Here is a 55,639-nt window from a genome sequence, read left to right on the forward strand (position 1 = left end):
CGAGCGCATCGCCGGTGAGGCGAAGACCGGCTGCCCCGTCTCTGCGGCCCTCAGCGGCATCCCCATCACCCTCGAAGCGAGCCTGGCGTAGGCCGGGCAGGGCGGGAACGCACTGTGCGGGTAGTGATCGGCGGCGCTTCAGGACTCATCGGTTCGGCGCTCGCGAGCAGTCTGGAAGCGTCCGGGAACACGGTCGTACGGCTCGTCAGGCGCCCGGCGCGGAACGCTGGCGAGGTGGAGTGGGATCCGCTTCACGCGAAGCTCGACCCTGCTTCGCTGAGCGGCGCGGACGCCGTCGTGAACCTCTCCGGAGCCTCACTCGGGAAGCTGCCCTGGACGGCCGAATACCGCTCGACGATCCTGTGGTCTCGGTTGAGCGCGACCCGCACACTGGTGGGCGCGATGCACCACGCCGAGGAGCCGCCGAAGGCGTTCCTGAGCGGCTCGGCCGTCGGGTTCTACGGCGACCGGCCGGGTGAGACCCTCACCGAGGGCTCGTCGAAGGGGACCGGGTTCCTCGCCGATGTCGTCTCGGCTTGGGAGGATGCGGCGAATGCAGCCCCGGACGCCACGCGAACCGTCACGCTGCGGAACGGCATCGTCGTCGCGACCGACGGCGTGCTGAAACCACTCGTCCCACTCACGAAGTTCGGGGTCGCGGGCCCCCTCGGCACCGGCAGGCAGCACTGGCCCTGGATCTCCCCCACCGACGAGACCGCGGCCATCGAACACCTGCTGACGTCATCGCTCTCCGGCCCGGTGAACCTGTGCGGTCCCGTACCGGCCACGGCGGACGACATCATGTTCGAACTCGCTCGCCGGATGAACCGGCCGTACCTGCTCCGCGTCCCGAAGTTCGCGCTGCGAACGGTGCTCGGCGACGCGGCCGACGGCCTGTTGCTCAGCGATCAGCTCGTGGTGCCGGAACGGCTGCTCGCGGACGGTTTCGTCTTCAGTAGGGAGACGGCGGAAGCGGCGGTGGCGGAAGCACTCGACGCGGCGTGACCGCCCATGGCGACCGGGCGGGTGCCGATGGGTCCGCGCGGTGGGCTCCCGCTCACGCCTTGCGGGAGAGCTTGATCGCTTCGCGGATCGCTCCCCTGGCGCGTCGGCGGTCCCCCGCTCCGTCGTAGACGAGACCGAGTCGGTACCAGGCGCGCCAATCCTCCGGCGACGCTTCCGCGGCTTCGCGGTAGGCGGGGAAGAGTTCGTCGGCGGCGTCGCGGAGCGGCCGACCGCTCGCGCGGGTCTCGATCTGCTCGTCCGGCAGACCACCCTCGGCGTCGAGCTGCGCGCCGAGACGTTCCGCCCTGATGCCGAACTGCAGTTCGCGCCAGAGCGCCCACGCGCCGATGATCGGCAGGACGATGAGCGCGATCCCCATCACGACGGCGACGGGCACCCCCGTTCCCATCAGGACGATCGCGCGCTGTCCGACGAGGACGAGGTAGAGGACGAGGAGCACCGCGATGACGATGACCCCGATGCGCGTCTTCACAGGGAGCTGGCCGCCGCTGCCTGACCGGACACGGCTTCCGGGACTCCGGGCGCGCGCGAGGCTGCTGGTTCGGCGGGGCTCGTGATACCGAGATCCATGAGGCGGTCGAGTCCGACGACGACGCCCGTCGCCGTGCGGGCCGCCGCGAGCGCGAGACGGATGCCGTGCTCGTAGGACGCGGGAGAGATCGTGTCGTGCGTGATCGTGACGACCTCGTCCACGCCGCCGAACACGACCTGCTGCTGCGCGACGACGCCCTGCAACCGCAGGCTGTGGATCGGGATGCTCGCGACCTGCTGCCCTCTGGCGCGCTGATCGGTGTGGGGCGCTGAGACCGGACCGCGATCGCCGCGGGCCCTCGTGATGAGCTCGGCGGTGCGGACGGCCGTGCCTGACGGCGAGTCGACCTTCGTATCGCGGTGCGACTCGATGATCTCGATCGAGTCGAAGAAGCGTGCGGCGACGGTCGCGAGGCTCGTCGCGAGCACGGAACCGAGGGAGAAGTTCGGGATGATGACGACGCCCTGCCCGGGGAGCTCGACGAGGCGGCGTTCGAGCGCGGCGATGCGGTCGCCCGACCAGCCGCTCGTGCCGACGAGCACGTTGATGCCCTTTCCGACGGCGTGATCGACGATGCGTTGGCTCACGCCAGGCACGGTCACGTCGACGACGAGGTCGGCGCCGTCGAGTTCGCTCAGATCGCTGGAGGAACCGAGCGAGGCGACCAGCTCGAAGTCGTCGAGCGAGTCGATGATCCCGGTGAAGAGTCGTCCCATCTTGCCGCTCGCTCCGGCGAGGGCCACGCGTGTCGTCATGCTCTCAGCCTACTTGCCGCGAACCGGCTGGAAGACGTGCTGCACGTGCGGCCTAGGCTGGAGCCATGTTGCGATTCTCCACCGTGGCCGTCGACACCGAACCGGCCACGACCCTTCTGAACGAGTACTTCACCTCGCGTGAGCTCGGCTTCGCCCGCGAGCAGGGTTCGTACCAGATCTTCACGCCGGACCCCGTGGCCTTCACGAGCCCGCGCGGTGTGTTCCTCGTGCTGGAGGAGGACGGCGAGCCCGTCGGATGCGGCGGCATCCGACGCATCGACGATGCTCCTGACGGGGTCGTGCAGTTCGAGATCAAGCACCTCTATCTACGGCCCTCGACAAGGGGGCGTGGCTTCGGTCGACAGCTCCTCGAAGAGCTCGAACGGCGCGCGGTCGAACTCGGCGCGACGCGTCTCGTCCTCGATACGAACTCGTCGCTCGCGGCGGCCGGTGGCCTGTACCGCGCGAGCGGCTACCGGGACGTGGCTCCCTACAACACGAACCCCAACGCGACCAACTGGTACGCGAAGGACGTGAGCCCCGAGTGACCCACACCCTCCGCTTGCAGAGCGGATTGTGCGGCCTGACCGAGACCGGTCAGACGATGTGCGGCTCCGGCAGACCGGTGCGCAGCTCCATCGGCAGGTGCGCGAGGTCGTTGTGCGTGATGAGGCTCCACGGCCGTCCGGCTCGCTGGTGCAGGACCGTGAGTCCGCAGTTCGCCTGATTGATACTGAGCCAGCGCCAGTCCGGAGCCTGCAGGGCCTCGCGCACGAGCCAGCCGATCACGAAGTTGTGCGTGATGAGCAGCTCGTGGTGATCGCCGCGCTTCGGCGAGAGGAATTCGGCCGCGGCATCGGCCATCTGCGCTTCGCCGGCCTCGATCTCCGCCTCGGTGATCGAGCCGAAGAACGGGTCGAACGCCGACGGCGTCTCCTCCGCACGACCGCTCGGCACGCAGTCGAACAGGAGGGAGGACGGCTCCGGCTGCACGGACGGCAGCCGTTCCGCGATGATCTGCGCGGTCTCCGCCGCACGCTGCAACGGCGAGTGCCACGCAGCGGTCATGGGAACCCCGCCGAGTCGTTCCGCGAGCAGCTGGGCCTGGCGGCGACCCCTGGCGGACAGCGGGCCGTCGGGCAGGCCGTGCTCGGCGTGCTGCTGTTCGCCGTGGCGAACCAGGTAGACGTAATGGGACATCAACTCACCCCTGCAAGGACGGACGCGAACGCGGACTCGTCGACGGCGCCGACCGCTGCGACCGTGAGGGGCTGGGCTGCGAGCGACGCAGCGAGGGCTTGGACGTCGTCACGGCCCACGAGGAGGAGGCGACGGATGCTCTCGTCGAAGTCGCTGAACTCGCCGAGGGTGATCTCCGAACGGCCGAGTCGGCTCATCCGGGTGTCGGAGTCCTCGAGCGCCAGAGCTGAAGCACCGCTCAGTTGGCCGATGGCCCGTTCGAGCTCTGCTTCGCTGACGCCGTCGGCCGCGAGGCGCTGGAGCTCGGCGACCATGAGCTCCGACACGGCGGTGGCCTTCGACGGGGAACAGGCCGCGGAGAGCCCGAAGACGCCCGCGTCCGAGTAACCGCCCGAGAACGAGTAGACCGAGTAGGCGAGGCCGCGCTTCTCCCGGATCTCCTGGAACAGACGGCTGGACATCCCGCCGCCGAGGATCGAGTTGAGGACGCTCATCGTGTATCGGCGGTCGTCGCCGGCGATGATGCCCTGAGCACCGATGAGGACGTGGACCTGTTCGATGGGCCGGCGCACGACCGTGAGGGACGGGCCGGCGACGACGGGCTCTTCGAGCAGCGTGCGGCGGGCGACGGGAGCCGCGACGGCGTCCATCGGCCAACCCGCGTCGCGCAGCGAGGTCGTGACCTGCGCGACGAGCGCATCGTGGTCCACCGCTCCTGCGGCCGTGACGACGAGATCGCTCGCGCGGTAGTTCGCACGGTAGTGCTCCATGACGGATTCGCGGGAGACGTCGATGATCGACTGCGGATGACCGCCGATGGGACGACCCAGCGGGTGATCGCCCAGGACGCCCTCGAAGAAGCGCTCGCTCGCGACATCGCCCGGATCGTCGTCCATCATGGACAGTTCTTCCAGGATGACGCCGCGTTCGTTCTCGAACTCGACGGGGTCGATGAGCGATGACGTGAGCATGTCCGTGATGACGTCGACCGCCATGGGGACGTCGCGATCGCGCACTTTGGCGTAGTAACAGGTGTGCTCTTTCGCCGTGAGGGCGTTGTGCTCCCCGCCGACCGAGTCGAAGGCGATCGCGATGTCGAGCGCCGTGCGCTTGGTGGTGCCCTTGAACAGGAGGTGCTCGAGGAAGTGGGTGGACCCGTAGGTGGCCGGAGCGGTGGCCGTTGCCGGGAGTTCGTCGCGGGAGCCGACGGCGACCCAGAAGCCGATCGTCGCGCTTCGACTGCCCGGCATGTGTTCGCTCAGGATCCGCACGCCGTTCCGGAGGACGGTTCGGCGGACGAGGGCGTCACCGGATGCGGTGAACGCCATCTCAGGGTGACTGAGCGGAAAGTCGACGGCGGCGTTCATCCGGTCCAGCCTACGTCAGTCGGCCCGTGAACGGGGGCGACGTCTGTGGGGGTTCAGGGCTGAGCACCACGGGAATGGCCCCGGGATCAGCCCGTTGTGCGCTGAGCGGAATCGCTATTTGAGCCGATCGGACACCCGATCGAGCTCGAGGATCTGTCCGCGGCTGAGTCGCAGGCCGGCCGCAGCGACGAGTGCATCGACATGTTCCGGTCGTGAGGCGCTCGCGATCGGAGCCACGATGCCGGGCTTCGTCATCGCCCACGCCAGCGCGACCGATGCGAGGCTGCAGTGGTTCTCCCCCGCGATCTCGTCGAGCACGTGGAGGACGCGCAGACCGCGACGGTGGAAGTGCGAGGCGACGCGGGCACCGCGGGTCGTGCGTTCCAGATCCGCCCTCGTCCGGTACTTCCCCGTGAGGAAGCCGCCCGCGAGCGTGAAGTACGGAAGCACGCCGACGTTCTGCGCCGTCGTCACCATCGACAGGCCGCCTTCGTATGCTTCGCGGTGCATGAGGCTGTAGTGGGTTTCGAGCGCCACGAACTTCGTGTACCCGCTCGCCGAGAGGATGCGCGCCTCGATGAGGCGTTCCGCCGAGTAGTTGGAAGCGCCGAGGTACCGGACCTTCCCGGTCTCGATGAGCCAGTCGACCGTGCCGAGGCTGTCGGCGAGCGGCACGGACGGGTCGTCCTCGTGGAATGAGAGCAGGTCGATGTGGTCCGTCTGCAGTCGTTCGAGGGCTGCTTCGACGGCACGGACGATGCTGACGGGACCGAGCCCCTGGTAGTCCGGGTGGCGGCCGACCTTCGTCGCCACGATCATCTCGTCGCGGTTGCGCCTCGCCCGCATCCAGTTGCCGATGAGGATCTCGCTCCGGCCGCCCGCGTAGCTGTCGGCCGTGTCGACCATGTTGCCGCCGTAGTCGTGGAAGCGGTCGAGGATGTCGGTGGTCGAATCCGGATCGACGGTCCAGCCGAAGACCGCTCCGCCCAGCACGACGGGGAACACGGACAGCTCGGAATCGCCGATCTGTCGGCGCACCGCTGCGCCGAGTCCGGGCCCCTGCGTGGGGATCGGAGCAGAGGGGTGCGGCATCGACGGCTCCGCGGGACGCGCGATCGTGGATTGGACGCGTGGCGAGGGAAGCAGCGTCCGCCTGGCCGGTTTCGTCGGCTGCACGGCCGGTTTCGTCGACTGCACGGCCGGTTCCGACGTGGTCTCGGAAGCGGATTGCTCGTCTCCGGGGAAGGCGTCGACCGGGGCCGCGAGCGTCTGCGCCTTGTTTCCGCCCGAGGAGCGCCAGAGGTGCGGCATCTGTGGCCCCTCTCTCGGCGTCATCCGCTCGATGTTGCAGTCGTGCGCCGGGAACGGGCCCCCACGCTCATCTCCAGGCTAGAGGAGCCCGGTGCATTCGGTGCGGACTGACGCGAACGTCGTGCATCTCATTCGTAACGATTTGACAAACGGATTGGCGGATCTATCGGGCGTAGCGCGCCACGAAGTTCGCGAGCACGCGTGCAGGCTGGTCGACGTGCGCCGCACGGGCGTTCTCGATGAGCCGCGGCATCTCCTCCGGCGTGAAGTAGCCGTGCCCCTGGTACACCCTGATGCGCTCGAGGATGCCGTCGACCGTGAGCTCCGGGTGGAACTGCGTCGCGTACACGTTCCGGCCCACGCGGAACATCTGCACCGGGCAGCTCTCGGACGAGGCCAACAGGATGGCATGCGCGGGAAGCTCTCGGATCGCCTCCTTGTGGCCGACGAAGGCGTCGAAGCGCTCGGGCAGTCCGTGCAGGAGCGGATCGTCACGGCCCTCGTCCGTGACGCTGACGGCGACGGGACCGATCGGCTCGGTGTACGTGCGATCGACGACCGCCCCCTCGTGCGTGCCGAGGGTGCCGACGCCGTAGCAGGCGCCGAAGAACGGCAGGTCTCGCCGGACGACGACGTCGAGGAGCGCAGACAGTTCGGCTTCCACCCGCAACTGGATGGCGGACTTGTCGCCGATCGGGTCGCTCGAATTGAACGGACTGCCGCCGACGATGATGCCAGAGATCGCGTCGAGGTCGATCGACGGCATGGGTCCCGCTTCGAGGCGGATCCGCACGAGGTCGCGCTCGTCGAGCCGTGCGGCCGTGAGCATCGCTGCGTACTCGCCGTCGGCGGCGTCGTCTTCCGCGCGGGTCGCGAGCAGCAGGAACGGCTTCATCCGCCCATGCTAGTGCGGGTTTCGCCCGCGGCCGCGGGGTTGCGCGATGGCTTCCGCGACGAGTTCAGCGCCCGGCGCGGTCCACGACCCGGCGGGCGTGCAGGAGCACGGGCTCGTCGACCATGCGCCCACGGTGGCGGAAGACGCCGGGACGGTGCGCGGCGATTTCGAGCAGCTCGACCGCATCCGCGAGTTCCGTCTCGGTCGGTCGATAGGCCTCCCGGATGATCGGCACCTGGGCGGGATGCAGGCATGCGGTCGCCGAGAACCCGCTCGCAGCGGCGTCGCCGGCTTCGATCGCCAGCCCATCCGCATCGTCGAGGTCGACGTGCACGGCGTCGATCGCGGCGATCCCGTGGGCACCGGCGGCCAGCAGCACCGACGCCCTGGCGTGGACGGCGATCCCGCGGTACGCGCCCTCCTGCGTCCGACTGGACGTTCCGCCGAGCGAGGCCACGAGGTCCTCCGCTCCCCACATCAGCCCCACGGTCGCGGGGTGGGCGGCGAGCGCCCCGGCCCCGTAGACGCCGACGGCGGTCTCGCACAGCGCGAGCACCCGAACGCCTGGCAGGGCCTCGGCGAGGGCTTCGAGCTGCGAGGGGTGCTCCGCCTTCGCGAGCATCACGGTCCGGTACTCGGTCGCGGCGAGTGCCCGGAGATCGAGGGCGAACGCGTCCGTGCCTGCGGCGTTGACCCGGACGATCGTGCGCTCCGGGTCGAGGGGCTCCTCGACGATCGCGCGACGCGCTGCATCCTTGTCGTCCGAACCCACGGCGTCCTCCAGGTCGAGGATGACGGCGTCGGCACGATCGGCCGCTTTCCGGAATCTGTCCGGACGATCCGCCGGGCAGAAGAGGAGGGAGGGTCCGAGCGTGAAGGCCGCCGCGTTCATCGTCCGCCGCCGTCCGCCGGCTCGAACCGCACGAGCGTCGAACGCACCGCCCGGACCACGACGACCGCGTCCTGGTTCCGACCGAGGTGTTCGAGCGACACGATCCCTTGCCCCGGACGACTCCGCGACGGGCGCTTGTCGAGGATCACGGTCTCCGCGTACAGGGTGTCCCCGTGGTGCAGCGGGTGCGGGAAGGCGACCTCGGTGAATCCCAGGTTCGCGACGATCGTCCCCTCGGTGAGCTGGGCCACCGAGAGGCCGACGACGGTCGAGAGGGTGAACATCGAGTTCACGAGGCGCTCGCCGAACGGCTGGGTCGCCGACCACGCCGCGTCCAGGTGGAGCGACTGGCCGTTCATCGTGAGCGTGGAGAAGAGGACGTTGTCCGCTTCCGTGACGGTTCGCCCGGGTCGATGCCGGTAGGTCGCGCCCACCACGAACTCCTCGAACCACAGTCCCCGCTGCTCGAACACCGGGCCTACGGGCAGCGCGTCGTCCTGACGGTTCGCGAGGTCCAGGTTCGCGTGGTCCGGGTCCGTGCGGCCCGCGTTCACACCGCCCGCGTTCGCGCGGCCCGTCGTCGTTCCGCGTGTGTCGTCGTGGTCGTCGCTCATCGTCGCCCTTCCATCAAGCCATCACCCTACTGTTCGCCCGTTACTGCTCGAAGCCGAGCTCCCTCGCGATGATCATGAGCTGCACCTCGGTCGTGCCCTCACCGATCTCGAGGATCTTCGAGTCGCGGAAGTGCCGCGCGACGGGGTTCTCGTTGAGGAAGCCGTAACCGCCGAAGATCTGGGTCGCGTCGCGCGCGTTCGCCATCGCCGCCTCCCCCGCGACCATCTTCGCGATCGACGCCTCCATCTTGTACGGCGCACCGCGGAGCATCCGCGATGCAGCGTCGTAGTACGACATGCGGGCGGAGTGGACGCGGGCCTGCATCTTCGCGATGGTGAACGCGATCCACTGGTTGCTGCCGATCGAACGTCCGAAGACGACGCGTTCCTTCGCATACCTGATCGATTCCTCCAGGCAGCCCTGGGCCGCGCCGACGGCGAGCGCTGCGACGGCGATGCGCCCTCCGTCGAGGACCTTCAGGAAGTTCGCGTAGCCGCGGCCCCGCTCCCCCAGCAGATTCGCCTCCGGCACCCGCACGTCCTCGAAGACGAGCGGGTGGGTGTCTGACGTGTGCCAGCCCACCTTGTCGTAGGGAGGCAGCGCAGTGAAGCCCGCGGCCGGCACGGGGACGAGGATCGTGGAGAGCTCCTTCTTCGTCGACCCGTCGGCCCGCTGGGACTGTCCCGTCACCGCCGTCACGGTCACGAGTCGTGTGATCTCGCTGCCCGAGTTGGTGATGAACTGCTTCGTCCCGTTGATGACCCACTCGCCGTCGACGAGATCGGCGGTCGTCTCGGTCGCACCGGCGTCGCTGCCGGCACGGGCCTCGGTCAGCCCGAACGCCGCGAGTCCCCGCCCGCTCGCGAGCTGTGGGATCCATTCCTCTCGTTGAGCATCGGTACCGTTCAGGTAGATGGGCATGGCACCGAGCCCCACACCCGCCTCGAGGGTGACGCCGATGCTCTGGTCCACCCGGCCGAGCTGTTCCACGGCGAGGCAGAGGGCGAAGTAGTCGAGCCCCTGCCCGCCCAGCTCCTTCGGGAACGGGAGCCCGAAGAGCCCGAGCTCGCCCATCTGCGCGATGATGCCGTACGGCAGCTTCCGTTCCGTGTCGTACTGGTACGCGGCGGGCGCCACGACCTCGTCGGCGAAGGCCTTGACCTCGTCGACGACGCGCTGGTGCTCCGGGCTCAATTCGGTGTTCATGCTGATGCTCCCATCGGTGGTGCCGGTGTGGTGGTGGACGGGGCCGCGTCGTGTGCGGACCCCGATGCTTCGGCTGTGCCGTCGCTCGTCGTGACGTTCGCGCTGGCGTTCGCCGCGACGTTCGTGGCGCTGGGCGTGGCGCTGGACGTGTTCCCGTCAGTGGTCGATGCGGGGGCGATCGTGGCGACCGACTGCCCCTGCCGCACGAGTCCTCCCGCCGCGACGTGCACCGTGGCGATCCCGTCGACGGCCGCCTTCAGGTGGTGCTCCATCTTCATCGCCTCGACCGTGACGAGGACCGTTCCGACCGTCACGGACGCGCCGTCCACCACGTGCACGGCGGTGACCGTCCCCGGCATGGGGCTCCGCACCTCTGGACCGTTCATCGAGGTCGCAGGATCGGCTGCGGCGAGGGCGTCCGCGACCTCGGTGGCGCGGGTTCGGCGTTCCAGGACGTGGATGCGTCCGTCGACGGCGACCCAGACGTCGTTTCCGCGAACCGCGATCCAACAGGGCCGGCTCTCGCCATCGACCTCCAGCGTCCAGGGCGGTCCCGTGGTGTCTCGCCGGTCGAGTCGGGCGGGCCCGAATCGCGGGGAGTCGTCGGAGTCGATCGCGACCGATGTGCCGGTTCCCCCTCCGTCGACGAGGACGGTCACGGTTTCGGCGCCCGCCCGGTAACGTCGCTCGACCGGACGCGGCGCTCCGAGACGCCAGCCGCTCGGTGCCGACCACACCGGTCCTGGACCGACGTCTCCTGCTCCTGCCTGATCGAAGAGTGCGGCCGCGACGACGGCGAGCCGATCGACCGATGTCGTTGGCTCCGTCTCCAGGAGCCTGGCGATGAGGCCCGTGTCCAGACGGCCGGTCACGACGTCCTCGTCGGCGAGCAGCTCGCGCAGGAACCGCAGGTTCGTCCGGACGCCGAGCAGGACCGTATCGGCGAGCGCACGGTCGAGGCGCTCGAGGGCCTCTGCGCGGTCTCTACCCCACGTGACGATCTTCGCGAGCATGGGGTCGTAGTCAGAGCCGACGACGGAGCCTCGTGCGATGCCGCCGTCGACACGAACACCCGGGCCTGCCGGGAAGGCCAGCTCCAGGACGGTTCCCGTCTGCGGCAGGAAGTCCGCTGCGGGGTCCTCGGCGTACAGACGCGCCTCGAACGCGTGCCCGTGCAGCACCACGTCCTCCTGTGCGAAGCCGAGCGGCTCCCCTGCGGCGACGCGCACCTGCCACTCCACGAGGTCGAGCCCCGTCACGAGCTCCGTCACCGGGTGTTCCACCTGCAGGCGCGTGTTCATCTCGAGGAAGGCGAACTCCTCCGGGCGGTCCGCGGACACCAGGAACTCCACGGTCCCGACCCCGCGGTACCCGACGCTCGCGGCCACCGCGCAGGCCGCTTCGCCGAGCCGGCGGCGAAGCGCCTCATCGACGAGTGGCGACGGCGACTCCTCGATGACCTTCTGATGCCGCCGCTGCAGCGAGCACTCCCGCTCGCCGAGATGCACGACCGCACCATGGACATCGGCGAGCACCTGCACCTCGATGTGGCGCGGGTGCTCGACGAGCCGTTCGAGGAGGAGGGTCGGATCGCCGAACGCGGAAGCCGCGACCCGATGCGCGGAGGCGAGCGCGGCGGGCAGGTCCCCGGCCGCTCGCACGACCTGCATGCCCTTGCCGCCTCCGCCGCCCGCCGGCTTCACGATGAGCGGGAAGCCGATGCGCTCGGCGGCTGCGGCGAGTGCGACGTCGTCGAGCGAGGGATCCGCGACTCCCTCGATGACGGGCACACCGCGGGCGACCACGTGCTCCTTGGCGCGGATCTTGTCGCCCATGAGCGTGATCGCCTCGACGGACGGCCCGATGAAGACGATGCCCGCCGCTGCACACGCGCTCGCGAGCGCCGGGTTCTCGGACAGGAACCCGTAGCCGGGGTGGACGGCGTCCGCCCCCGCCCTGACTGCGGCCCCGACGACCGCGTCGACGTCGAGGTAGCTGGCCGAGGCGGCGGCCGGACCGATGCGGATCGCCCGATCGGCCTCGCGAACATGAGGTGCGTCCCTGTCGGCGTCGCTGTAGACCGCGACGCCCTCGATGCCGAGGCGACGAAGGGTCCGCAGGATGCGACAGGCGATCTCGCCGCGGTTGGCGACGAGGACGGAGCGGAAGAGGGGTGCGCCGGACGCCGCGGGCGGCGCGCCTGCCGGTGTGGTCTGCTCGATCATCGTGTCCTCACATCCGGAAGAGGCCGAAGGCCGGGTCGGGCAACGGGGTGCGGGAGCAGACCTCGAGGGCCAGGCCGAGGAGGTCGCGCGTGCGGGCCGGATCGATGACGCCGTCGTCCCAGAGCCGCGCGGTCGAGTAGTAGGGACTCCCCTGCTCCTCGTAGCGGGCGGCGATCGGCTCGCGGAACGCCGCTTCGTCCTCCGCGGACCACGACTCGCCCCTCCCCTCCAACTGATCGCGTTTCACCGTCGCGAGCACACTCGCCGCCTGCGGTCCCCCCATCACGGAGATGCGGCTCCCCGGCCACATCCAGAGGAATCGCGGATCGTACGCCCTGCCGCACATCGAGTAGTTGCCTGCGCCGAAGGAGCCGCCGATCACCACCGTGAGCTTCGACACCCGCGTCGTCGCGACGGCGGTGACCATCTTCGCTCCGTGCTTCGCGATCCCGCCGGCCTCCGCATCCGTTCCCACCATGAAACCCGAGATGTTCTGCAGGAACAGGAGCGGGACACCGCGCTGATCCGCGAGCTCGATGAAGTGCGCGCCCTTCATCGCGGACTCGCTGAACAGCACACCGTTGTTCGCGACGATCGCGACGGGGTGGCCGTGCAGGTGGGCGAACCCTGTGACGAGGGTCGTCCCGTACTCGCGTTTGAACTCGTGGAACTCGCTGCCGTCGACGAGGCGGGCGATGACCTCGCGCACGTCGTACGGCGACTGCACATCGGTCGGGACGACGCCGTAGAGCTCCTCGACCGGTGCAACCGGTTCACGGGTCTCGCGGACCTCCCAGGCGCGCGGCGCGGGGCCGGGCAGGGTGTCGACGATGTCGCGCACGATCTGGAGCGCGTGTTCGTCGTTCTCGGCGAGGTGGTCGGCGACGCCCGAGACGCGCGTGTGCAGCTCCCCGCCGCCGAGGTCCTCCGGGCTCACGATCTCGCCGATCGCCGCTTTCACGAGCGGTGGTCCGCCCAGGAAGATCGTGCCCTGGCCGCGCACGATCACGGTCTCATCGCTCATCGCCGGAACATAGGCACCACCCGCCGTGCACGAGCCGAGCACGGCGGCGATCTGCGGGATGCCGGCCGCGGACATGTTCGCCTGGTTGAAGAAGATGCGTCCGAAGTGGTCCCGATCAGGGAAGACCTCGTCCTGCATCGGCAGATTCGCCCCACCGGAGTCGACGAGGTAGACGCAGGGCAGTCGCCCGGCCGCCGCGACCTCCTGCGCCCGCAGATGCTTCTTCACGGTCATCGGATAGTAGGTGCCGCCCTTGGCCGTCGCATCGTTCGAGACGACGAGCACGAGCTTGCCGCGGACCCGACCGATGCCCGCGATCACGCCCGCTGCCGGGCTCGCGTCGTCGTAGAGGCCGAGGGCCGCGAGCGGTGCGATCTCGAGGAACGGGCTGCCTTCGTCGAGGAGATGGTCGACGCGATCCCGCGGCAGGAGCTTTCCACGCGCCACGTGACGTTGCCTGGACGCTTCCGGTCCGCCCAGGGCCGCGGTGGCCAAGCGCTCCGCGAGTTCCTCGGAGAGAAGTCGCTGCGCCCGGTCGTTCTCCTGGAAGACCGCGGACGCCGGATCCGCTGCACTCGTGAGGACCGCCATCGTCTGCTCCCGTCGTCGTCGACCGGTTCTCCGTCAGCCACGTTTCGCCCGCTCGGTGCCCGATGGTCATCGGACTCGTGGGCGCTTCAGTGAATGGACGCTAACCGAAACTCAGGTTAGTCTGCATGAACCGAACTGTCCAGAGCTGGGAGTCCGCATGGCAACGCCGCACACCGACGCACCGATCGACGCATCGATCGACGCAGTGGATCACGAACTGCACGAGCACGTCGGTCGCCGCGAGGCCAAAGCGATCCGTCGAACCGCGCTGCTCACCGCCGCAGCCGCCAACTTCGCCGAGCGGGGCTTCAACGGCGTCTCGATGGAAGAGCTCGGTTCGGCGGTCGGCATGTCCGGCCCCGCCGTCTACCGGCACTTCGACGGCAAGCACGCCGTCCTCGCCGCCCTCCTCGTCGACGTCAGCCGCGACCTCCTCGACGGCGGAACCGCGGAGGTCCGCCGCGCACCCGACGCGGAACTCGCGATCCGAGCGCTCGTCGAGTTCCACGTCGCCTTCGCCCTCGACAACCGCGACGTCATCCGCGTCCAGGACCGCGATCTCGACTGCCTCGCCGGCGACGATCGTCGCACCGTGCGGGCACTTCAGCGGCAGTACGTGGAACTGTGGGTCGACGTCCTCGCGAAGCTCTTCCCGACGACGCCGGCGCCGGAGCTCCGCATCCGCGCGCACGCGACCTTCGGCCTCATCAACTCGACGCCGCACAGCGCCGGGCTCGGAGCGGTGCGCGACGGCGAGACGGCACCGGACACAACCGCCGTGCGGACGATCCTCGAGCGGATGGCGCTCGCCGCACTCACGGCCGACGATCGCTGAGGGATCGCCGCTCGCTGATCGGCAGCCACTTCGACAGGCTCAGTGACCGGGCCGGCCACTGGGAGGCACGGCCCGGCGCCTGATCGGCAGGCCCTGCGACGGGCTCAGTGACCGGGCAGCCGGTCCCTGAGCCCGTCGAAGGGCGCCGGATTCAGCCGTGCAGGACCGACAGGACGTTCCCCGCCGGGTCCTTGAACCAGGCGATGTCGGGCCCGTTGCCGCGCATGATCCCCTTCTCATCGGTCGGGAAGTCATCGCCGTAGATCGTCGTGACCACGCCGCGCGAGTTGAGCTCGTCCACGGCGGCGTCGATGTCGTCGACCTGCAGGTTGAGGATCGTGAACGAGGCCGGCTCATGCTGCGGCTTCGAGTAGATGAGCACGACCCCTCCCGACGGCAGCTTGAGGTTGAGGAAACCCATCTCGTTCCTCACGACCGTCAGGCCGAGCGCTTCGCCGTAGAACCGCTCCGCGGCATCGATGTCATCCACTGCGAAACCACTGAACACGTCTGCGTACTGAACCATCTGCCACTCCTCGTCGTTGAACTCATTGCTCACGCGCACCGTTGGAGGATTCCGCGTGGCACCAGCCGCACTCGCTGATGTGTACACTGTTCACAATGCCAGAGCGACCCGCATCCGTCCAGGGGGAATCGATGACCGGCCCGGTTCCCGCCCGCACCACGTATCGCCACGGCGATCTGCGACAGGCGCTGCTCGACGCGGGACTCGACATGGCCAGGCGCGGTGGCCCCGATGCGGTCGTGCTCCGTGAGGCGACCAGGCAGGCCGGCGTCTCCCCCAATGCCGCATACCGGCACTTCGCGGATCGTGATGCGCTCGTGCGGGCGGTTTCGGACACCGCTCAGGGGTACGCCGCGGACCACATGGCGGCGGAGCTGGCCCGCATCGCCTCCATCGGCGATCCGGCGGCGGACGCTCGCCTGAGGCTCCGCGCCGTCGGCACCGGCTACCTGCGGTTCGCGCGTGAGGAGCCGGGCCTCTTCCGCGCGGCCTTCTCGGTGCCGCACGATCTCAGCGAGGCGACGTCGCTCGCGAAGCAGGGGGTTTCCGGCCTCACGCCGTTCGGCACCCTCGGTGTGGTGCTCGACGAGCTGACGGCTGCCGGTGTCCTGCCGCCGGAGCGTCGACTGGGAGCCGAGCTGCTCGCGTGGTCGTCCGTGCACGGTTTGGGGATGCTCGTCATCGACGGCCCCCTGCGTGGTCTCGACGAGCGGATGATCGACCTCTCGATCGAACGGTTGCTCGACCTCGTCGACCGCGGCATCTGACGCGACCGGTCACTGAGCCTGTCGGGTCCGGTCACTGAGCTTGTCGAAGTGCCACACCACCAACCCCACCCTTCGACAGGCTCAGGGACCGGGCGCACCACACCACCAGCCCCCTTCGACAGGCTCAGGGACCGGGAGTCCGGTCACTGAGCCTGTCGAAGTGCTCACCGCGGGTCCACTCCAGCCCCCTTCGATCGACTCAAGCCCGGTAAATCATCGAGGCGCCCCTCGATCAGCGCCGTCTTCTTCGCGCGGCTCCACCCCTGGATGCGCTTCTCCAATGCGAACGCCTCATCGATCCGGTCGAGCTGAGCAGCCCAGACCAGGACGACCGGAAGCCGATCGGCCGTGTAGTTGGCGCCCTCGCCGGACTGATGCTGGGTCATCCGACGTTCGAGGTCGACGGTGCTTCCCGTGTAGTAGCTCGCGTCGGCGCAGCGGAGGATGTAGACGAATGGCATGCAAACGATGCTCGCGGAGTTCGGGCGCGCGCGTTGGAGTTGTCCACAGGGAGCTCCACCCTTCGACAGGCTCAGGGACCGGAGGGGCCGGTCACTGCGCCTGTCGAAGTGCTCACCGAAGGCCCGGTCGGCCCTACCAGTCGTGGACGGTGCCGTCCGCGAGACGGTTGTACGGCAGGTACGCCTGCTCATACGGGTACTTGCCCGCCTCATCGACATCGAGGTCCACCCCGATGCCGGGGGCGTCGCCCGGGTGCAGGAACCCGTCCTGCCACGTGAACGACTGCTGGAACACCTGGTTCGTGCGCTCGCCGTGCTGCATGTACTCCTGGATGCCGAAGTTGTGGATCGCGAGCCCCAGATGCATCGCCGCCGCCATGCCGACCGGCGAGATGTCGGTCGGCCCGTGCATGCCCGACTTGATCTGGTACTGCGACGCGTACTCAAGCACCTTCTTCAGGTGGGTGATGCCGCCCGTGTGCGTGACCGCGCTCCGCACGTAATCGATGAGCTGCTCTCGGATGATCTGCTGATAGTCCCACACGGTGTTGAAGATCTCACCGATCGCGAGCGGCGTCGTCGTGTGCTGACGGACGAGACGCAGCGCCTCCGGGTTCTCGGCCGGCGTGCAGTCCTCGAGCCAGAACAGGTCGTACGGTTCGAGGGACTTGCCGAGCTTCGCGGCCTGGATGGGCGTCATCCGGTGGTGGGCGTCGTGCAGGAGCGGAAGCTCCGGACCGAACTCGTTGCGCACCGCTTCGAACACCGTCGGCACATGGCGGAGGTACGCCCGGGTGTCCCAGTCCTCCTGCGCCGGACGAGCGCCGCGCTGGGCGGGCTCGTGGTCGTATCGAACGCCCTCATTACCCTCGAGCGTCGCATTCGACGCGATGCCGTAGATCGATTCGAGGCCGGGCACCCCGGTCTGCACACGGATCGCCTTGTACCCCTGCTCCTGGTGCTCGCGGATCGAGTCGAACAGTTCCTCGTTCGTCTTGCCGGAGGCGTGCCCGTAGGCGAGCAGGCCGGTGCGCGATGCACCGCCGAGCAGCTGATAGAGCGGCATGCCCGCCGCTTTCGCCTTGATGTCCCACAGAGCGACGTCGACGGCCGCGATCGCCGCCATCGTCACGGGACCGCGGCGCCAGTACGCGCTCCGGTAGAGGAACTGCCACATGTCCTCGATGCGGTGCGGGTCGGCGCCGATGAGGAGCGGTGCGACGTGCTCGGCGAGGTAGGCGACGACGGCCAGTTCACGGCCGTTCAGGGTCGCGTCGCCGAGGCCCGTGATCCCTTCATCGGTCGTGATCTTCAGGGTCACGAAATTGCGGTTGGGGCTCGTGACGATGACGTCGGCTGCAACGATCTTCATGGGGTTCTCCGGGTGCTCGCGGATCATTTCTGGGTGGGTCTGAGGGTGCGGACGGCCGCGCTGTGCGGATCACATGGTGCGCTGCACCGTCCGTCCGAGGCGGTTCGTGATGGGCTCGATCACACCGGGCAGATCCGCGAGCTCCGGTGCGAGGAAGCGCACGGCGGCTTCGGCTCGCGCACGATCATCGGCCGGATCGAGACCGCCGAGCGCTTCGATGAGGGGCGCGGCGCCTGGATCCGACACATCCGGGCCGTCGAGGTGGGCGATCCAGTCGGCGATGACGTCGCAGTGGGCGTCGCCGGCCGAGCGTCCCGCGTCGAGTCGCGCACGGATCACGTCCGCGATGCGCACACGCAGCTTCTGCGAGCCGCCACCCGCGATCTGCGCGAGGCGGTGCTCGATCCGCGCGTTCGTGAAGCGTGACCGGAGGGCCTGGACGGCGGCTTCGAGAGCGGCCGGGTCGAGGTCGAGGACCTCGCCGGCGTCGGACCAGAGCGATTCGAGCGCGTCGCGGCAGTCGTCGTCCTCCATCGCCTCGGCGATCGTCCGATGTCCGGCGAGCAGGCCGCGATAGGCGAGGAGCGAGTGCCCGGCGTTCAGGAGCCAGAGCTTCCGTCGTTCGGCCGGGGCGATGTCCTCGACGAAGGTGGCGCCGGCCCGTTCCCAGGCCGGGCGACCGGCGGGGAACTCCCCCGCGAGCACCCACTCGCTGAACGGCTCGCAGACGACCGGGACGGCATCGGCGATTCCCGTCAACCGTTCCGCGGTCGCAGCGTCGGCCGGTGTGGTCGCGGGCGTGATGCGGTCGACCATGGTCGAGACGAAGGACACGTTCGCGGTGATCCAGTCGGCGAGGCCTGTGTCGAGACGACCGTCATCGAGGCGCGTCGCGAGATCGAGGACGACCGAGCGGACGAGTCCGCCGTTGTCGTCGAGGTTGTCGCAGCTGACGACGGCGATGGGTCCGGATTCGGCCCCACGGCGAGCGCGGAGGCCGTCGACGATGCGGCCCGGTGCGGTCACAGCTGCTGACACGGCTGCTGACACGGCCGCGCCAGTCGGCCCATCGCCTCCGGCATCGCCGTCACGCCGAAGGAACGCGAGGTCCCCCTGAACGGCCGGATCCGCCCAGTCCAGTCCGCCGTCGACCCCCAACCGGTAGCCCGCTTCGGTGATCGTGAGCGTCAGCACCGCGACGTCCGCATCGGCCAGCAGCCGACGCCAGGCCTCACCGTCGGCACCGTCATGGGCCTCGACGATGCTGTCGATGCGCATCGCGCTGTCGGTCTCGCCGCCGCGCTCGATGAGCGTGTAGACGTCGTCTTGCGCGTTGAGCGCGTCGGCGGCATCCGGCGACCGACCGGTGAAGGCGGCGATGCCCCATCGCTCCTCCGACCGGTCGGTCAGCTCGTTGGTGAGGTGCGTGTACCAGGCCTGGTGGGCGCGATGGAACGCCCCGAGGCCCAGGTGGACGATCCGGACGGCGGGTCGGCCACCGTCCGACGTCTCCACGACCGGCACCTGCTCAGCCACGGGCGCCCGCGGCTTCCGTCGCAGTCTCGGTCGCCGAGGTCGATGCTGCTGACGCCGCCGCATCCTGCTCCGCCGCGAGCGCGGCGCGCAGGAACGCGAGGTTGTCCGCCGTGCGCTCGGCGAGCGGGAGGTCCGTCGAGAAGTCCTCGACCGTGATCCAGCCGTCGTAGCCGTGGGCGATGAGGGCACGCAGGTACGCCGAGACGTCGGCCTGTCCCGCGCGGAGCGAGGCCCAGTCCTCTTGCCACACGGCGGATCCGTCGAACCCGTCGGCCGCCGTCTCACGCCACGCGACGTTCTTCACGTGCACGTGAGCGAGGTACTCGCCGAGCATCTGGAAGCCGGCGAGATGGTCCTCGTGGCCTTCGATGATGAGGTTGCCGAGGTCGTGGATGACGCCGACCGCTGCCGGGTCCAGGCCGTCGACGAGACGGATCGCCGCCGATGCGGAGGACGTGATCGTCTTGTGGTGGAGCTCGACGAGAGCACGAACGCCATGCGCGGATGCCCGCTCGGCGACCCACTCGAGATCGGCCCGAGCACCGGAGAAGAGCTCCCGGTAGTCGGTCCCGCCGATGCCGCCGAGCGGCGGCATCGTCACCCGCACCTGTCGTGCACCGAGCTCGGCCGTCGCAGCGAGCATGCGCTCGACGCCATCGTGGTCGTCGCACCGCTGGTAGCCGCCGATGCCCGAGTACTCGAGCCCGGATCCGCGGGTGAGCCGCGCGATCTCGGGAAGCGAGGCCTCGAGACCCGTCATCGGCCAGGACGAGCGGTTGCCGGCCCAGAATCCGGGGTGTTCGGCATCCGCCTGATCGGTCACCCGCCATTCGATGCCGTCCCAGCCTTGAGCGGCGAGGGTCGTCGCGGCCTCTTCGGGAGTCCAGTCCGGCGTCGACGCGGTGAAGACGGAGAACTTCATGCTGCGCCGCCCGTCGTGACGAGGAGTTCGTCGAAGGAGCCGGAGAGGACGTCCTCCACGAGCACCTGGCGGCCGAGGGTCGCGGAGAGGTAGATCGCCCGGACGACGGCGAGCGACAGGAACGCGTCGTCGACGGTCACGCCGGGTGCGCGCCCCTCGGCGATCGCCTCGACGACGTCGGCGTACTGGCGAGCGTGCCCGATGACGAACCGCTTCGGGTCGCGCGCATTGCCGACGACCTCGGTGGCCGGCACGAGGTCGGCGGCGCGGTTGACGACGCCCGCCCCGTCGGCGGCGCTGTCGGCGCCTGCGATGGCGAAGACGCCCAGCTGGTCGTCGTCGATCGTCGCGGACCCGCGGTCGCCGTGCACCTGGAGCCGGACCGACAGGCCCGGGTAGGCGGCGGTCGTGGCGTGGACCACGGCGAGTGCTCCGGAGGCGAACCGGACGGTCGCCACGGCGACGTCCTCGATCTCGACCCGTTCGTGGGCGAGGAGCGCCGTCTGTGCGAAGACCTCGACGGGCTCGCCGAGGAACCAGACGAGCAGGTCGACTGTGTGGACGCCCTGGTTCATGACGGCTCCGCCGCCGTCGAGCTCCCAGGTGCCGCGCCACGTCCCGGAGTCGTAGTACTCCTGGCTCCGCCACCACGCGACCGATGCGACGGCGCTCGTGATGCGACCGAAGTCGCCGCGGTGGGCGGCCTCGGCGACCACGACGGACGCCGGGTCGAAGCGGTGCTGGCTGATGACCGAGACGACGATGCCGCGCTCTGCGGCTTCGGCTGCCAGATCGCGGATGCGGCGGGCACGCGCCATCGTGACGTCGAGCGGCTTCTCGATGACGACGTGCTTGCCGGCCGCGATGGCCTCCTCCGCGAGCTGCACGTGCAGACCGCTCGGGGTGCAGATGACGACGATGTCGACGAGACGGTCCGCGAGCGCATCCGCGAGCGAAGCGAACTCGCCGGGTCGTGGGGCTCCGATCGGACCGGCGATCTCATCGGCGAGGGCGACCGCTGCGGCCGGGATCGCGTCGACGACGGCCGTGATCGTGAGATCCGGCAGCGAGGCGATCGCGCGAGCGTGGTTGTAGCCGATGATGCCGCAGCCAACGATCGCGACGCCGAGCGGCTGAGCGGACTGTGCGTGTTCGGTCTGTACTGGATCGGTCATGCTGTGCGGACTCCGATGCGGTCGGTGATGGCGGCGAACGCTCGTGCGGCCCGGCCGAAGGCGGCCGGACCGGAGAAGCCTCCGAGGGAATTGACGTCGGTGAGGTGCGGTTCGAGGGATGCGAAGCCCGTGTACCCGTCTGCGGCGAGCGCTTCGACGGTCGCGGCGACTTCACCATCGCCCTCGCCGGCTGGGACGACTTCGCCCGTCGCGGCGATCGCGTCCTTCACCTGCAGGTACTCGAGGTGGGGGCGGAGCATCGCATACCCGTCGGTGAACGGTCTCGCGACGCCGACCTGCACGAAGTTCGCACTGTCCCAGGCCACGCGCAGGGCGTTGGAGCCGACCGATTCGATGACGTCGAGCACGCGCTCCGGGGTGTCGCCGTAGATGTCCTTCTCGTTCTCGTGGAGGAGCACGACCTGCTCGGCCTCCGCGAGGTCGGCGAGCGCCCGCATCCGGACGAGGGTCCCGTCGCGGACGTCCGCAGGCGCCAGACCGTCCTGTCGGTAGTAGGAGAAGATGCGGATGTACTCCGTGCCGAGCCGGTGCGCGGCGCGGATCGCTCGGCCGAGCCGCTCGACCTCGTGCTCGACGGGCAGGCCCACGTCGACCTTGCCGATGGGGGACGCGATCGCCGACACCCCCATCTCCCGCTCGGTGAAGACGTCGGCGAGGCGTTCGAGGCCGTCCTCGTCGAGATCGACGATGTTCGTGCCCCAGGCGCTCCGCACTTCGATGTGTGCTGCCCCGAGACCCTGCAGGACGGCGACCTGGATGGCCGGGTCCGCATCGATCTCGTCGCCGAAGCCCGAGAGCTTCCAGGCCGGGTCGAGCGTGGTGGCTGTGGTGGACGGGTGGTTCATTTGACTCCTCCTGCGGTCAGGCCACCGACGAGGTAGCGCTGGAAAACGAGGTACAGGACGACGACCGGCACGGCGCAGATGAGCGAGGCCGCCATCATCTGCCCGTACAGCGGTATCGCGCCGCCCTCCTGGGTGGCTCCGAAGACCTGCAGGGCGACGGCCGCCGTGCGGGACTCCGCGTTGGTCATGACGGATGCGAAGAGCACGTCGTTCCAGCCGAGCAGGAACGCGAAGATCCCTGAAACGACGATGCCCGGCCAGCTGAGCGGCACGACGATCTGCGTCAGGATGCGGAACGACGATGCTCCGTCGATCCGTGCCGCTTCTTCCAGTTCGCGCGGCAGACCGCGCAGGTAGGTCACCATGACCCAGGTCGAGAACGGCAGGGCGAACGTGAGGTAGGTGATCCCGAGCGCCCATCTGGTTCCGATGATCTGGATGCCGAGGGCCGTCGCGACACTCGCGAAGAGGACGAAGACGGGCAGCAGCATGAGGGTGCCGGGGATGCTCTGGAGCGCGAGGAGCCCGCGGAGCACGGTGAGGCGGCCCTTGAACGCGTACCGGACGAGCACGTAGGCCGTCGTGACGGCGATCGCGGCACTCACGACCGCGACGGCGCCGCACACGAGCACGCTGTTGAGCAGGCCGTTGCGGAGATCGACGGTCGTCCAGATCTTCAGGTAGTTGTCGAGGTGCAGTTCGGTCGGGAAGAATGCGCCGTTCGCGACCGAGACGTCCGAGTTCACCGAGGCGAACAGGATGTACAGGACGGGCGCGAGGACCACGACGAGCAGCACGGTGACGACCGTGACGAGCAACGGCCTCGGCAGGAGGCGCGTGACATCGCTGTCGCGTCTGGTGGGCGATGGACGACCGCTGCGGTTGACTGCGCGGGGCACGACGATGGATCTGGTGGCGGTCATGAGCGCTTCACCTCGTCTCCGGTGTCGAGCTTCACGGCTCGCAGGTAGATGAACAGGGGGATGGCGACGAGCACGAGCGAGGCGAGGGCCATCGCGGCGCTCAGCCCGAAGCGGAAGCTCTGGAAGCTCGTGATGTAGGTGAGGACCGGCAGGACCTCCACGTCCTTCGGCGCCGGGATCCCGAAGAGCACGAACGGCAGCGTGAAGCTGTTGATGTTGTGCAGCAGCGAGATGATGAACGCGAGCGCGACGGGGCCCTTGAGGTAGGGGAAGACGACGTAGCGGAGCTTCGCCCACCAGCGTGCGCCGTCGAGCGCGGCCGCTTCGTGGACCTCCTGCTCGACCGATTGCAGGCCCGCGAGGACGAGCAGGTAGAAGAACGGCCACGAGCACCAGGCCTGGACGATGATGAGGGTCCAGTAGCTCTGCGGCCCGTTGAGCCACAGGCCGCTGTTGATGCCGATGGACTGCAGCCCGGAGTCGACGACGCCGCCCGGCTGCATCATCGTGCGCCACACCGTCCCGACCACGAACGCGGGGAGCACGTACGGGATGAGGAACAGCGAGCGGACGAGGCCGCGCCCGCGGAACCGGTTCTGCGTGGCGAGGGCGGCGGCGATGCCGATCGGCATCGTCACGACCGACACGATCACGGCGTAGGAGACGCTGATCCACACCGAGTGCAGGAGCGGCGATGCGGTGAACGCCTCGACGAAGTTCCCGAGCCCGATGAACGGCGCCTGCAGCCAGCTGCGCAGCGTGTACTGGTCGAGGTCGAGGAGGGAGATGTAGACGGCGATGAGGAGCGGGATCGCGATGACGAGCCCCATGAGCACGCCGCCGGGGATGAGCATCCACAGCGGGCGGTTGCGCTCCTGCACGGTCTTGACCCGCTTGGGCTGCTGCGGGGACGGGACCCGTGAGGAACCGCGGCGAGCGCGGTCCCCCGCCTGGTCCGCCGGGTGCGACTCGGTGGCCGCACCCGGGGTGATCGTCTGACTGGTCATGTCGGGTCCGCTACTTGACCTTGTCGAGCGCGGACTGGGCCGCCGTCTGCGCGGTCTTCAGCTGGCTCCCGAGCGAGGCGTCGCTCACATCCCCGGCCGAGAGTTCCGGGATGAGCTGGACGACGACGTTCACGAGGGCGAGCTGGGTGTCGCCCCACGCACCGCTGAACGGGGTGCCGACGGACCCGGCGGAGGACTCGACGATGGGTGCGAGGTCGGCGTTGTCGGTTTCGAGCGCTTTCGCGGCCGCCGCGTTCGTCGGCAGCTCGCCGAAGGTGGTGAAGTAGGACGTCTGCGATTCCTCGCTCGTCAGCATCTTGATGAGGGCGAACGCGAGGTCCTGGTTCTGCGAGTACTTGGCCACGACGAGGTTGTCGCCCGAGATGATGCTCGTGGCCGGCTTGCCGTCCTTCGGGGTCGAGGTCTCGCCCGGCGGAACGGTCGGGAGGAGCGCGTAGGCGTACTTGCCGGCGACCCCTGAGGCGTCGAGCGTGACCTTCGACGTCGCGGACGTCATCGGCAGGTATGCAGCCTTCCCGCTCGCGAATGCGGCGACGGCCTGGGCGTTCTTCCAACCGACGGCTGCCGGATCGACGGCCTTCTCCTTCGTCATCCACCCGAAGTAGGCCTCATAGGCCTTCTTGGTCGCGGCATCGTCGATCTGCGCCTTCTTGCCGTCGAGGATGGGGTTGCCCGCCTGGATGGACATGCCCCAGATGAACTTCCACGGGTCGAAGCTGGCGGCGTAGGCGATCGCGAGGCCGTAGGTGTCACCGGAGGTGAGCTTGGCGGCCTGTTCGCCGAGCTCGTCCCACGTGGTCGCAGGCTTGTCGATGCCGGCCGCGGCGAGCAGGTCCTTGTTGTAGGCCATCACGAAGGGACGGCTCGCGAAGGGGATGCCGACCTCGTGCTGCTTGTCCGGCCCGGAGATGCCGAGCGTGGCCGGAACGAAGCGGTCACGGCCGCCGACCTTGTCCCAGGCGGCGTCGTCGAGGGTGACGAACGCGCCCGTCGCGCTGGCCGTGGGGGTGAACGTCGTACCGAGGCCGTAGATGTCCGGGCCCTGGCCGGAGACGACGGACGTCTGGATCTTGGTGAGCTCGTCGTTCGCGGAGGCGAAGGTCTCGAACGACACCTTGGCTCCCGTCTCCTTCTCGAAGCGGTCCGAGACGTCTTGGAACCACGCCTTCTGCTGCTCCGGGTAGAGGCCGTTCGCGGCGACCATCATGGTGAGGGTCTTGCCCTTGCCGTCGAGGGCGCCTGAGGATCCTCCGTCGGACGGTGCTGCGGCCGAGCATCCCTGCAAGGCCAGGCCGGCGACGGCGATGACCGCAATCGTACCGAGCGCGTGTGCTGCTCTCATCGTGACTCTCCTTTGAGTGGAATGGGGGTCTCGAAGGCGACCGGCTGATGGGTCATCGGGGAGACTGCCTCGAACTCTAAACAGCTCGGCAACCGGAAGGCAACCGTTTGCCACTTCTTGCCATCGTGTGGTTTGCTGCTCGCATGGAACCTCTCGGTGATGCGAGGCACCCACGACCGGCGACGCTCGCCGACGTCGCGGCGGCCAGCGGTGTGGCGATCTCCACCGTGTCGCGCGCTCTCTCCAACCCTGATCGGGTGAACGCGACGACACGGGAACGGATCGAACGGATCGCACGCGAACTCGACTACACGCCCAACTCGCACGCCCGTGCGCTCACCTCTGGACGGACGGGCGCCATCGCCGTGCTCGTGTCCGATGTGACGAACCCCTTCTACTTCGGCATCATCCGGGGCACGCAGCAACAGCTGAAAGCCGCCGGATACACGCAGATCCTGATCGACACCGAAGAGTCGGACGAGCTCGAGGACGGCATGCTCCACAAGCTGCGGCGTTCCTACGACGGGGCGATCCTCGCCGCATCACGACTCACGGACCGCCGTCTGACCGCACTCGCCAAGGAGATCCCGCTCGTCGCCATCAACCGGCAGACGGCATCGGTCCCGAGCGTCTACATCGACACCCCGCGCGGTGTGCACGAAGCCCTCGGCCACCTCGTGTCCCTCGGGCACCGCACGATCGCCTACGTCTCCGGACCGCCCACCTCCTGGCCGAACGAAGGACGGTGGCGGGCACTCGTCCTCGCCGCGGCGGAACACGGCGTCGAGGCCATCCGCGTCGGCCCCTTCTCCCCGAAGAAGCACGCCGGCGCCGCAGCGGCGGACGCCGTCCTCAATACGAACGCGACGGCGTGCATCGCCTTCAACGACCTCCTCGCGATCGGGATGCTCATGCGCTTCACCGAGCGGGGCATCCGCGTCCCCGACGAGATCAGCATCGTCGGCTGCGACGACATCTTCGGCGCCGACTTCTGCAACCCTCCCCTCACCACCCTCACCGCGCCCATCGAGGAGGCCGGCCGTGCCGCCGTGTCGATGCTGCTCTCCCGCATCGACGCCGACATCCCCACGCTCCGCCGCCAGACCGCGACGCTGCCCACCCACCTGACCGTCCGCTCCTCGACCGGACCGGCACCGCTGCAGCCGACCACGCTCACTCCGAAAGGCCAACGATGACCGCCCTCATCCCACACCCCGACCGCCTCCTGCCGGCTGAGCCGACGCAACTCGCGATCGCCCGTCGGCTCTACGCCGAGGTCGCCGACGCACCGATCTACTCGCCGCACGGCCACGTCGAAGCCGATGTGCTGCTGCGCAACGAGCGCTTCCCCGACCCCGCCGCGCTCCTGATCACGCCCGACCACTACGTCACCCGCATGCTGCACGCCGTCGGCGTCCCGCTCGACGCGCTCGGCCTCGGGCCAGAGCCGGAGCGTTCCGGCCGGGAGATCTGGCGCCGGCTCGCGGAGCACTGGGACGACTTCCTCGGAACACCTGTCCGCGGCTGGTTCGAATCCGAGTTCAGCGAGGTGTTCGGGCTCACCGAGCACCCGTCCGCCGCGAACGCGGACGAGCTCTACGACCAGCTCGACGAGACGCTCGCGAGTGACGCGTTCCGCCCGCGTGCCCTCTTCGATCGCTTCCGCATTAGCGTGCTCGCCACGACCGACGACCCCGCCGACGATCTCAGTGCGCACCTGGCCCTGCGCGATGACCCGTCCTTCACGGGACGAGTGCTGCCCACCTTCCGCGCCGACCGCTACATGCACCCGGACGAGCAGGGTTGGGCCGGACGCCTCGACCGCCTCGCAGAACGGAGCGGCGTCGACACCTCGAGCTACGCCGGACTGCTCGACGCACTCCGCGCCCGCCGTGCGGCGTTCGCCGCTGCAGGCGGAACGGCGACAGACACAGGGGTGATCGATGCGGGATCCGAGCCGCTCGCCGTCGAGGATGCGGAGCGCCTGCACCGTGCCGGGCTCGATGGGTCCATCACGGCAGAGGGCGCCGCCGCCTACCGCCGCAACATGCTGTACCGGCTCGCCGAGATGGCGTCGGAGGACGGCCTCGTGATGCAGCTGCACCCCGGCGTCATCCGCAACCACCACCGGCCGACCTTCGACCGCTTCGGACCGGACACGGGCCACGACCTCCCGGCCGTCAGCTCGTACACGGTTCCGCTCACCCCGATCCTCCGCGACTTCGGTACGAACGACACCTTCCGTCTCGTCCTCTTCACGGTCGATGAAACCGTCTTCTCACGGGAGATCGCTCCGTTGGCCGGGTTCTACCCTTCCGTGTACGCGGGTGCTCCGTGGTGGTTCCTCGACTCCCCCGCCGGCATCGCGAGGTTCCGTGCGGCGATCACCGACAGTGCCGGCTTCACGAAGACGTCAGGCTTCATCGACGACACGCGTGCGTTCTGCTCCATCCCCGCCCGCCACGACATGTCGAGGCGCAGTGATGCGGCGTACCTGTCCGGGCTCGTCGCCACCCGACAGATGTCCGAGGACGATGCCGCTGCCGTCGCTCGTCGTCTCGTCGCCGACATCCCGATCCACACCTTCCGCCTCTGAAGCCGTTTGCACAATTCAGGAACGTCTGCACAATTCAGGACCGGAAAGCGCTTGTTGGCGGGAATCGGACCTGAAGTGCGCGAATGTTCCTGAATTGTGCACACACCACGGGCTGCTCAGACCATGGTGAGGACCATGGCGGGATCGGCGAGCATGGTGCCGACGTCGACGAGGAACCGCGAACCCTGCTCGCCGTCGACCACACGATGGTCGAACGACAGCGCGAGCGTCACGACGTGTCGCAACGCGATCCCGCCCTCGAACTCCCACGGCTGACGGCGAACCGCACCGAGCGCGATGATCGCCGCCTCCCCTGGATTCAGGATCGGCGTCCCCGCATCCACACCGAAGACGCCGATGTTGGTGATCGTGATCGTCCCGCCGGTAAGCGCCGCGGGGGTCGTGCGCCCCTCGCGTGCATCGAGGACGAGCGATCTCGTGGCGTCGGCGAGTTCGAAGAGGCTGAGCCGGTCGGCCCCGGCGATGTTCGGCACCAGGAGTCCGCGAGGGGTCGCAGCGGCGAGCCCCAGGTTCACGTGGCCGAACTCGATGATCTCCTGCGCGTCATCGTCCCATCTGGCGTTGACCGACGGCGTGCGTTTGACGGCGATGCACACGGCCTTCGAGAGCACTGTGAGGATGTTCACCCGATGATCGCCGGACCGCGGAGAGCCGGCGAGCGCATCGATGAGCGTCATGGTGGGTGTGACGTCGACCGTCAGGAACTCGGTCACATGCGGCGCCGTGAACGCGCTCGAAACCATGGCCGCTGCGGTCCGACGGCGCACGCCGGTGATGGGGCGACGGACGGTGCCGTCGTCCGCCGCTGGAGGGACGCCATCGGTCGGAGAGGCGACATCGGAGGCGACGCCGAAGACCGGCGGAGTCGTTCCTCGCCCTGTCGGCGTCGCCATCGCGGTGCTCCCGGCGGAGGTGTCGGCTGCAGCATCACCGGCGGCAGCCTCGACGTCCTCACGCGAGATCCGCCCCCCGGCCCCCGTTCCCACGAGACCGACGAGATCGACACCCAGGTCGCGGGCCAGACGACGAACCGGCGGGGTCGAACGAGGACGACTGACCGGTGAGGCCTCAACGGCGGCTGCCGGCGCCGTCTCGGCAATCGGCGTCGACGCAAGGGCCCCGATCGACGTCTGCGCGAGCGAGCCGACGGCATCCGCGACGGCGCGCTCACGACGCCTCGGCCTCGCCCCGCTCTCCACGCGTGGGCCGTACCCGACGAGCACCGACTCCCGTTCTGCCGAGGGGACCCGATTCGCAGGCTCCTGAGCGGCCTCGACTCGTGGGGCGTCACCCGTGTCGAAGTCGATGAGCGGCTCACCGACGAGCACGGTCGCTCCGGGCTCCGCATACAGACGGCTCACGAACCCCGCGGTTGGGGACGGCAGTTCGACGAGCGCTTTCGCGGTCTCGACCTCGGCGATCACCTGGTTGAGTTCCACCCGGTCGCCGACGGCGACACGCCAGGAGACGAGTTCGGATTCGGTCAGACCCTCGCCGAGGTCCGGCAGGACGAAGCGCCTCACGATGCGTCCTCCCCTCGCACGGAGCCGGCAGGGACGGCATCGGAAGCACGGGAAGCACCCGCCACCCCCGCATCGTCCCCTCGTCCCGTCATCGAGTTCGGTCGTCCGAGCACTCGGTCGACGGCGTCGAGCAGGCGGTCGAGGTCCGGGAGGAAGTGCTCCTCGAACGTCGATGCCGGGTAGGGCGTGTCGAAGCCCGTCACTCGGACCGGTGCTTCTTCGAGGAAGTCGAAGCAGCGTTCCGTGAGCGTTGCCGCGACCTCCGCTCCCATGCCTCCGGAGCGCTGCGCTTCGTGCGTGATGACGAGTCGTCCCGTCTTCCGGACCGATGCGGCGACCGTCGGGTAGTCGACGGGTGCGAGTGACCGCAGGTCGACGACCTCGATCGCGATCCCGTCGTCCTCGGCCGCCGCTGCGGCGTCGAGCGCCGTCTGCACGAGCGGCCCGTACGCGACGAGTGTCACGTCCCCGCCTGAGCGGACGACTCGTGCCCGCTCGAACGACATCGCATCGTCCGGCATCGTCTCAAGGACGTCGCCCTTCGTCCAGTACCGCCGTTTCGGTTCGAAGAAGAGCACGGGGTCGTCGCACGCGATCGCCTGTCGGATCATCGTGTGGGCGTCCTGCGGATTCGAGCAGGTGATGACACGGAGCCCGGAGGTGTGCGCAAAATACGCTTCAGGTGATTCGGAGTGGTGTTCGACCGCTCCGATCCCTCCGCCGTACGGCACCCGGATCGTGACGGGCATCGTGACGGCGCCCTTCGTCCGGTAGTGGAGCTTCGCGAGCTGTGCCACGATCTGGTCGAAGCCCGGGTAGATGAACCCGTCGAACTGGATCTCGCACACGGGGCGGAATCCTCGGAACGCCAGGCCGATCGCCGCACCGATGATCGCGGCTTCTGCGAGCGGCATGTCGAGCACCCGATCCGTCCCGAACTCCTCCTGCAGGCCGTCCGTCACACGGAAGACGCCCCCGAGCTTGCCGATGTCCTCACCGAGAAGCACCACCCGATCGTCATCGGACATCGCTTTTCGCAGTCCTGTGTTGATCGCTTTCGAGAGCGTCAGCTGCGTCATCGTGCGCCTCCCTCGAACATCGCGAGGTAGGCCGCGTAGTCGTCGCGTTGTCGCTCGAGTTCCGCGTTCGGGGTGGCGAACACGTCGTCGAAGACCTCGAGCGGCGCCGGCGCTTCGAGGGCGATGCATCCGGCCCGCACTGCCGCCGCGGCGGCGTCTGCGGCGGCCGCGACCCGTGTCTTCACAGCGTCGTCGAAGCGGCCCTCCCGCTCCAGGAACCGCTCGACGCGCAGGATCGGGTCCTTCGCCCGCCACTCGGCGAGTTCGGTCTCGTCACGGTAGCGCGTCGGATCGTCCGAGGTCGTGTGCGGGCCCATCCGGTACGTGACCGCTTCGATGAACGTCGGCCCTCCGCCGTCGCGTGCACGGTCGACGGCGATGCGGGTCGCCGCCATGACCGCGAGCACATCGTTGCCGTCCACGCGGATGCTCGGCACTCCGAATCCGGGACTGCGATCGGCGATGGGACGACGTGCCTGCAAGCCGACGGGTTCGGAGATCGCGTACTGGTTGTTCTGGCAGAAGAAGACGACCGGAGCTTGGAAGCTCGCCGCGAGGACGAGCGCTTCGTTGACGTCGCCCTGGCTCGTCGCTCCGTCGCCGAAGTAGGCGACGGCGACGGAATCGGCTCCGGCGAGGCGACTGCCCATCGCCCAGCCCGTCGCGTGGAGTGTCTGGGCGCCGATGATGACCGCCGGCGTCGCCATGCCGACGTCGTACGGGTTCCAGCCGGAGAGGGCGGTTCCGCGCCACATGCTCATGAGCTGGGCGAGTTCGACGCCACGACAGTACGCGACGGCCTGTTCCCGGTAGCTCGTGAACACGAAGTCGTCCGGTCGGAGCACTCGGGCTGAACCGATCTGCGCTGCTTCCTGCCCGAGGAGCGGTGGCCAGAGTCCGATCTCTCCCTGGCGTTGCAGCGCTGTCGCTTCGGCGTCGATGCGCCTGGTGACGACGAGGTCCTCGTACAGCTCGATGAGGCGATCGGTCGTGATGTCGGTGACGAAGATGTCGTAGAGCTGGTCGCCGACGCGTTCTCCGTCCGGACTCAGCAACTGGACGAGATCGCCCTGCTGCGGGTCGTGCTGCCGGTCGTGCGGCGAGTTCTGCTGCGAGTCGTGCTGCTGGGAGGCGTCACCTCCTGCGCGGTGAAGTCGCTCCTGCTGGGAATGGGTGTGAGTCTCCATCGACACGATGCACGCCGCCTTGAATTCGGTGACCTCACGGCGGTGCCTTGTGGGCGGTGCCGTGCCCCCGCGTCGTCGCGGAGTGATCCGAGGCTACGCTGCGCCGCCCGATCCCTCAACCTTCGACACGCTTCTGTAAATCGAGAAGACTGGAATCAGAATATACTTTAGATATCAAACAAAATACTTGAACAACTCACACTCTTCATGGTGAACTAGCGCATCGCCCCACGGTACCTGATCCGGGGCGAATCAAACCGTCAGAATCGAGGAAGAAATGTTCAGCCCAACATCGGCCTGCGCCTTGGCCGCGCTCGTTGCTCTCACCGTCTCGGCCGCACCACCAACTCAACCGGACGCGGTCCTTGAGGCTCTCGCAGCTGCAGCACCGGCAGTCATTGCGAGCGCCTCAACACCGACGGAGGAGGCAGGCCATCACGACACCGACGTGTCTTTCGGAGACGAGCTTTCGGACGGTGCAACCCTCACTCCTCATGAAGGCCTCGGCGTGAACATCAGAATTCGCAGCCACGAGTCGGTAGAAGGGGGTAAAGAGGTCACACCTGGTGTGACTGCATACAACTCCAGCTCACCCACCGACTACTTCAGTGCTGAAAACACCGTTTCAGGTGGGTTCTCGACAGGTGTCGTGATCGGAGACCGGAGTTCACCGGTGGAGTTCGAGTATCACGTCTCACTCACGGACGGCACCGCCCCTCGGCTCGAGACGACGGACGACGGGGCCATCATGGTCTTCGACAGATGGCACAACGGCATAGCTGTGGTCGAAGTACCATGGGCCTTTGATTCGAACGGTCGGACGGTCGGGACCCACTACGCGGTGGTTGAAGATCGAATTGTTCAAACGGTCGAACACCGGCAGGACGAAGTCTCATATCCCGTGGTCGCCGATCCTGCCGTCCGTGGAACGTACATTCGGAGCATTGAGATGGTGGGCGCACCCAACGGAATCACGACTTCCGTCTTCCGCACGAGCAATCCCGACGCGATCAAATTCCCTGACGCCGTCTGTGACGAGTACAAGCTGTGGGTCAACTCCAGCTATCAAGGAAGAAAGTACCGGGATCAGCTGGTCTGTCACGTCGTCAATGCGTGGACGAAGCAGCCCTGGAATCTCGACTCCTGGCGCCCAGATGTCGGCTATGCCGCGACCGTAGCCGCAGGATGCAACCCGTGACAGGCGAAGCGAGGTCCTCACATACGGCGCGGAAGCGCCGCATGGTACGAACGATTGCGCCGATATCAGTCTTCGCCGCTTGTGGAGCAGTCGCTGCGTGGTCTGCCGACCAGACGTTCACGGCTGCCATTGCTGCCGACACACAACACACCGTTGGGTCAATCGGATTCACCGGTGTTGTCTTCGTCCTCGCGATCCTCGGCGCGGCAGCAAGCCTTGTTTGGGCGCTCGTCTCCGCGCTGCGCGACAGGTCATCCCGCTCACCGGTTGGCCACCAACGTCAGGACAGCCCCGATAGCCTCCCCCATCACAGCCCCTGATCTGTGCACAATTCCGGAACTCTTCGCCCGGAATGCGCTTGCATTGCCGGGACAACGCTTACTCGGCCTCATCAGCCACACGAATTCCGGAATTGTGCACACAGGAGCGGGGTCAGGCGCGAGCGCTCCGTCGACGTGACAGGAACACGACCGTTCCGAGCACGAGCATCGCGGCCGCACCGAGCGGCAGGAGACCGGTGTCGAACCCGGTCGCCGCGAGCGGGCCCGTGCCGGCCTTCGGACCGGCCGACGTCGTGGGGCTCGCGGGAGCGGACGGCGAGGGCGACGGCTGCGGAACGGCGGTCTGCGTGAGCTCGACCGTACCGAACACGTTGCCGTCCGGATCCACGTCGAAGACCGCAGCATCGGAGTCCGTAGCGTCGGACACCGCAGCTTCGGCTCCGGCCTGCCCGTCGGCGCGAGCACGGTCGACGAGCGGCGGAACGGAGCTCCGATCCGTCACGGTGATCGTGGATACGCCGACCGTTGTGGAGGCGGTGATCTGGACGCTGTACGTGCCGTCGCCGTTGTCGACGACCTCACCGATCCGATGACCGGCGTCGGTGGACGTGACCGCGAGTTCGTCGCCGAAGCGCGCGTTGCCACTCGCGTCGCTCGCTACCGCCGTGACGGTCGTCGTGGCGACACCGTTCGCGAGGATGCTCGCGGCACTGAGTTCCAGACGCACGTCGTGGACGGCGCCCGCGATCTGCTCCACGGTGACCGTGTCGGACAGGACGGGGTCGGTACGGGCGAGCTCCGCTGTGATGGTGGTCGAGCCCGCCACGGTCGAGGCTGTGAGCGTTGCCGTGTAGTGCCCGTCGCCCTGGTCCTGGACCTGTCCGAACGACTGTGCGGCGTCGCTTGATCGGAAGGAGACGGCCTCTCCAGGCACGGGGTTCCCGTTCACGTCGGTGAGGAAGGCGTCGACCACGGTCGACGTCGATCCGTCCGCGGTCAGCTGCAGGTCCAAGGCGGTGACGGCGATGGCCGATGCGGGGAGGCGCTCGTACGAGATGGTCACCGAGGGAGCGGTGCCTCTGGCCGCAGCACCGAGCGAGACCCCGGTCGCGGTCGGCGTCACCCAACTGGATCCGCCGCCGCCACCGGAGTACGCGTTGCCGCCGCCGCCTCCGAAGTAGCCGCCGCCTCCGCCACCGCCGCCGTTGTTCCCACTCGGCCGTTCGCCTCCGGTTCCGCCGTTCGCACCGAGGCCGGCAGTGCCCGGTGTGCCGTCGCAGGTGCCTGGGACGATGCCGCCGGGGCCCTCGGCGGTCTGCGTTGCGCCGGTGGGTCCGGGGGCGCACAGCGACTCGATGCTCGTTCCAGGCGCGCCGGTGGCGCCCTCGGCGTCTCCACCGTCACCCCAGAACGACGTACCTCCGCCGCCGCCCGCGACGAGCAGTCGTGAGCTCGAACCGCCGGTCGCGGCGCGGACGTCGGACGAACCGCCGCCGCCCCCGGCGTTCCCGTAGGTCAGGGATCCGTTGCCCCCGCCATTGACGCCGCCCGCAGCGCCCTTCGCGCTCCCCGCGACGAACACGCGGAGGGTCTGCCCCGGCGTGACCGGCAGGTCCGCTGCGACGCTGCCACCGACTCCGGCGAGGCGGCTCCCGGTCCCGGAGTATCCAGAACCGCCGATCGCCGCGACGTGGATCTGCGTGACTCCGGAGGGAACAGTGAACGTGTACGGCCCGCCCGGAGTCGAGAACGTAGTGCTCGCGGGCACGGCGGAGGCCGGAGCCGCAGGCCCGGCGACGAGGCCGAGTGCTGCGACCGAGGCGCCGACCACGGCCGCGACGGCGAAGGTCGCGACGGAGCGCCGCAAACGGCTCGGACGGCGGCGACGCCGATCCGAACCTACGGGGAGCGGACTGGCGCGCTGAACGACTGGATGGGACATCGATCTCCTACGGGTACTGCGAGCGACATCACCGTCGACTCGCACGGGTCATCGTCATACCGGACGGGTACCGGCATGGCGCGCTGTGTCCCCCGAAAGCGGGTGGACAGGAATACAGTACACATCCGGAATCGCCCTCGAAGGCCGGAACGATCGATCACACCGATGTTGCGTAATTCTCACGGAGTGCATGACCGTGGGGCGGTCCACTCGTACCAGCCCCCGTACCGAGCGAGCGTGCGCCGCGATACGACGTCATCAATCCCCGGAGAACCGTCGAACGGTGAGTCATCGCTGCTCACCGACGCGGCTCCGGACCTGGCAGCGGCCGGTGAAACGCCATGCGCACGCATCGGCACCACCCTCCAACGCGGAAACCCCGCCTCCACGCGAACGTGGTGACGGGGTTTCCGGTGGAACGGGACCGACTAGCCTTCGGCAGGAGCCTCGGGGCCGTCGCTCGCTGCGTCGCGACCGTGCGTGTCGGCTTCATCAGCCAGCACCGGTGCGAGGGACAGCTTGCCGCGGTCGTCGATCTTCGTGATTTCGACGAGGACCTTCTGGCCGACGCCGAGGACGTCTTCGACGTTCTCGACACGCTTGCCACCGGCGAGCTTGCGCACCTCGGAGATGTGCAGCAGGCCGTCCTTGCCCGGGAGGAGCGAGACGAACGCACCGAACGCGGCGATCTTCACGACGGTTCCGAGGAACTGCTCACCGATCTCCGGGTTGGTGGGGTTCGCGATCGCGTTCACCTGGGCACGAGCAGCCTCGGCCGACGGGCCGTCGACGGCGCCGATGTAGACGGTGCCGTCCTCCTCGATGGAGATGTCGGCGCCGGTCTCGTCCTGGATGGCGTTGATCGTCTTGCCCTTGGGTCCGATGAGCTCACCGATCTTGTCCACCGGGATCTGGACCGAGATCACGCGGGGCGCGGTCGGGGCCATCTCGTCGGGGGCGTCGATCGCTGCGTTCAGCACGGAGAGGATCGTCGTACGAGCGTCCTTCGCCTGCTGGAGTGCACCGGTCAGGACGGAGGTCGGGATGCCGTCGAGCTTCGTGTCCAGCTGGATGGCCGTGACGAACTCGGATGTACCGGCGACCTTGAAGTCCATGTCGCCGAGCGCGTCTTCAGCACCGAGGATGTCGGTGAGGGCCGCGTAGCGGGTCTCACCGTCGACGGTGTCGGAGATGAGGCCCATGGCGATGCCGGCGACGGGTGCGCGCAGCGGCACACCGGCGTTCAGCAGGGACAGGGTCGAGGCGCAGACGGAACCCATCGAGGTGGAACCGTTGGACCCGAGGGCCTCGGAGACCTGACGGATCGCGTAGGGGAACTCCTCGCGGCTCGGCAGCACCGGCACGAGGGCGCGCTCGGCGAGGAAGCCGTGCCCGATCTCGCGACGCTTCGGCGAACCGACACGGCCGGTCTCACCGGTCGAGTAGGGCGGGAAGTTGTAGTGGTGCAGGTAGCGCTTCTTCGTGACGGGCGACAGCGAGTCGATCTGCTGCTCCATCTTGAGCATGTTCAGCGTGGTGACACCCAGGATCTGGGTCTCGCCGCGCTGGAAGATCGCGGAACCGTGGACGCGCGGGATGACCTGCACCTCGGCGTCGAGCGGACGGATGTCCGCCAGTCCACGACCGTCGATGCGGATGCCCTCGCGGAGCACACGACCGCGCATGACCTTCTTGGAGACGGACTTGTACGCTGCCGAGAACTGCGTGAGCACCTCGGCGTCGAGCGAACCGGCTTCGATCTGCTCGGCGACGGTCGCCTTGACGCGCTCCTTGAGGGCGTCGTCGGCGTTCTGGCGCTCGATCTTGTCGGCGATCTGGTAGACGTTCACCAGTTCGTCCTGAGCGAGTGCCGCGACGGCGTCGTAGCTCGCCTGCGTGTACGGGAGGAACACGGGGTAGGCCGCGATCTCCTTGGCGGCCTGCGAAGCGAGTTCGCTCTGCGCCTTGACGAGCTGCTTGAGGAACGGCTTGGAGGCTTCGAGGCCCTGGGCCACGACTGCCTCGTCTGGCTTGGTCGCGCCGCCCTTGATGAGGTTCCAGCTGTTCTCGGTCGCTTCAGCCTCGACCATCATGATCGCGACGTCTTCGTTGCCGTTGGCGTCGGTCACGATGCGGCCGGCGACGATGATGTCGAAGACGGCTTCCTCGAGCTGGTCGACCTTCGGGAACGCGACCCACTGGTCGGCTGCGCCGTTCTGACCGGGGATGAGCGCGAGACGGACTGCGCCGATCGGGCCGGAGAACGGAAGGCCGGAGATCTGGGTGGACATCGACGCCGCGTTGATCGCGAGGGCGTCGTAGAACTCGCCGGGTGCGATCGACAGGACGGTGATGACGATCTGGACTTCGTTGCGGAGACCCTCGACGAACGAGGGACGCAGGGGCCGGTCGATCAGACGGCAGACGAGGATGGCCTCGGTCGACGGGCGGCCTTCACGACGGAAGAACGAACCGGGGATCTTGCCTGCTGCGTAGGAACGCTCTTCGACGTCCACCGTGAGGGGGAAGAAGTCGAAGTTGTCCTTGGGGTGCTTGCCCGCCGAAGTGGCGGAGAGGAGCATGGTCTCCTCGTCGAGGTAGGCCGCGATGGCGCCCTGAGCCTGCTGTGCGAGGCGTCCGGCTTCGAACCGGACGGTGCGGGTGCCGAACTTGCCGTTGTCGAGAACGGCTTCGGCGAACTTGATTTCTGGACCTTCCAAAGGTCTCTCCTTCATACGTGTGCGCTCCCCGCCCGGTGGCGGGACGCGCGTCCGAGTGGACGCGCCGATCAACGCGATTGTGCACGGAGAGAGCCGCAGTACGTACTCAAGTCCCCAGGCGGATGATGCAGCGTCGTACGCTGCATCGTCTGGGGCTTGGCTGGTCACCAGTAGAAAATCACTCACCGTTGTGAGGGACCCACCACCGAGGACCAGCTTCCTGCCGGCCTGCTCCGTTGTGTTGCGTGGCGAACCATGCGGTTCACCTCGTCAAGCCTAGCAGAGCACCCCCTGATCGAGCCGGAAGCAGACACCTTCGCAGGGTTCGACGCAACGCCGTCGAGACGGGAGGTCTGGCAGCAGACACCTTCGCAGGGTTCGACGCAACCCCGTCGAGACGGGAGGTCTGGCAGCAGACACCTTCGCGGGGTTCGACGCAACCCCGTCGAGATGGGGCGGCTGGAGCACGGATCGGGAGTAACGTGGTGCCGCGGCATCGCCTATCCGCCGAGTGCCGGGGAACTGGAGTCGCGCGTGGTCACGTTGTCGGTCGTCATCCCGGCCAGGAACGACGCCGCCATGCTCGCGCACTGCCTCGAACACCTCGCTGCTCAGCTGCGCCCTGCCGACGAGATCATCGTCGTCGACAACGGCTCGACCGATGACACGGCTCGCGTCGCCCGGGCCGGCGGAGCGATCGTCCTGGAGCAGCCGGTCGTCGGCATCTGGTCGGCGAGTTCCACCGGCTACGACGCCGCGAGCGGCGAGGTCATCGTTCGCATCGACGCGGATTCACGTCCTCCGGTCGACTGGCTGGCGCACATCGAGGCGGCGTTCGTGACGATGCCGGAGGTCGATGCGATCACGGGGCCGGGCGAGTTCTACGACGGCGGGGCCGTGTCGACCCTCCTCGGACGGACGCTCTACCTCGGCGGGTACTTCTGGTCCATGTCGCTGTGGCTCGGGCAGCCTCCGCTCTTCGGCTCGAACTTCGCAATGCGCCATGAGGTGTGGGCCGACGTCGGCGGGCGGGTGCACCGAGACGATCCGCGCGTCCATGACGACCTCGACCTCAGCATCCACTTGAGCCCGGGGACGCGCGTCCACTACGAGGACACGCTGACCGTCGGCATCTCCGGTCGGCCGTTCGATTCATGGAACGGGCTCATCCGCCGTCTCGACTGGGCGTTCCACACGATCGGCGCTCACCTGCCGGAGGAGGCGCCGTGGCGACGGCGTGCGCTCAGGCGAAGCGTCGAGGAGCCCGACGGGGTCGACCCCACCAACTCCCCGGCGTGACCCTCGGTCGCCGAGCACGCACCCGCTCACTGAGCCCACACCCGGTCACTGAGCACACACCCGGTCACTGAGCACACACCCGGTCGCTGAGCCTGTCGAAGTGCATCCCGATCGAGCGCACCCCTTCGACACGCTCAGGGACCGGACTTCGGTCACTGAGCCTGTCGAAGTGCCCAACCGATCACGCCGCGCCGTCGTGCGGATCATCGCCAGCCTCCCTCGTCGCGAACAACGACAGCAGGTCCTCGGTGAGCTGGTGCGGCGCCGTCTCACACGGGCTGTGCCCCGTCCGGTACACGGCGAACGCCGCCCCGATCGACGATGCGAACGCCGCGTGCAGCGGAGTCGGCCAGAGGTCGTGGTCGCCCGTCACGACGAGCTTCGGGATCGACAGCGCTGAGAGCCCCGGCACGAGGTCCGGCGTCCTCCGCATGAGCCCGATCGCATCGTCGACGCTCGATCGCCTCGTGAGGTCGAACCGTTCACGCACGAACGCGAGGCGATTCGGGCCGACCCGGTTCTGGTTCGTCCGGATGCCCCAGATCATGAGGCCGGCGCCCTGGCGTTCCGTCACCCAGCCGCTGAACCAGCCGATCGTGCGCACCCCGCGGAACGCCTGTCCGGAGAGCGGCGGCGTCGTGTGGAAGGTCAACGATCGGACGAGCGAGGGATGCGCGGAAGCCACGAGACCGGCGAGGATCCCGCCGAACGAGTAGCCGAGCACGTGGGCCGGCGCTCCCGCCCGAAGGAACGCCTCGAGATCGGCCACGAACAGGTCCTGCGTGAAGCGTTGCCCGATCAGCGGGCCGGCCAGGTGCGATTCGTACTGCCCGGCGAGATCGTAGCTCTCGACGAAGTAGCCGGCCTCGACGAGCAGCGGCGCCAGGAGGGTGAAGTCTTCCTTCGATCCGGTGATCCCGGGGACGAGCACGACACGCGGATGCGCGGGATCGCCGAGGGACATCGCGGCGAGCGTCCCGCTCGGAGCAGCGAAGTCGAACCGGACGGCGCCAGGCGGGAGGACGCTCCAGTCGATCTCGGGAAGGCGTGCGTCACGTGCTGCTGCGGCCGGAGCCGCTTCTCGTTCATGCGTCGACACGAGCACAGAATACTCACGCGGGGAGGCGTCGAGCACCTCTTGCGCTGGCGCGTCTCCGACATTCCTCGGGCCCTCGCCGCCCTCGGTCAGACGCCGTCACCACCGGTCACTCGGCCGCCTGTCCATCACCTGTCGACTCTCGGCTACGCTGGACGCTCACCGACGGAGGTATCCCGATGAGCGACCCGGCCGCCCGATCCGGCAGCTCCGCAGACACGACGAACAGCACGGACACGACGGACACACCGAATAGCACGGACACGCCCGCCGACGTCCCTCCGGCCACTCCCCGCACGCCGCGCCGTCGCGTCCCGCTCTGGGACAACGCCCGCTTCGCCTGCATCACGCTCGTGGTGATGGGGCACGCGATCCAGCGTCTCACCGCTGACTCGGATGCGGCACTCGTCGTCTACTTGTTCATCTACGCGTTCCACATGCCCGCATTCGCGATCATCAGCGGCTTCTTCTCGAAAGCCTCGCCTCCGGGGCGTCGGCAGATGCGTCGAGTGGTCACCGACATCCTCCTGCCGTACCTGATCATGGAGTCGATCTGGTCGCTCGTGCAGTTCCTGGTCGAGGGCTCGGCGAACCTCAACCCGACGCAGCCCTCCTGGACGCTCTGGTTCCTGCTCGCGCTCGGCATCTTCCGGCTGGTCCTCCCCTACCTGGCGCTCCTGCGCTGGCCGTTGCTCTGGAGCGTCGCGATCTCCGTCGGCGTCGGGTTCCTCGGCAACGTCGACAGCACGTTCTCCCTCGCGAGGGCGCTCGGCATCCTGCCGTTCTTCGTCCTCGGCTGGCAGCTGAACCGGTGGCGGATCATCGACCGCTGGCGCCTCGCACGGAGCCGGGCCTGGTGGGTGCGTGTGGTCGCGGCCGCGGTCCTCGTCGCCTGGGCGGTCGTCCTCGTCGTCTGGATCGACGTCTGGCGGAGGATGGACCTGCAGTTGTGGTTCTTCTACGATCGCGGATACGCGGGCCTCGGCAACGAGACGTGGACGGCCGGGCTCGTCCGCCTCGCCGCGATCCTCCTCGCCGTCCTGCTCACGGCGGCGTTCTTCGCGCTCCTCCCCCGACGCGAGGGCTGGATCACACGCTACGGACAGTCGACGATGTACGTCTACCTCCTGCACAGCTTCGTGCTCTACCCGCTGCGCGAGTCGGGTCTCCTGAGCGGCACGGAGCACCCGGAGCTGGTCCTCGTCGGGATGCTCGCAGCATCGGTGCTCATCGTCGTCGTGCTGTCGAGCACACCCGTGCGAACCGTGTTCCGACCGCTCGTCGAACCGCGTGCCGCCTGGATCTTCAGCGCTCGTGCATACGATCCCGTCCAACCGCACGACGATCCGACGGGCGCCCGCCGCTCCGAGCGGTAGCGCTCAGTGGCACTTCCGTGACACTGAGGGGAACGGCGATGCGCCCGCCGGGTCTCGGAGACGACGGTGCTACTCGGTGACGAGGACGACTTTGCCCCGGAGGTGCCCCGCGATGAGGTGCTGGTACGCCTCGACGACGCGTTCGAGCGGGTAGACGCTGTCGATCGGGAAGTCGAGTTCCCCGGCGGCGATGCGCTTGCCGAGTTCTGCGAGGTCGTCGATCGTCGCATCCGCTCCGCCGATGCCGCTGAAACCGTGTTCGGTCGCGAACGGCCGGTCAGCGATCGTGTTGACGCGTTCCTTCGACACGCCGAGCGCGACAGCGAGTTCGAGCGTGGCCCGTCCCTGATTGTCGAGCACGGCGTCGACGCCCTCGGGGACGAGCTCGCGCACCCGCTCGAGGAGCCCTTCGCCGTAGGCGACCGGTTCGATGCGCAGTCCGCGCAGGTACTCGTGATTCGATTCGCTCGCGGTGCCGATGACGCGGGCTCCGGCGTCCACGGCGAGTTGCGCGGCGAGGACCCCGACGCCACCGGCCGCGGCACTCACGAGCACGGTCTCCCCCGGCTTCGGGTCGACGGCGCGCACGCTCGCGACCGCCGTCCTGCCAACGATGTCGAGGGCTCCGGCCTGCTCGACCGACAGCCCGTCCGGCACGGCGATGACCTTGTCCGCCGTCGTGATCAGGTAGTCGGCCTGGGCGTAGAACCGCTTCCCTCCGTAGACGAGATCACCCGTCGACCAGGTGACGCCCGCGCCCACGGCGTCGACGACGCCGGCGAAGTCGTTGCCGTTCCCCGACGGCAGATGGAGGCCGTATGCTTCGCCGATCTGCGGGTAGGCCGTGATCTTGTGGTCCACCGGATTGAGTCCGGTGGCGAGGACCCGCACTCGGATCTCGCCGACTCCGGGCTCCGGCTTGGAGACATCGATCACGTGGTAGCCCTCTGGGCCGCCGTACTCGGTGAACTGCACGAATCGTGCCATCGTGGATCCTCCTGCTGTCGTGGGCTGCTGCATTCGGCGTCGCCTGTTCCCGGCGGCACGCTCCTTCCACTCTGTCACCGCCTCCTGTGCGCGTCTCCCCCTGTGACGGAATACTCCGACTCCGGGCTCTCGGTCCCTGAGCCGAACCCCGGTCCCTGAGCCCATCCCCGGTCCCTGAGCCTGTCGAAGGGCAGTCCGCCCGAACACCGCGCCCGCGCACCGCGGCCAACCCGTGTCCACCTCCGGTCCCCGAACCGTTCACGTCGATCGCGTACAACAGGTGTCGTGGACCAGCTCGGTGCGATCGTGGACGGCATCAGCGCGTGGATGACGGGCCTCGCATCGTCCCCGCTCCTCTTCCCGGCTCTGTTCCTCGTGACGGTGGGCGATGCGTTCCTCGTGATCCTGCCGAGCGAGACGGTCGTCGTCGCGCTCGGCGCGATCTCCGCCGCGACCGGTTCGCCTCCGATCGTCCCGCTCCTTGCAGTCGCCGCCGTCGCCGCGATGACGGGCGATGTCCTGTGCTTCCTCATCGGACGGGCCGTCGGGGTCTCGCGATTTCGGTGGATGCGGGGTCCTCGCGTCTCCGGGGCGATCGCTCGTGCCGGTCGCGCCCTCCATCGTCGAGCCGCGGTGGCGATCCTCACGGCCCGCTACATCCCGTTCGCTCGGATCGCGGTGAACCTCGCCGCTGGCGCGAGCGGCTTGCCGATGCGACGGTATCTGCCGTTGACGGCGATCGCCGGTGTCGCGTGGGCGCTCTACAACGTGGGCGTCGGTGCGTTCTTCGGTGGGATCCTGCCGGGCAAACCGCTCGTCGCCGTGCTCGTGTCAGTCGTCGTGGCTGTCACGGTCGGTCTGCTCATCGACCGACTCGGCACCGTCGCGGATCGTCGTAGTGCCCGTCGGTCGTCGGCGATCTCTTCGGCTCCCGGGATCGCACCCGCGCAGCCCCCGGCCGACCCACCCGCGCCCGGCGCCATGTAGGCCGAGCCGGGTACGCGAACAGGCCGCCACCCCGAGGGGTGACGGCCTGTCAAGAAGTTCGCGTTCTCAGCGTCCTTCGACGGGCTCAGGAACCGGATGAACCGGCTCCGCCGTCAGAAAGAATGAGCTGCCGAAGCTTAGCGGCGCAGTCCGAGACGTTCGATCAGCGAGCGGTAACGCGCGATGTCGATGTCCTGGAGGTAGCCGAGCAGACGGCGACGCTGACCGACCAGGAGCAGCAGGCCACGACGCGAGTGGTGGTCGTGCTTGTGCTCCTTGAGGTGTTCGGTGAGGTCCTTGATCCGCTGGGTCATGACCGCAACCTGGACCTCGGGGGACCCGGTGTCACCTGGGTGGGTCGCGTACTCTTCGATGATCGCCTTCTTGGTTTCTCCTTCAAGAGCCATAGCTGGGGATCCCCTTCCTCTCGTTGCGCGGTGCCCCTCGCCTGATGCGTGGGCTCTCTTCATCCGCGGCCGTTTGACGGCAACCTTGAAATTCTAGCAGGTTCCTGCGGAACACGGGCACACGCGTCACAGCGTTGGCGGCGCGCGATGTGTGGAGCGACGGCGAGGAGCAGCGTCCTCGACTCGTTCCGCTTCGCGTCGACGGTTGCGTCGCAGCCGCAGGATGAGGAACAACGCCACCGCATCGAGGAGGAGGAACGCAGCCAGGAGCCACACCCAGATCGGGACAGGGCCGAGCCCGGCCTTCGCCGCCGGTTCGGCGAGCGCGTCGGCCGCGCCCTGCGTCTTCGTCGAGTCGTAGACGACGCGAACGGGGTCGCCGATGGAGGCGCTGCCGTCATCGTTCTTCACCACGAGGGCGAGGGTGATGTCGTACTCGCCGGGGTCGGCGCCCTTCAGCCACTGCGTCATATTGACGCGCGTGCCCCACGACCCGTCATCGGCCTGCTTGACCGGTTGCCCGTCGAACCGCAGCTCCGGCGTGCCCGACCCCTCCGCGGGCTGCTGTGCACACGTGGCCGCGGGCTTCTCCGTGAAGCAGGGCTTCGCGGCTTCGTAGAGCTTGACCGATCGCCAGTAGGACAGGACGACGGTCGTGCCCTTGTCCGCCGTACCGCGGACGTCGAACCCGGAGGCCTGCGTGCCGTTGACGGTGAAGTCGGTGCGGTAGACCGTCGCGCCGTCGACAGGCGTGGTGATCGCCGCATTGCCGGCCGCATGCGCCGGAGACGCACCGGGGATCAGGCCGGTCGCGAAGGCCGCACCGACGAGGATCGTTCCCACGAGGGCCGCGCCGCTCGTCGCCCCGAGCGCACGGGAGCGTTGCGCGAGCCACGTTCGAGCCATCCGGCCACCACCTCTTCCCCGTGCACCTCGACGGCGCACGGACCCTCAGTATTTCAGGCCGAAGCGGTCCGCCGCTGGGAAGTGGGCGAAGTCGTGCGGAACACGGTGCGAACACCCGGGATTCACCCGGGGTTCGCACCGCTCGTGCTCAGGTGGACGAGTGATCGCGGCCGGACGAGTCGAACCCGTCAGTCCGACTCGAACCCGCCGAGGAGCTGGGCGAAGGGCGTCGTGACCGTGAACGGGTCCTCGAGTCGTCCCGACCGCTCCGATGCGGCGACGAGCGCCGCGAGTTCTCCGGCGGCCCGCTCGATGCGGTCCGGGAGTGCGCTCACCTGATCGTCGCCGGCCCCCCAGTCCTCGGAGGCTGCGAAGACGGCGGTCGGCACGACCACCGAGTGCAGGTAGCCGAACATCGGCCGCACCGCGTACTCGAGTGCGAGCGAGTGCCTCGCCGTTCCACCCGTCGCTGCGATCGCCACGGGGAGATCGCTCAACGCACCCGGTTCGACGACGTCGAAGAACGACTTGAACAGGCCGGAGTAGCTGGAGGTGAAGATCGGCGTGACGGCGATGAGGCCGTCGGCGGACGTCATCGCCTCGATGGCCGAGCTGAGCGCCGGGGCGGGGAACCCGGTGAGGAGGTTGTTCGTGATGTCGTGCGCGAGGTCGCGCAGTTCGATCGTCGTCACCTCCACCTCGAAGCCGCGCCGCTCGAGCTGCGAGACGGTCGCATCACGCAGTCGGTCGGCGAGGAGACGCGTCGACGACGGTTGACTGAGTCCACCGGAGACGACCGCGAGGCGGCGCTTGGCGGTCATCGTGAGCGTCCCGCCGCTGCGGCGCCGAACGCGGAGCCTGCTCCAGTGGTGCCGGTGGAGGAAGCGCCCGTGGAAGAACCGCCGACGGACCCACCCGTGACGGTGTCGGCGACGACGACGCGCGTCGTCACCTCACCCGACTTCGCAGCGAGCTCCGCTTCCGCCTTGGCGACGAGGGATGCGTGCGTCGGCGTCTCCGGAACGTGCGCCGGACGGTTCTTCGCGAACTCCTTGCGGAGGACCGGGACGACCTCGCCACCGAGGATTTCGAGCTGGTCGAGCACGGTGCCGAGCGGGAGCCCCGCGTGGTCCATGAGGAACAGCTGACGCTGGTAGTCGCCGAACGAGTCGCGCATGGAGGCGTACCGGTCGATGACCTGCTGCGGGCTGCCCACCGTGAGCGGGGTCTGCTCGGTGAAGTCCTCGAGCGTCGGGCCGTGACCGTAGACGGGAGCGTTGTCGAAGTACGGACGGAACTGCTTCACGGCGTCCTGTGAGTTCTTCGCCATGAATGCCTGGCCGCCGAGCCCGACGATCGCCTGGTCGGCAGAGCCGTGGCCGTAGTGCTCGAAGCGCTGACGGTACAGCTGGATGAGGCGCATGTAGTGCTCCTTCGGCCAGAAGATGTTGTTCGCGAAGAACCCGTCGCCGTAGTAGGCGGCCTGTTCCGCGATCTCGGGGCTGCGGATCGAGCCGTGCCAGACGAACGGGGGCACGCCGTCGAGCGGGCGCGGCGTGGACTGGAAGCCTTGGAGAGGCGTGCGGAACTTGCCCTGCCAGTCGACGAAGTCCTCTCGCCACAGCTTGTGGAGGAGCGCATAGTTCTCGATCGCGAGGTTGATGCCCTCACGGATGTCCTGGCCGAACCAGGGGTAGACGGGGCCGGTGTTGCCTCGACCCATGATGAGGTCGACGCGACCGCCCGCGAGGTGCTGCAGCATCGCGTAGTCTTCGGCGATCTTCACGGGGTCGTTGGTCGTGATGAGGGTCGTGCTCGTCGAGAGGATGAGCTTCTCGGTCTTCGCGGCGATGTAACCGAGCATCGTGGTGGGGCTGGAAGGGACGAACGGCGGGTTGTGATGCTCGCCGGTCGCGAAGACGTCGAGGCCGACTTCTTCGGCTTTGAGCGCGATGGCGACCATCGCCTCGATGCGTTCGTGTTCGGTCGGCGTGACACCGGTGGTGGGGTCGGTGGTGACGTCTCCCACCGTGAAGATTCCGAATTGCATCGTGACTCCTGAGTCGTGGGTTGTCTGAGGTCGTGCCCGACAGCCCTTCGTTTCCATTCAGTTGAATGGATATCTGGGTCAACGGCGGTACTGCCGATCGTATTCCCGCCCGAGGCCGGGCGTTGACCGTGCTCCCAAGACAGACGCTCTGCCGGTTGCTCGCTTGCCCTATCCGATGTCGGCGCATCGTGGCAGGATCGCCGCATGGACGAGGATCGGGAACGCGGAGCACACGATGTGACGAGCGAGCAGGCGGAGGCGCGCCACGTGGTCTGCGGCATCGTTCCGCCCTACCTGCTCGAACGCATCGCTGGACTCGAAGCCCCGCACCTCGGCCGCGCGGCCACGGCCGCTCGCTACTCGCTCCTCGTCACGAGGCCGTACCGGTTCCCGGAGCCCGGCCGGGCCGCAGCGCCGGTTCAGGGCTCGCAGGATGAACCGAATGCACTGGACGTACGGGACATGCGGAATGTACGGGATGCTGCGACGAACCTCGATTATCCGGCGCCGGCCGCAACGCGTGCGCCTGCGGGACCGCCAGCGCCCATCCCCGGCCCGCACCGAGAGATCTCCGACGCCGACCGCACGGAGACGCTTCCCGGACGACTCATCCGGACGGAAGGCGCCCCGGAGGATCAGGACTCGTCCGTGAACGAGGCCTACGACGGCCTCGGCGCGACGCACAGGCTCTTCGCTGAGGCGTACCGTCGCAACTCGATCGACGACCGCGGTCTCCCCCTCTTCGCGACCGTCCACTACGGCGACGACTACGACAACGCGTTCTGGAACGGCGAGCGCATGGTCTTCGGCGATGGTGACGGGGAGGTCTTCCGCGGGTTCACGCGCTCGCTGAGCGTCATCGGCCATGAGCTCTCCCACGGCGTCACCCAGTTCACCGCCGGTCTCGTCTACCAGGGCCAGTCCGGTGCGCTCAACGAACACGTCTCGGACGTCTTCGGTGCACTCGTGGAGCAGTACGCCAGTCGTCAGAGAGCCGCTGATGCGAGCTGGCTCATCGGCGTCGGCCTCTTCACCGATCAGGTCGAGGGCGAGGCGCTCCGATCGATGATCCATCCGGGGACAGCGTACGACGACGACGTGCTCGGCAAGGACCCGCAACCGGCCCACTTCGACGACTACGTCGAGACGAGCGATGACGAAGGCGGTGTCCACCTGAACTCGGGCATCCCGAACCGTGCGTTCGCCGTCGCCGCGACGACGCTCGGCGGCAACGCCTGGGAACGGACAGGACAGGTCTGGTACGATACGCTGACCGCCACGGGAACCGGGGCGCTCTCCCCCACGGTCGACTTCGCGGGCTTCGCTGCGGCGACCCTGCGCGCTGCGTCGTTGCGATACGGCGTCGGCTCGGACGTGCACCGTGCGGTAGCGACCGGTTGGGACGCCGTGGGCGTGACTCCGACCGTGTGATCCCGTCCGCCTGCCGCTGCCCCTGCCCCTGCCGCTGCCCCTGCCCCTGCCCCTGCCCCTGCCCCTGCCCCTGCCCCTGCCCTTGCCCTTGCCCCTGCCCCTGCCCCTGCCCCTGCCCCTGCCCCTGCCCCTGCCACTGCCACTGCCACTGCCACTGCCACTGCCACTGCCACTGCCACTGCCACACCGCAGGTCTTCCCGCGTCATAACTCCTTCAATCCGAACGGTCGCCGTCTGCGAACCTTGCTATTCCGGGGCAGCCAGCCGCCGACCCTCCCGAATTGAAGGAGTTATGGTGACCGAAGAGGCGGAGTACGATCGCCGCATGAAGGTCACGGTGACGAGGAGCGGCGGCATCGCCGGGTTGACGCGTCGCTGGGAGGTCGTCGTGGACGATCAGCCCGATCCGCAGACGTGGCTCGTCCTCATCGATCGCCTGCCCTGGTCGGAGGCCGTTCCCGTCGCGCCGCAGCCGGATCGCTACGTCTACCGCATCCGGTGCGAGCCGCGAGAGGCCGTCCTCGCCGAACAGCAGCTGACGGGTCCGTGGCAGGAGCTCGTCGACCGCGTCCGACACGCACAGCCGGAGGCGCCGATCGCCGGTCACACGAACGAACCGCGACGCTGAACGGCCGGTCGGAGCCGGTGTCCAGCGCCGCGGCGCGGGTGGTGCAGAGTGTGGATCGGACGCGGATCGAACGCGCCCCGCGGATCAGGCCGCCTGCGGATCAGGCCGTCAGGAACTGCTCCGCGAGGAGTTCGAGCGAGCGGATGCGAGCAGGCGCCGACGACGGATCGGTGCCCGTGTATGCAGAGCTGACCGGCGACACCATGACCTCGTCGACCTGGAACCGCTCGGCCAGCTGCGTCAGCTGACGCGCGGCGGATTCGGCATCGCCGATGATCCAGGCGCTCCGCATCTGGTCGAGCAGCTCGAGTTCGAGGCTCGACAGTTCGTCCGCCGCTGCTTCCTCGACCGTCGCGATCGGCCCGAGCTTCTTGCCTGCGCGGAGGCGTGCCATCTGCTGCAGGTTCGGGAGGGCGAGCGCCTCCGCTTCCTCCTTCGTGTCGGCGACGACGACGTTGGCGGTCAGGAAGGTGCGCGGTGCTTCGAGCCGCGGCGACGCTTCGAACGTGGTTCGGTAGAGCTCGAGCGCACGAGCCGTGCCCTGCCCTGAGAAGTGGTGCGCGAAGACGTACGGCAAGCCGAGCGCGGCGGCGAGCGCGGCCGAGTAGTCGCTCGACCCGAGCAGCCACACGTCGGGGATGCTCCCCGCCTTCGGCGTTCCACGCAGTTCGTACTCGTCTCCCGAGGTGAGGCGGACGGTCGCTCCCTCCTCGCCGAGGAGGGAGACGATGTCCTGCACGTTGTTCGGGAAGCGGTCGACGTCGCTCACATTGCCGGACTGGCGGAGGACCGCCGAGATCACGGGGTCGCTGCCCGGAGCTCGTCCGAGTCCGAGGTCGATGCGTCCGGGCGCTGCCGCCTCGAGGAGGGCGAACTGTTCCGCCACGACGAGCGGAGCGTGGTTCGGCAGCATCACCCCGCCGGAGCCGACGCGGATGCGCTGCGTGTTGGCGGCGAGGATGCCGATGACGACGGCTGGGTTCGTGGATGCCACGGACGGCATATTGTGGTGCTCCGCCACCCAGTACCGGTTGTAGCCGAGTTCGTCGGCTCGTTTCGCGAGGCCGATCGTCGCCGCGAGGGCCTGGTTGGTGTTCTGGTCCGAGCGCACCGGGATCAGATCGAGTACCGACAGTTTCATGCTCACCTTTCGTCGTTCCCACAGTGCAGCGCATGGATGCACCCTGGCATTCCCGATGGCCGACAGTTGACAGCGTCGCTCGGCGATCAGCGGTACCCGCACAGCGTTGCTTCGAAGCCGCTTCGGAGTCCTTCGGAGCTGCTTCGAACGTGCTGGCCAGCATCACTACCCAACACTTGGCCGATTCTCAGGGCCAACCCAGCCCTGGAGCAGCCGATCGGCCTACCATCGGGGACCACGACCGCGAAGGAGAACACCATGGGATTCCTCGATCGACTCCTCGGCCGCGAGGACCGGAACGATCCGAACGCTCAGAACGCGCCGTACGGCGTCGACCGGAACGTGCCGCAGGTGCCGCAACCGGGCCAGTACGGCCAGGCAGGACAGTACGGCCAGCCGCAGGACCAGTACACCCAGCAAGCACCCGCCGCGCCCGCCGCCCAACGCAGCCCGGACGAGATCGCCGTCGAACGCTACCGCTACCTCCTCCGCACGGCTCCGCCCGAGGCCATCGAACAGGTCCACGCCGAGGCGTTCGCGAAACTCACTCCCGAGCAGCGGACGCTCGTCTTCCAGGAGCTCTCCCAGAACGCGCCGGCCGGTGACGCGCCGCTCAACGACTCCCCAGCGGCGCTCGCTACCTCGGCGACCCGTTCCGAGCTCCGTCAGCCCGGCACCCTCGAGCGCTCGTTCTCCGGACAGAACGGCGGCCAGAACGGTCCGCAAAACGGCGGCCAGCGCAGCGGCTTCGGCGGCGCGATGCCTGGTCTCGGCACGATGTTCGCGGGTTCACTCCTCGGGACGATCTCCGGCATGGTCATCGGATCCGCCATCGCGAGCGCGTTCATCCCCGACTCCGTCGGCACCGAAGCCGGCGCGAACGATGCAGGCGCGAACGATGCAGGCGGCACCGATGGTGCTGACGCAGGAACGAGCGACTCCGGGACGGGTGACGCGGGTGCGGGCGACACGACCACGGAAGCCGGCGCCGGTGACGCGGGCTGGAGTTCGGACCCCGGAACGTCGACCGATGCGGGTTGGGGCGGAGACGGCGGCGGCTTCGGCGACTTCGGCGGCGGAGACTTCGGTGGCGGAGGGGACTTCGGCTTCTGACACCGCACCGTCGCCGAACGCACGGTCCTCAGCCGGACAGGCGCTCAGCCGGACCGCCGGACAGGCGCCCAGCAGAACAGCCGGACGGCCGCTCAGCAGCACAGGCGCTCAGTCGTCGAGGTCGCCTGTCGGTGCCTTCGCGTGCTGTTCGGCGAGGATCTCGATGAGCCGTTCGATGCGTTGCTCGCGTTCGGAGCCGTCGGCGGCTTCCGCCCACGTCGCCAACTCGCGCTGAGCGCTGTTCGGAAGACTCCGGAAGACGGCCAGGCGACCCGCGTCGTCGATCGCCTGCTCGAGGTCGGGTCGGAGCAGGACGACTCGCTCGGCTGTGGCGAGCGGTCCGGATCCCACGTCAGCGTGTCTGCCCATGGGGCAACGGTAGTGGGTGAGCGGGGCGGCCGTCGAGAGGCTCAGGCATCGATTTCGTGACGCTACGGACAGCGACGCCCTGCATGTCGTGCGGGTCGGTCAGACGACTTCCCAATCGGCGATGCCGCCGCCGACGACCACGAACAACGGATGCGCCTCCGGTCGCCACACCTTCGCCCACCGCTCCGCGACGGCAGGGCTCCGTTCGAGGAGCCTGCGGTTGAGATTCCCCCACTCGTAGTCGAGCTGACCGTCAGTCACCGGCATCGGGGCGACGTTCACGAGCTCTGCGGGTTCGGCGTCGATCACCGCACGGTCGAAGCTGTTGCCGCGTTCCTCCGCCTCGTCGGCGAGCGCAGCCAAGAATGCCCCGATTGCAGCGTCCGGCTCCGGAGCCTCCAGGAACCGTTGCACCTGCGGGTGATCGCGCAGGTTCGACGCCTCGTCCTGCAGCACCCGCTGAGCGATGACGCCCTCGCGCCACGTGGCAACGAGCGCCTGGGCATCGAAGTAGCGGGGGTGGATCGACCAGAGGCGCATGTCTCCATCCTGCCCGACGCGGCTGACACCCTCCCGAATCGGCGTGCGAGCGACACCCGTGACGCGCTTCGCGGCACCGTAAGGATCTCCGACCGCCGATGCCACGGGTGCGCGTCATGCTGGCCCGCGACGGGTGGGCACCAATAGGGTGAGCACATGGTCATCCTCGTCGCGATCGCCGCAACCCTGTCCGCAGCACTCCACATCGTCATCTTCTACTGGGAGTCGCTCGCGTGGCTCCGGCCGGCCGTATGGAAACGATTCGGCGTCGCGAACGAACAGGACGCCCAGACCACTCGTGTCCTCGCGTACAACCAGGGCTTCTACAACCTGTTCCTCGCCATCGGCGCACTCGTGGGCGCGATCCTCTACGGCGTCGGCGTCCAGCAGGCGGGCTTCGCGATCGGCCTCTTCTCGGTTATCTGCATGTTCGGCGCCTCGGTCGTCCTGCTGTCGAGCGGGCCCGGCCGCATCAAGGCCGCGCTCATCCAGGGCACACTCCCCCTCATCACGATCGTCCTGTACATCGTGAGCGGTGTGACGCAGAGCTGATCAGCAACCAGTGCCCAGCGACCATCCCAGCCCTCCCCTCCCGCCGGAACATCCCGACGACACGCAGCGTGAACCGACGCAGGAGCCGTCCCACACCAGCGAAGCGGACCTGAACTCGGCAGAGCCTGCACCTCGCAAGCGATCGCTCTTCGTCGACCTCTCCCCCCTCCGAGAGAGCCCTGCGTTCGCTCGGCTCTGGCTCGGCGGCGCGATCACGGGCATCGGCGGCCAGATGACGATCGTCGCGGTCGGCCTGCAGGTCTACGCGCTCACCTCGTCGACGTTCGCCGTCTCGCTCGTGGGAGTCTTCGCTCTCGTCCCGATGATCGTCTTCGGTCTGTACGGAGGAATGCTCGCCGACGCCTTCGACCGGCGGAAGGTGGCGCTGTTCTCGGCGATCGTGACGTGGGGATCGACCGCGATCATCGCGGCTCTCGCGTGGCTGCACGTGGAGACGGTGTGGCCGCTCTACGTCCTGACGACCATCAACGCGGTCTCGACGACGATCGTGGGCACATCACGACAGGCGATCCTGCCTCGGATCCTGCCCGCCCGACTCCTCCCGGCTGCCGCAGCCCTCGGCGGCATCTCCGCCGGCGTCATGGTCACGGTCGGCCCGGCTCTCGCGGGCGTCCTCGTGGCGACCGTCGGCTTCACCTGGACGTACACGATCGACGTCATCCTGTTCGTCGCCGCTTTCCTCGGCATCGCCTCCCTCCCCGCGATCCTGCCCGACGAGAGCACGAGACGCCTTCCCGGACTCCGCAGCCTCGTCGACGGCTGGACGTTCCTGAAGACGGCGCCGAACATCCGCATGACGTTCATCGTCGACATCGTCGCCATGACCTTCGGCAATCCGAGAGTCCTCTATCCGGCGGTCGGGACGCTCGTCCTCGGCGGCGGGCCGATCACCGTCGGCGTCCTCACGGCGACCATGGCGATCGGTGCGCTCATCTCGAGCCTGCTGTCGGGGCCCATCGGGCGCGTCGATCATCAGGGCCGCGGCATCCAGGCGGCGATCGTCGTCTACGGCTTCGCGATCGCCGCGTTCGGCGGCGTGCTGGCGTGGGTCACACTGTCCGGGGCAGCAGTGCACGGGGCCGACTCGCTCAACGTCCCGGCCATCGTGTGCGCCGGCATCGCCCTCGCGATCGCGGGAGCCGCCGACAACGTCAGTTCGATCTTCCGGATGACGATGCTGCAGACCGCCGTGCCCGACGCCGTCCGCGGTCGCCTTCAGGGCCTGTTCGTCGTCGTCGTGACCGGTGGACCGCGTCTCGGCGATCTCTACATCGGTCTCGCGGCATCGGCGTTCGCGCTCTGGATGCCGCCGCTCGCGGGTGGGCTGCTCATCGCGGCGATCGTCTGGACGCTCGTCCGGACCAACCCGCGGTTCCGCTCGTACACGGCGACGGCGCCGACGCCGTAGGGGCAGGCATCGTAGAGGCAGGCGCGACGAAGGAAGTCGGCGACGGTGACGAGCGCGCGGCGACTACTCCGTGGCGACTACTCCGTAGCGATCGCGTAGACGTCGCGGCCGGCGAGACGGTCGCGTCCGCCGAGGCCGTCGAGTTCGAGCACCAGACCGAGACCGGCGACGACGTATCCGGCGCGCTCGATGAGCTTGACGGCCGCGGAACAGCTACCGCCCGTGGCGAGCACGTCGTCGAGGATGAGAACGCGCGTCCCCTGCGGCAACTGGCCGAGTCGCAGTTCGAGAGCTGCGGCACCGTACTCGAGGCCGTAGTCCTCGTGCAGCACCTCGCCGGGGAGCTTTCCCGCCTTACGGATCGGCACCAGACGGGTGTGGGTCGCGTACGCGAGCGCCGATGCGAGGAGGAAGCCGCGCGCTTCGACACCGGCGACGGCGTCGAAGGTGCCGTCGAATCGTGCACCGAAGTCGTCGATGATCGCCCGGAACGCGTCAGCGTCGGCGAAGACCGGCGTGAGGTCGCGGAAGAGGATCCCCTCGGTCGGGAAGTCGGGGATCGTGGCGGTGAGGTGCGCGACGTGTTCGGCTGCGGTGCTGGGCATGACTGGTCTCCGGGAACTGGCGATGGCAGAGGTCGCCCCCTCGAGGCAGTCCAGGCGCGTGCGCCGGACGCCGCGAGGGGGCGGTGGTACTGGGGTCTACTTGACGCCGAGGAGGTCGATCACGAAGACGAGCGTCTGGCCGGAGAGCTGGTGGCCTCCGCCTGCGGGGCCGTAGGCCAGCTCGGGCGGAACGGTGAGCTTGCGACGGCCGCCGACCTTCATGCCGGGGATGCCTTCCTGCCACCCCGAGATGAGGTTGCGCAGCGGGAAGTTGATCGACTGGCCGCGGCTCCACGAGGAGTCGAACTCCTCGCCGGAGTCGTACCCGACGCCGAGGTAGTGCACGTCGACCGTGGACGAGGCCTGAGCCTCATCGCCGTCGCCGAGGAAGATGTCCTCGATGACGAGCTCGGTGGGCGCGGGGCCCTGGGGGGCGTCGACTTCTGGCTTGGTCCGTGATGAATCTGTCATGGAACCATCCAAGCAGTTCCACGGGCTCCCGTCAGGACGATTTCGCTCTCCGCGTGACGAGTGACGGCCCGGGCAACCGACATCGCGACCATGCTCTGCGCGGCGCGCGGCCGCCCCGACACCTGTGGGACATCGCGAGGAACCGTGTTCAGGGGGCAACGAACCCTTGCGCTCGTCCAGCAGGTGGAGCATGCTGAGAGCAGAACTCGTCGCCCGGGAGACTTGCAGGCACTGCCGCAGCACCGGGCGATGAGTCTGTCCGGGCCTGTTCTCCGGACTGCTTCTCCGGCCCCTTCGCCAGGGCGGTCCTCAG

The 55,639-nt window shown here is 68.5% G+C and carries 53 protein-coding genes (1 of these 53 only partly in view); 16 read left to right on the forward strand and 37 right to left on the reverse strand.

What is annotated here, in order from left to right:
* Both ACQ3HB_RS17260 and ACQ3HB_RS17265 read left to right on the forward strand, forming a co-directional pair.
* Positions 1-91 carry the final stretch of an OsmC family peroxiredoxin gene (locus ACQ3HB_RS17260; RefSeq protein ID WP_430921686.1) on the forward strand. 335 nt of this gene lie to the left of the window's left edge, so the window shows 91 of its 426 coding nt (coding positions 336-426); its start codon lies off the left edge, out of view; the stop codon is at positions 89-91.
* Positions 92-114: 23 nt separating this feature from the next.
* On the forward strand, positions 115-1,005 hold the full coding sequence (locus tag ACQ3HB_RS17265; RefSeq protein WP_430921688.1) for a TIGR01777 family oxidoreductase: 891 nt from the start codon (positions 115-117) through the stop codon (positions 1,003-1,005).
* Positions 1,006-1,057: 52 nt separating this feature from the next.
* Here the strand turns inward: ACQ3HB_RS17265 and ACQ3HB_RS17270 are convergent, their stop codons facing one another.
* Together ACQ3HB_RS17270 and dapB are read right to left on the reverse strand one after the other, a co-directional pair.
* On the reverse strand, positions 1,058-1,498 hold the full coding sequence (locus tag ACQ3HB_RS17270; protein WP_430921690.1) for a hypothetical protein: 441 nt from the start codon (positions 1,496-1,498) through the stop codon (positions 1,058-1,060).
* Positions 1,495-2,313 carry a 4-hydroxy-tetrahydrodipicolinate reductase gene (dapB, locus tag ACQ3HB_RS17275; protein WP_430921692.1) on the reverse strand — a complete coding sequence of 273 codons (819 nt, stop codon included), beginning with the start codon at positions 2,311-2,313 and terminating at the stop codon, positions 1,495-1,497. The genes ACQ3HB_RS17270 and dapB overlap by 4 nt, the downstream gene beginning before the upstream one ends.
* A 65-nt stretch (positions 2,314-2,378) precedes the next feature.
* Between dapB and ACQ3HB_RS17280 the strand changes: the two genes are divergently transcribed.
* Positions 2,379-2,861, forward strand: a complete 483-nt coding sequence (locus ACQ3HB_RS17280; protein WP_430921694.1) for a GNAT family N-acetyltransferase — start codon at positions 2,379-2,381, stop codon at positions 2,859-2,861.
* A 49-nt stretch (positions 2,862-2,910) separates the two neighbouring features.
* Here the strand turns inward: ACQ3HB_RS17280 and ACQ3HB_RS17285 are convergent, their stop codons facing one another.
* The 9 genes from ACQ3HB_RS17285 to ACQ3HB_RS17325 form a co-directional block, all read right to left on the reverse strand.
* A complete protein-coding gene (locus ACQ3HB_RS17285) occupies positions 2,911-3,513 on the reverse strand; it encodes a histidine phosphatase family protein (protein ID WP_430921696.1) in 603 nt (200 codons plus the stop codon).
* Entirely contained in the window at positions 3,513-4,880 is a 1,368-nt protein-coding gene (locus ACQ3HB_RS17290) for a M16 family metallopeptidase (protein WP_430921697.1), read from the reverse strand. Before ACQ3HB_RS17290 ends, ACQ3HB_RS17285 begins: the two co-directional genes overlap by 1 nt.
* Positions 4,881-4,994: 114 nt before the next feature.
* Positions 4,995-6,191: an aldo/keto reductase gene (locus tag ACQ3HB_RS17295; RefSeq protein ID WP_430921698.1), complete on the reverse strand. Its 1,197-nt coding sequence runs from the start codon at positions 6,189-6,191 to the stop codon at positions 4,995-4,997.
* Between the two features lie 163 nt (positions 6,192-6,354).
* Positions 6,355-7,086, reverse strand: a complete 732-nt coding sequence (locus ACQ3HB_RS17300) for a glutamine amidotransferase (RefSeq protein ID WP_430921699.1) — start codon at positions 7,084-7,086, stop codon at positions 6,355-6,357.
* A 64-nt stretch (positions 7,087-7,150) separates the two neighbouring features.
* A complete protein-coding gene (locus ACQ3HB_RS17305) occupies positions 7,151-7,978 on the reverse strand; it encodes an HpcH/HpaI aldolase/citrate lyase family protein (RefSeq protein WP_430921701.1) in 828 nt (275 codons plus the stop codon).
* Positions 7,975-8,451, reverse strand: a complete 477-nt coding sequence (locus ACQ3HB_RS17310) for a MaoC family dehydratase (RefSeq protein WP_430921775.1) — start codon at positions 8,449-8,451, stop codon at positions 7,975-7,977. The genes ACQ3HB_RS17305 and ACQ3HB_RS17310 overlap by 4 nt, the downstream gene beginning before the upstream one ends.
* 181 nt (positions 8,452-8,632) lie before the next feature.
* Positions 8,633-9,799 carry an acyl-CoA dehydrogenase family protein gene (locus tag ACQ3HB_RS17315; RefSeq protein WP_430921702.1) on the reverse strand — a complete coding sequence of 389 codons (1,167 nt, stop codon included), beginning with the start codon at positions 9,797-9,799 and terminating at the stop codon, positions 8,633-8,635.
* Positions 9,796-12,024 (reverse strand): acetyl/propionyl/methylcrotonyl-CoA carboxylase subunit alpha, encoded by a 2,229-nt coding sequence (locus tag ACQ3HB_RS17320; RefSeq protein WP_430921703.1) that lies wholly within the window; start codon positions 12,022-12,024, stop codon positions 9,796-9,798. Before ACQ3HB_RS17320 ends, ACQ3HB_RS17315 begins: the two co-directional genes overlap by 4 nt.
* Before the next feature lie 7 nt (positions 12,025-12,031).
* The gene (locus ACQ3HB_RS17325; RefSeq protein ID WP_430921704.1) at positions 12,032-13,639 is read right to left on the reverse strand and encodes a carboxyl transferase domain-containing protein; all 1,608 of its coding nucleotides are present in this window, start codon (positions 13,637-13,639) and stop codon (positions 12,032-12,034) included.
* A 157-nt stretch (positions 13,640-13,796) separates the two neighbouring features.
* On the opposite strand from ACQ3HB_RS17325, the gene ACQ3HB_RS17330 reads away from it, so the two are divergent.
* The gene (locus ACQ3HB_RS17330) at positions 13,797-14,474 is read left to right on the forward strand and encodes an SACE_7040 family transcriptional regulator (protein WP_430921705.1); all 678 of its coding nucleotides are present in this window, start codon (positions 13,797-13,799) and stop codon (positions 14,472-14,474) included.
* A gap of 151 nt (positions 14,475-14,625) precedes the next feature.
* Here the strand turns inward: ACQ3HB_RS17330 and ACQ3HB_RS17335 are convergent, their stop codons facing one another.
* On the reverse strand, positions 14,626-15,000 hold the full coding sequence (locus ACQ3HB_RS17335; protein ID WP_430921707.1) for a VOC family protein: 375 nt from the start codon (positions 14,998-15,000) through the stop codon (positions 14,626-14,628).
* 95 nt (positions 15,001-15,095) lie between these two features.
* Between ACQ3HB_RS17335 and ACQ3HB_RS17340 the strand changes: the two genes are divergently transcribed.
* Entirely contained in the window at positions 15,096-15,767 is a 672-nt protein-coding gene (locus tag ACQ3HB_RS17340) for a TetR/AcrR family transcriptional regulator (RefSeq protein ID WP_430921709.1), read from the forward strand.
* Positions 15,768-15,931: 164 nt separating this feature from the next.
* Here the strand turns inward: ACQ3HB_RS17340 and ACQ3HB_RS17345 are convergent, their stop codons facing one another.
* The 9 genes from ACQ3HB_RS17345 to ACQ3HB_RS17385 form a co-directional block, all read right to left on the reverse strand.
* The gene (locus tag ACQ3HB_RS17345) at positions 15,932-16,228 is read right to left on the reverse strand and encodes a GIY-YIG nuclease family protein (protein ID WP_430921711.1); all 297 of its coding nucleotides are present in this window, start codon (positions 16,226-16,228) and stop codon (positions 15,932-15,934) included.
* A 133-nt stretch (positions 16,229-16,361) separates the two neighbouring features.
* Positions 16,362-17,600, reverse strand: a complete 1,239-nt coding sequence (manD, locus tag ACQ3HB_RS17350; RefSeq protein ID WP_430921713.1) for a D-mannonate dehydratase ManD — start codon at positions 17,598-17,600, stop codon at positions 16,362-16,364.
* A 69-nt stretch (positions 17,601-17,669) separates the two neighbouring features.
* Complete coding sequence (locus ACQ3HB_RS17355; RefSeq protein WP_430921714.1) at positions 17,670-19,136, reverse strand: mannitol dehydrogenase family protein; 1,467 nt, start codon at positions 19,134-19,136, stop codon at positions 17,670-17,672.
* Entirely contained in the window at positions 19,129-20,058 is a 930-nt protein-coding gene (locus ACQ3HB_RS17360; protein WP_430921715.1) for a sugar phosphate isomerase/epimerase family protein, read from the reverse strand. Before ACQ3HB_RS17360 ends, ACQ3HB_RS17355 begins: the two co-directional genes overlap by 8 nt.
* Positions 20,055-21,233 carry a Gfo/Idh/MocA family protein gene (locus tag ACQ3HB_RS17365; RefSeq protein WP_430921717.1) on the reverse strand — a complete coding sequence of 393 codons (1,179 nt, stop codon included), beginning with the start codon at positions 21,231-21,233 and terminating at the stop codon, positions 20,055-20,057. The genes ACQ3HB_RS17360 and ACQ3HB_RS17365 overlap by 4 nt, the downstream gene beginning before the upstream one ends.
* A complete protein-coding gene (locus tag ACQ3HB_RS17370) occupies positions 21,230-22,099 on the reverse strand; it encodes a sugar phosphate isomerase/epimerase family protein (protein ID WP_430921719.1) in 870 nt (289 codons plus the stop codon). The genes ACQ3HB_RS17365 and ACQ3HB_RS17370 overlap by 4 nt, the downstream gene beginning before the upstream one ends.
* The gene (locus ACQ3HB_RS17375; RefSeq protein WP_430921721.1) at positions 22,096-23,022 is read right to left on the reverse strand and encodes a carbohydrate ABC transporter permease; all 927 of its coding nucleotides are present in this window, start codon (positions 23,020-23,022) and stop codon (positions 22,096-22,098) included. Before ACQ3HB_RS17375 ends, ACQ3HB_RS17370 begins: the two co-directional genes overlap by 4 nt.
* Positions 23,019-24,029 carry a carbohydrate ABC transporter permease gene (locus tag ACQ3HB_RS17380; RefSeq protein WP_430921723.1) on the reverse strand — a complete coding sequence of 337 codons (1,011 nt, stop codon included), beginning with the start codon at positions 24,027-24,029 and terminating at the stop codon, positions 23,019-23,021. The genes ACQ3HB_RS17375 and ACQ3HB_RS17380 overlap by 4 nt, the downstream gene beginning before the upstream one ends.
* A gap of 10 nt (positions 24,030-24,039) precedes the next feature.
* Positions 24,040-25,392 (reverse strand): ABC transporter substrate-binding protein, encoded by a 1,353-nt coding sequence (locus ACQ3HB_RS17385; RefSeq protein WP_430921725.1) that lies wholly within the window; start codon positions 25,390-25,392, stop codon positions 24,040-24,042.
* A gap of 143 nt (positions 25,393-25,535) precedes the next feature.
* Between ACQ3HB_RS17385 and ACQ3HB_RS17390 the strand changes: the two genes are divergently transcribed.
* Positions 25,536-26,588 (forward strand): LacI family DNA-binding transcriptional regulator, encoded by a 1,053-nt coding sequence (locus ACQ3HB_RS17390; RefSeq protein WP_430921727.1) that lies wholly within the window; start codon positions 25,536-25,538, stop codon positions 26,586-26,588.
* Positions 26,585-27,988, forward strand: coding sequence for a glucuronate isomerase (uxaC, locus tag ACQ3HB_RS17395; protein WP_430921729.1), 1,404 nt, complete (start codon positions 26,585-26,587; stop codon positions 27,986-27,988). The genes ACQ3HB_RS17390 and uxaC overlap by 4 nt, the downstream gene beginning before the upstream one ends.
* A gap of 116 nt (positions 27,989-28,104) precedes the next feature.
* Here the strand turns inward: uxaC and ACQ3HB_RS17400 are convergent, their stop codons facing one another.
* Genes ACQ3HB_RS17400 through pdhA form a run of 3 tightly spaced genes read right to left on the reverse strand, consistent with a single transcriptional unit; the run spans position 28,105 to position 31,798 of the window.
* Positions 28,105-29,532: a dihydrolipoamide acetyltransferase family protein gene (locus ACQ3HB_RS17400; protein ID WP_430921731.1), complete on the reverse strand. Its 1,428-nt coding sequence runs from the start codon at positions 29,530-29,532 to the stop codon at positions 28,105-28,107.
* Entirely contained in the window at positions 29,529-30,611 is a 1,083-nt protein-coding gene (locus ACQ3HB_RS17405) for an alpha-ketoacid dehydrogenase subunit beta (protein ID WP_430921733.1), read from the reverse strand. Before ACQ3HB_RS17405 ends, ACQ3HB_RS17400 begins: the two co-directional genes overlap by 4 nt.
* Positions 30,608-31,798: a pyruvate dehydrogenase (acetyl-transferring) E1 component subunit alpha gene (gene pdhA / locus ACQ3HB_RS17410; protein WP_430921735.1), complete on the reverse strand. Its 1,191-nt coding sequence runs from the start codon at positions 31,796-31,798 to the stop codon at positions 30,608-30,610. Before pdhA ends, ACQ3HB_RS17405 begins: the two co-directional genes overlap by 4 nt.
* A gap of 277 nt (positions 31,799-32,075) precedes the next feature.
* Here pdhA and ACQ3HB_RS17415 point away from each other — a divergent pair, with 277 nt between their 5' ends.
* Entirely contained in the window at positions 32,076-32,996 is a 921-nt protein-coding gene (locus ACQ3HB_RS17415; RefSeq protein ID WP_430921736.1) for a DUF2599 domain-containing protein, read from the forward strand.
* A gap of 432 nt (positions 32,997-33,428) precedes the next feature.
* On the opposite strand, the gene ACQ3HB_RS17420 is transcribed toward ACQ3HB_RS17415, so the two are convergent.
* Together ACQ3HB_RS17420 and ACQ3HB_RS17425 are read right to left on the reverse strand one after the other, a co-directional pair.
* Complete coding sequence (locus tag ACQ3HB_RS17420; RefSeq protein ID WP_430921737.1) at positions 33,429-35,219, reverse strand: invasin domain 3-containing protein; 1,791 nt, start codon at positions 35,217-35,219, stop codon at positions 33,429-33,431.
* Between the two features lie 428 nt (positions 35,220-35,647).
* The gene (locus ACQ3HB_RS17425) at positions 35,648-37,939 is read right to left on the reverse strand and encodes a polyribonucleotide nucleotidyltransferase (protein WP_430921738.1); all 2,292 of its coding nucleotides are present in this window, start codon (positions 37,937-37,939) and stop codon (positions 35,648-35,650) included.
* Positions 37,940-38,473: 534 nt separating this feature from the next.
* On the opposite strand from ACQ3HB_RS17425, the gene ACQ3HB_RS17430 reads away from it, so the two are divergent.
* On the forward strand, positions 38,474-39,238 hold the full coding sequence (locus ACQ3HB_RS17430) for a glycosyltransferase family A protein (RefSeq protein ID WP_430921740.1): 765 nt from the start codon (positions 38,474-38,476) through the stop codon (positions 39,236-39,238).
* A gap of 181 nt (positions 39,239-39,419) precedes the next feature.
* Here ACQ3HB_RS17430 and ACQ3HB_RS17435 read toward each other — a convergent pair whose 3' ends face one another.
* Positions 39,420-40,337, reverse strand: coding sequence for an alpha/beta fold hydrolase (locus ACQ3HB_RS17435; RefSeq protein WP_430921742.1), 918 nt, complete (start codon positions 40,335-40,337; stop codon positions 39,420-39,422).
* Between the two features lie 176 nt (positions 40,338-40,513).
* Between ACQ3HB_RS17435 and ACQ3HB_RS17440 the strand changes: the two genes are divergently transcribed.
* Positions 40,514-41,710, forward strand: coding sequence for an acyltransferase family protein (locus ACQ3HB_RS17440; protein WP_430921743.1), 1,197 nt, complete (start codon positions 40,514-40,516; stop codon positions 41,708-41,710).
* 69 nt (positions 41,711-41,779) lie between these two features.
* Here the strand turns inward: ACQ3HB_RS17440 and ACQ3HB_RS17445 are convergent, their stop codons facing one another.
* Positions 41,780-42,697 carry an NADP-dependent oxidoreductase gene (locus ACQ3HB_RS17445; RefSeq protein ID WP_430921744.1) on the reverse strand — a complete coding sequence of 306 codons (918 nt, stop codon included), beginning with the start codon at positions 42,695-42,697 and terminating at the stop codon, positions 41,780-41,782.
* A 285-nt stretch (positions 42,698-42,982) separates the two neighbouring features.
* On the opposite strand from ACQ3HB_RS17445, the gene ACQ3HB_RS17450 reads away from it, so the two are divergent.
* On the forward strand, positions 42,983-43,684 hold the full coding sequence (locus ACQ3HB_RS17450; RefSeq protein ID WP_430921745.1) for a DedA family protein: 702 nt from the start codon (positions 42,983-42,985) through the stop codon (positions 43,682-43,684).
* 137 nt (positions 43,685-43,821) lie between these two features.
* Here the strand turns inward: ACQ3HB_RS17450 and rpsO are convergent, their stop codons facing one another.
* The 4 genes from rpsO to ACQ3HB_RS17470 all read right to left on the reverse strand — a co-directional run bounded on the left by rpsO (position 43,822) and on the right by ACQ3HB_RS17470 (position 47,047).
* Positions 43,822-44,091, reverse strand: a complete 270-nt coding sequence (gene rpsO / locus ACQ3HB_RS17455) for a 30S ribosomal protein S15 (RefSeq protein ID WP_422781304.1) — start codon at positions 44,089-44,091, stop codon at positions 43,822-43,824.
* Positions 44,092-44,217: 126 nt separating this feature from the next.
* Complete coding sequence (locus tag ACQ3HB_RS17460; RefSeq protein ID WP_430921746.1) at positions 44,218-44,997, reverse strand: hypothetical protein; 780 nt, start codon at positions 44,995-44,997, stop codon at positions 44,218-44,220.
* Positions 44,998-45,185: 188 nt separating this feature from the next.
* A complete protein-coding gene (locus ACQ3HB_RS17465) occupies positions 45,186-45,818 on the reverse strand; it encodes an FMN reductase (protein WP_430921748.1) in 633 nt (210 codons plus the stop codon).
* The gene (locus ACQ3HB_RS17470; protein ID WP_430921750.1) at positions 45,815-47,047 is read right to left on the reverse strand and encodes an LLM class flavin-dependent oxidoreductase; all 1,233 of its coding nucleotides are present in this window, start codon (positions 47,045-47,047) and stop codon (positions 45,815-45,817) included. The genes ACQ3HB_RS17465 and ACQ3HB_RS17470 overlap by 4 nt, the downstream gene beginning before the upstream one ends.
* A 204-nt stretch (positions 47,048-47,251) precedes the next feature.
* Here ACQ3HB_RS17470 and ACQ3HB_RS17475 point away from each other — a divergent pair, with 204 nt between their 5' ends.
* Positions 47,252-48,478 (forward strand): M4 family metallopeptidase, encoded by a 1,227-nt coding sequence (locus tag ACQ3HB_RS17475; protein WP_430921752.1) that lies wholly within the window; start codon positions 47,252-47,254, stop codon positions 48,476-48,478.
* Positions 48,479-48,770: 292 nt separating this feature from the next.
* Positions 48,771-49,106, forward strand: a complete 336-nt coding sequence (locus ACQ3HB_RS17480) for a protealysin inhibitor emfourin (RefSeq protein WP_430921753.1) — start codon at positions 48,771-48,773, stop codon at positions 49,104-49,106.
* A gap of 100 nt (positions 49,107-49,206) precedes the next feature.
* Here ACQ3HB_RS17480 and ACQ3HB_RS17485 read toward each other — a convergent pair whose 3' ends face one another.
* On the reverse strand, positions 49,207-50,247 hold the full coding sequence (locus ACQ3HB_RS17485; RefSeq protein WP_430921754.1) for an LLM class flavin-dependent oxidoreductase: 1,041 nt from the start codon (positions 50,245-50,247) through the stop codon (positions 49,207-49,209).
* Positions 50,248-50,505: 258 nt separating this feature from the next.
* Between ACQ3HB_RS17485 and ACQ3HB_RS17490 the strand changes: the two genes are divergently transcribed.
* The gene (locus ACQ3HB_RS17490; RefSeq protein ID WP_430921755.1) at positions 50,506-51,360 is read left to right on the forward strand and encodes a hypothetical protein; all 855 of its coding nucleotides are present in this window, start codon (positions 50,506-50,508) and stop codon (positions 51,358-51,360) included.
* Between the two features lie 108 nt (positions 51,361-51,468).
* Here ACQ3HB_RS17490 and ACQ3HB_RS17495 read toward each other — a convergent pair whose 3' ends face one another.
* Both ACQ3HB_RS17495 and ACQ3HB_RS17500 read right to left on the reverse strand, forming a co-directional pair.
* Positions 51,469-51,729, reverse strand: coding sequence for a YdeI/OmpD-associated family protein (locus ACQ3HB_RS17495; RefSeq protein ID WP_430921756.1), 261 nt, complete (start codon positions 51,727-51,729; stop codon positions 51,469-51,471).
* 99 nt (positions 51,730-51,828) lie between these two features.
* Positions 51,829-52,269 carry a pyrimidine dimer DNA glycosylase/endonuclease V gene (locus ACQ3HB_RS17500; RefSeq protein ID WP_430921757.1) on the reverse strand — a complete coding sequence of 147 codons (441 nt, stop codon included), beginning with the start codon at positions 52,267-52,269 and terminating at the stop codon, positions 51,829-51,831.
* Between the two features lie 156 nt (positions 52,270-52,425).
* On the opposite strand from ACQ3HB_RS17500, the gene ACQ3HB_RS17505 reads away from it, so the two are divergent.
* Together ACQ3HB_RS17505 and ACQ3HB_RS17510 are read left to right on the forward strand one after the other, a co-directional pair.
* Positions 52,426-52,821, forward strand: coding sequence for a DUF1304 domain-containing protein (locus ACQ3HB_RS17505; RefSeq protein ID WP_430921758.1), 396 nt, complete (start codon positions 52,426-52,428; stop codon positions 52,819-52,821).
* 109 nt (positions 52,822-52,930) lie between these two features.
* Positions 52,931-54,250, forward strand: coding sequence for an MFS transporter (locus ACQ3HB_RS17510; protein ID WP_430921776.1), 1,320 nt, complete (start codon positions 52,931-52,933; stop codon positions 54,248-54,250).
* A gap of 77 nt (positions 54,251-54,327) precedes the next feature.
* Here ACQ3HB_RS17510 and ACQ3HB_RS17515 read toward each other — a convergent pair whose 3' ends face one another.
* Together ACQ3HB_RS17515 and ACQ3HB_RS17520 are read right to left on the reverse strand one after the other, a co-directional pair.
* Positions 54,328-54,855 carry an adenine phosphoribosyltransferase gene (locus tag ACQ3HB_RS17515; protein ID WP_430921759.1) on the reverse strand — a complete coding sequence of 176 codons (528 nt, stop codon included), beginning with the start codon at positions 54,853-54,855 and terminating at the stop codon, positions 54,328-54,330.
* Between the two features lie 96 nt (positions 54,856-54,951).
* Positions 54,952-55,326 carry an FKBP-type peptidyl-prolyl cis-trans isomerase gene (locus tag ACQ3HB_RS17520; protein ID WP_430921761.1) on the reverse strand — a complete coding sequence of 125 codons (375 nt, stop codon included), beginning with the start codon at positions 55,324-55,326 and terminating at the stop codon, positions 54,952-54,954.
* Positions 55,327-55,639: the final 313 nt, after the last annotated feature.

The sequence above is a fragment of the Plantibacter lichenum genome, assembly GCF_050587525.1.
Taxonomy (GTDB): domain Bacteria; phylum Actinomycetota; class Actinomycetes; order Actinomycetales; family Microbacteriaceae; genus Plantibacter.

Bases quoted from the DNA above. Each gene is read 5' to 3' on its own strand.
- ACQ3HB_RS17500 (WP_430921757.1), bottom strand. From the start codon at position 52,269: ATGCGCCTCTGGTCGATCCACCCCCGCTACTTCGATGCCCAGGCGCTC.
- ACQ3HB_RS17320 (WP_430921703.1), bottom strand. From the start codon at position 12,024: ATGATCGAGCAGACCACACCGGCAGGCGCGCCGCCCGCGGCGTCCGGC.
- ACQ3HB_RS17405 (WP_430921733.1), bottom strand. From the start codon at position 30,611: ATGACGCAGCTGACGCTCTCGAAAGCGATCAACACAGGACTGCGAAAA.
- ACQ3HB_RS17470 (WP_430921750.1), bottom strand. From the start codon at position 47,047: ATGCAATTCGGAATCTTCACGGTGGGAGACGTCACCACCGACCCCACC.
- ACQ3HB_RS17380 (WP_430921723.1), bottom strand. From the start codon at position 24,029: ATGACCAGTCAGACGATCACCCCGGGTGCGGCCACCGAGTCGCACCCG.
- ACQ3HB_RS17420 (WP_430921737.1), bottom strand. From the start codon at position 35,219: ATGTCCCATCCAGTCGTTCAGCGCGCCAGTCCGCTCCCCGTAGGTTCG.
- ACQ3HB_RS17335 (WP_430921707.1), bottom strand. From the start codon at position 15,000: ATGGTTCAGTACGCAGACGTGTTCAGTGGTTTCGCAGTGGATGACATC.
- ACQ3HB_RS17315 (WP_430921702.1), bottom strand. From the start codon at position 9,799: ATGAACACCGAATTGAGCCCGGAGCACCAGCGCGTCGTCGACGAGGTC.
- ACQ3HB_RS17295 (WP_430921698.1), bottom strand. From the start codon at position 6,191: ATGCCGCACCTCTGGCGCTCCTCGGGCGGAAACAAGGCGCAGACGCTC.
- ACQ3HB_RS17480 (WP_430921753.1), top strand. From the start codon at position 48,771: ATGGTGACCGAAGAGGCGGAGTACGATCGCCGCATGAAGGTCACGGTG.
- ACQ3HB_RS17280 (WP_430921694.1), top strand. From the start codon at position 2,379: ATGTTGCGATTCTCCACCGTGGCCGTCGACACCGAACCGGCCACGACC.
- ACQ3HB_RS17460 (WP_430921746.1), bottom strand. From the start codon at position 44,997: ATGGCTCGAACGTGGCTCGCGCAACGCTCCCGTGCGCTCGGGGCGACG.
- ACQ3HB_RS17490 (WP_430921755.1), top strand. From the start codon at position 50,506: ATGGGATTCCTCGATCGACTCCTCGGCCGCGAGGACCGGAACGATCCG.
- rpsO (WP_422781304.1), bottom strand. From the start codon at position 44,091: ATGGCTCTTGAAGGAGAAACCAAGAAGGCGATCATCGAAGAGTACGCG.
- pdhA (WP_430921735.1), bottom strand. From the start codon at position 31,798: ATGGAGACTCACACCCATTCCCAGCAGGAGCGACTTCACCGCGCAGGA.
- ACQ3HB_RS17365 (WP_430921717.1), bottom strand. From the start codon at position 21,233: ATGACCGATCCAGTACAGACCGAACACGCACAGTCCGCTCAGCCGCTC.
- ACQ3HB_RS17385 (WP_430921725.1), bottom strand. From the start codon at position 25,392: ATGAGAGCAGCACACGCGCTCGGTACGATTGCGGTCATCGCCGTCGCC.
- manD (WP_430921713.1), bottom strand. From the start codon at position 17,600: ATGAAGATCGTTGCAGCCGACGTCATCGTCACGAGCCCCAACCGCAAT.
- ACQ3HB_RS17495 (WP_430921756.1), bottom strand. From the start codon at position 51,729: ATGGGCAGACACGCTGACGTGGGATCCGGACCGCTCGCCACAGCCGAG.
- ACQ3HB_RS17345 (WP_430921711.1), bottom strand. From the start codon at position 16,228: ATGCCATTCGTCTACATCCTCCGCTGCGCCGACGCGAGCTACTACACG.
- ACQ3HB_RS17465 (WP_430921748.1), bottom strand. From the start codon at position 45,818: ATGACCGCCAAGCGCCGCCTCGCGGTCGTCTCCGGTGGACTCAGTCAA.
- ACQ3HB_RS17515 (WP_430921759.1), bottom strand. From the start codon at position 54,855: ATGCCCAGCACCGCAGCCGAACACGTCGCGCACCTCACCGCCACGATC.
- dapB (WP_430921692.1), bottom strand. From the start codon at position 2,313: ATGACGACACGCGTGGCCCTCGCCGGAGCGAGCGGCAAGATGGGACGA.
- ACQ3HB_RS17300 (WP_430921699.1), bottom strand. From the start codon at position 7,086: ATGAAGCCGTTCCTGCTGCTCGCGACCCGCGCGGAAGACGACGCCGCC.
- ACQ3HB_RS17520 (WP_430921761.1), bottom strand. From the start codon at position 55,326: ATGACAGATTCATCACGGACCAAGCCAGAAGTCGACGCCCCCCAGGGC.
- ACQ3HB_RS17440 (WP_430921743.1), top strand. From the start codon at position 40,514: ATGAGCGACCCGGCCGCCCGATCCGGCAGCTCCGCAGACACGACGAAC.
- ACQ3HB_RS17505 (WP_430921758.1), top strand. From the start codon at position 52,426: ATGGTCATCCTCGTCGCGATCGCCGCAACCCTGTCCGCAGCACTCCAC.
- ACQ3HB_RS17485 (WP_430921754.1), bottom strand. From the start codon at position 50,247: ATGAAACTGTCGGTACTCGATCTGATCCCGGTGCGCTCGGACCAGAAC.
- ACQ3HB_RS17325 (WP_430921704.1), bottom strand. From the start codon at position 13,639: ATGGCGGTCCTCACGAGTGCAGCGGATCCGGCGTCCGCGGTCTTCCAG.
- ACQ3HB_RS17290 (WP_430921697.1), bottom strand. From the start codon at position 4,880: ATGAACGCCGCCGTCGACTTTCCGCTCAGTCACCCTGAGATGGCGTTC.
- ACQ3HB_RS17390 (WP_430921727.1), top strand. From the start codon at position 25,536: ATGGAACCTCTCGGTGATGCGAGGCACCCACGACCGGCGACGCTCGCC.
- ACQ3HB_RS17370 (WP_430921719.1), bottom strand. From the start codon at position 22,099: ATGAACCACCCGTCCACCACAGCCACCACGCTCGACCCGGCCTGGAAG.
- ACQ3HB_RS17360 (WP_430921715.1), bottom strand. From the start codon at position 20,058: ATGAAGTTCTCCGTCTTCACCGCGTCGACGCCGGACTGGACTCCCGAA.
- ACQ3HB_RS17285 (WP_430921696.1), bottom strand. From the start codon at position 3,513: ATGTCCCATTACGTCTACCTGGTTCGCCACGGCGAACAGCAGCACGCC.
- ACQ3HB_RS17415 (WP_430921736.1), top strand. From the start codon at position 32,076: ATGTTCAGCCCAACATCGGCCTGCGCCTTGGCCGCGCTCGTTGCTCTC.
- ACQ3HB_RS17445 (WP_430921744.1), bottom strand. From the start codon at position 42,697: ATGGCACGATTCGTGCAGTTCACCGAGTACGGCGGCCCAGAGGGCTAC.
- uxaC (WP_430921729.1), top strand. From the start codon at position 26,585: ATGACCGCCCTCATCCCACACCCCGACCGCCTCCTGCCGGCTGAGCCG.
- ACQ3HB_RS17305 (WP_430921701.1), bottom strand. From the start codon at position 7,978: ATGAACGCGGCGGCCTTCACGCTCGGACCCTCCCTCCTCTTCTGCCCG.
- ACQ3HB_RS17330 (WP_430921705.1), top strand. From the start codon at position 13,797: ATGGCAACGCCGCACACCGACGCACCGATCGACGCATCGATCGACGCA.
- ACQ3HB_RS17340 (WP_430921709.1), top strand. From the start codon at position 15,096: ATGCCAGAGCGACCCGCATCCGTCCAGGGGGAATCGATGACCGGCCCG.
- ACQ3HB_RS17375 (WP_430921721.1), bottom strand. From the start codon at position 23,022: ATGACCGCCACCAGATCCATCGTCGTGCCCCGCGCAGTCAACCGCAGC.
- ACQ3HB_RS17475 (WP_430921752.1), top strand. From the start codon at position 47,252: ATGGACGAGGATCGGGAACGCGGAGCACACGATGTGACGAGCGAGCAG.